The organism is Streptomyces sp. NPDC059897, assembly GCF_042730865.1.
Classification (GTDB): Bacteria; Actinomycetota; Actinomycetes; order Streptomycetales; family Streptomycetaceae; genus Streptomyces.
This window is the reverse complement of the sequence record NZ_JBHWKQ010000001.1, coordinates 280,037-336,944: the sequence shown is the minus strand read 5'-3', so window position 1 is coordinate 336,944 and position 56,908 is coordinate 280,037. Positions and strand designations below refer to the sequence as shown.

Here is a 56,908-nt window from a genome sequence, read left to right as displayed (position 1 = left end):
CGGGACAGGGCGGCGCGCAGGGCCCGCAGGGCGTCGTCGGCGCGTGCGCCCCGGTCGGCGAACTCGGCGCCGAGCAGGTCGAATTCCTCGGCGAGGCTGCCGACGCCGAGTCCGAGTGTGACGCGGCCGTGGCTGAGCCGGTCCAGGGTGCCGTAGCGCTTGGCGATCTGGAGCGGGTGGTGGTAACCGAGGACGAGTACCTGGGTGACCAGCCGGATGCGGCTGGTCTGCGCGGACAGGTGGCCGAGCGTGGCCACCGGGTCCCAGTAGGTTCCTCCGCGTTCCCGGGCGACGTCGACCGGGACCGCCACGTGCTCGCTACAGGTGAGGTGGTGGAAGCCGAGCCGGTCGGCGGTGCGCGCGATCAGACTCAGCTCGTCTATGCCGGCATCCGCCTCCCAGGGGGAGGCGGCGCCCGGTAGCTGCACCACCACGGGCGATGTGATCCCGATGCGCATGGATTCTCTCCTCGTACCGTCGGCGGCGTGCGTGCTGTCCAGCGATTCGTAACGCAGGAGCAGGGCATGGGCGCCGGGCGATCCCGCTGATCGGGAGACCGGCGGCGGAGGGGTGGAGTCGGGCGTGCGGAATCCCGTGCACACCTCTTCCTCCTGCCGAGATGCGCTGCTAGCTTCCAAAAGTAGAATTCATTTCAGAAGAGCAGGAGGAGGGCCCATGACGGTTGTCAATGACGTGGCTGCTGTGGACACGCCCGCTCGCAAGGAGCTCCCGCCGTCGATGGTCGAGCGGATGACGCTGATCATGGACGCGTTCACCGGACGCACCACGAGGCTGTCCCTTGAGGACGTGGCGCGCTGTACCCGCCTGCCGCGCTCCACGGCCCACCGCATCCTCGAACAACTGGTGCGGCTGCGCTGGCTGGAGCACACCCCCTTCGGGTACGGCCTCGGCCGCCGGGCCCTCGGACTCGGCGGCGGCGACGGCGCTCACACCGAGATCCGCGCCGCGGCCGCGGGGCGACTGCACCACCTGCAGATCCGCACGGGCCTGGTCGTCCATCTCGCCGTGCTCGACGAAGGGCAGGTGCTCTACCTCGACAAGGCGGGCGGCCGCTTCGCCGCCTCCGTCCCCTCGTGGGTCGGCGGCCGGACGCCGGCGGCCGCCACGGCGCTCGGCAAGGCGATGCTGGCCTGGCTGGAACCGGAGGTCGTCGAGTCCAGGCTGGCCGACCAGCTGGGCAAGCTCACCCACCGCACCATCGCCGACCTGCCCACGCTCCATCACGAGCTGCACCGGATCAGGCAGCGCCGCGGACTGGCCTTCGAGTACGGCGAGTTCTTCCCCGGCATCGCCTGCGTGGCAGCGGCCGTGCGGGGCCCGGAGGGGCCGCTGGCCGCGATCTCGCTCGCCGGACAGGCACACACCCCGCTGGAGAAGGTCGCACCGCTGGTGGTCGACGCCGCCAGGCAGGTCTCGCGGGAACTGTTCCCCTGCCCGGACAACACCGGCAGGACCGGAGCGGCCCGGCCGGGCGCCGCGGAGACGGAGGAGACCTGGTCGCCGCAGGCCATGGACCGGCTGCTGGCGGCCGGACAGGACGGCGGGTGGCTCTGACCTCCCGGCCGCCGTCCTCGACCCCGCAGGCTCTGTCAGCCCCAGAGGTCGCCCTCGCCCCAGGTGAAGGGGCCCACCGGTGCGGCGGGCGGTGCGGTGTCGACGCCGAAGTGCCCGCGGAAGAAAAGCATCGGCCGCTGCTCGCGCTCCGCCTCAAGGCCCAGGACCCGGCCGATCACCACGTCGTGGTCGCCGGTCACATGCACGTCGCACACCTCCGCGTGCGCACGCACCAGCACGCCGCGCAAGGCCGGTGTGCCCCAGCGTGAGAGGTCCCAGCCGAGCCCCGTGAACTTCGCGCCCCTGCTGGAGCCGAAGCGCTCGCACAGGCCTGCCTGCTCCTCGGCCAGGACGTTGACACAGAACCGGCCCGTGTCCCTGATGCACGGCCAGGCGCGTCCGCGGTGGTCGGCGCAGAAGAGGATCAGGGGCGGATCGAGCGAGACGGACGCGAAGGACTGGCAGGCGAAGCCGACCGGATCCCCCTGGGTGTCCAGGCCGGTGACCACGGTCACCCCGGTCGCGAACGCTCCCATGGCCCGGCGCATGTCGGTCGGCGTGGGGGCTGCGCCGCCGAGTGCCTCGGGTGCGGCGGGCGACTGCGGTCTCATCGTGTTCACCTCAAGAGGGACGGCACGCATGGCGTGCGCGGTGAGCGAGCGGAGGCCGACGCTAGGGCCGTTCCGGGCAGTGCGGAACGGTGCTCCCGATGAGTGGAACCCGCCCCGGGACGGCCGCGCCCCGGACCGTGTCGCGGTGAACGCCGCCCGCACGTCCCGCTGATCGGGATCCCCGCCGCCCTGTCGACCGGGCCCGGTTACGTTCCCGGCGTTGACCACAGGACGGCGAAGGCGGGAACCATGACGGAGCTGAGCCACGAGTCCACTGCGCGTGAACTCTCCACCGAACACGGCGTATTGAGGTATCACGAGGCCGGTGCCGGGCCGCCCCTCGTGATGCTGCACGGTTCGGGCCCCGGCGTCACCGGCTGGCGCAACTTCCGCGGCAACCTCGCCACGTTCGCCGAGCACTTCCGCTGCCTCGTCCTGGAGATGCCCGGGTTCGGCGTCAGCGATCCCGTCGACGGGCACCCCATGGTCACCGCCCCCGACACCCTCGGCCGCTTTCTCGACGCCCTCGGCCTGGACCAGGTCGATGTCATCGGCAACTCCATGGGCGGCATCGTCGGCACCCAGTTCGCGCTGCGCCGGCCCGAGCGGATCCGCAAGCTCGTGACGATCGGCGGCATCGGCCGCAACCTGTTCAGCCCCGGCCCGGGAGAGGGCATCAGGCTCCTGACCGAGTTCACCGACGACCCCACCCGCGAAGGGCTGGTCCGCTGGCTGCGCTCCATGGTGCACGACCAGAGCCTGGTCACCGACGAACTCATCGAGGAACGCTGGCAGTTGGCCAACGCCCCCGAGGCCCTTGCCAACGCCCGCGCGATGTACGGCGGTTCGGCCCTCGCCGCACGGGCCGCCGCCGCTGCCGCCTCCGACCAGCCCCCGTACTGGGCGATGCTGCACCGGCTCAAGGCGAAGACCCTGATCACCTGGGGCCGCGACGACCGCGTGAGCCCCGTCGACATGTCCATCGTGCCGATGCGCACCATTCCCGACGTCGAACTGCACGTGTTCCCCGACTGCGGTCACTGGGTGATGATCGAGCAGAAGGCGGCCTGGGAGAGCGTCGTACTGGCCTTCCTGACCCGCAAGGAGTCGGCATGACCCCCGCTCCCACTCCTGCCTCCGCCCCCGCCTGGGACCACGAGTTCGACTTCGTCGTCGTCGGCAGCGGCGGCGGTGGCATGACCGCCGCGCTGACCGCCGCCGACGCCGGACTGTCGACGGTCGTGGTCGAAAAGGGCTCCATGTACGGCGGCACGACCGGCATCTCCGGCGGTGGCATCTGGATCCCCAACAACCCGGTCCTGCGCGCCAAGGGGCATGACGACAGCCGGAAGTCCGTCCGCCGCTACCTCGACCTGCTCACCGAGGACCGCGTCCCGGCCGCCCGCCTCGACGCCTACGTCGACCAGGGTCCCGCCGCCATGGAACTGCTGTGCCGCAGCAAGTGGATGCGCTTCACCTGGACCAAGGGGTACTCCGACTACCACCCCGAGTACGAGGGCGGACGCCCCGAAGGCCGGTCGATCGAGGCGGTCCCGTTCGACACCCGCAAGCTCGGCGAGGACGAGAAGTACCAGCGGCCCAACAGCCTCAAGGGCCCGCTCGGCCTGTGGGTCACCGGCAAGGACTACCACGACCTGGCCATGGTGAAGCGGACCTGGCGCGGCCGCTGGGCCTCCGTCGTAGCCGCCTGGCGAGTCTCCTCCAACGTGATCCGGCGCCGCCATATGTCCACCGGCGGACGCGCCCTGGTGGCCCGGATGCGCATGGCGCTCAAGGACGCGGGAGTCCCGCTGTGGCTGGGCACACCGATGACCTCGCTCGTCACCGACGACAGTGGCCGGGTCACCGGCATCGTCGCGCGGCGCGACGGCGAGAGCGTACGCATCGGAGCCCGGCACGGTGTGCTGCTCGCCGCCGGCGGCTTCGACCACAACGAGCGGATGCGCGCGCAGTATCTGCCGGACGGCGGAATCCAGGACTACAGCGCGGGCGCGCAGGAGAACGTCGGCGACGGGATCCTCGCCGGTCTCGAACTCGGCGCTGCGGTGGACTTCATGGACGACGCCTGGTGGATGCCATCGGTGCGTCACCCCAAGGGCGTGACGATTCCTCTCGTCTCCGAGCGCTGCATCCCGCCGTCCGTGATCGTCTCCTCGCAGGGCAGGCGATTCACCAACGAGTCCTCGCCGTACACGAACTTCGTCCACGACCAGCTCGCCGGCAAGCACGTCCCGGCCTGGTTCGTGATGGACGCCAAGGCCCGCGCCCGCTACCCGTTCGCCCAGGTGCTGCCCGGGATGCCCTTCCCCCGCGGTTTCTACGACGCCGGAATCGTCCACCAGGCAGGCACCATGGCCGAGTTGGCCCGAGCCATCGACGTGCCGGAGGATGAACTGACCGCGACCGTCGAACGGTTCAACGGGTTCGCCCGCGCCGGTAAGGACACCGACTTCGGCCGCGGCGACAGCGCGTACGACCGCTACTACGGCGACCCCACACTGCCCAACCCCAATCTCGACGTCATCGACAAGGCCCCCTTCTACGCCGTGCGCCTCGACGTCGGCGACCTCGGCACCAAGGGCGGTCTGGTCTGCGACGAGCACAGCCGGGTGCTGCGCGAGGACGGCGGCGCCATCGACGGCCTCTACGCGACCGGCAACACCTCCGCGTCCGTCATGGCCAACGAGTATGCGGGCCCCGGCGCCACCATCGGCCCGTCCATGGTCTTCGGCTACATCGCCGCCCGGCACGCAGGCGCCCGGTGAGCGAGACAGGCGGCGGGTCCCGTCTCACGGTCCGTGTCGTCGAAGTGGTCCGGGAGACCGCCGACGCGCACTCGCTGGTGCTCGAACCGGTCGACGTACCGAAGGGGCGGCTCGGCTACCGGCCGGGCCAGTTCCTCACCGTCCGGGTGCCCACGGAACGCGCCGGGGGAGCCGCCCGCTGCTACTCGCTGTGCAGTTCCCCGCAGCGCGACGACAAGCTGAAGATCACCGTGAAGCGCACGGTGAACGGTTACGGCTCCAACTGGATCTGCGACCACGTCGTGGAGGGCGACACGTTCGAAGTCCTGCGGCCCGCGGGTACGTTCACCCCCGACACACTCGACGAGGACCTCTTCCTCCTCGCGGCGGGCAGCGGCATCACCCCGGTGATGTCGATCCTGAAATCTTGCCTGCACGCGGGCACCGGCTCCGTCACGCTGATCTACGCCAACCGCGACGAACACTCGGTGATCTTCCGCAGTGAACTCGTCGCGCTCGCCGAGGAGTTCGGTGACCGGCTGACCGTGCTGCACTGGCTGGAGTCGGTGCAGGGACTGCCCACCGGGCCCGCGCTGCGCGCCCTCGCCGGGCCGTATGCGGGGCGGCGGACCTTCGTGTGCGGCCCCGGCCCCTTCATGGAGCTCGCCACCACCACCCTCACGGCCATGGGCGTGCCGGCGGACCGGGTCCGGGTCGAGCGGTTCGCCTCGCTGACCGGCGACCCGTTCGCCGCGACGGAGAGCCCCGGACCCGACACATCCGACGAAGCCGGCGAGGTCGAGGTGGCACTCGACGGCGACACCAGAACGCTGCCCTGGCCCGCCGACCGCAAGCTCCTCGACGTACTCCTCGCCGCCGGACTCGACGCGCCGTACTCCTGCCGCGAGGGCAACTGCAGCGCCTGCGCCTGCCTGCTCGTCGAGGGAGAGGTGGCGATGGAACGCAACGAGGTGCTCGACGCGCGCGACGTGGCCGACGGCTACGTCCTGGCCTGCCAGGCGCTGCCGCGCAGCGAGCACATCAGGATCACCTACGACGGATGAGGTTCGAACCGTGACCAAGGCGACCGCCGCCATCGTCGGCTCCGGAAACATCGGAACCGACCTCATGTACAAACTGCTCCGGTCGGAGACGATCGAGCCACGCTGGATGATCGGCATCGACGCGCAGAGCCCGGGCCTCAAGCGCGCCGCCGAGGAGGGCCTGACGGCGAGCGCCGAGGGCGTGGACGCGCTGCTCGCCCAGGACGAGCGCCCCGACCTCGTCTTCGAGGCGACCTCAGCCGGTGTGCACCGGACGAACGCCCCCAAGTACGCCGAACTCGGCATCCAGGCCATCGACTTGACCCCCGCCGCGCTCGGTCCCGCCGTCGTCCCCGCCGTCAACCTCGGCGCACACCTGGACGCCCCCAACGTCAGCCTGATCACCTGCGGCGGACAGGCCACCATCCCGATGGTGCACGCCGTCTCCCGGGTCACCGAGGTCGCGTACGCGGAGATCGTGGCGAGCGTCGCCTCGCCCTCGGCGGGACCCGGAACCCGCGCCAACATCGACGAGTTCACCCTTGCCACCAGCCGGGGCATCGAGACCATCGGCGGTGCCGCCCGCGGCAAGGCCATCATCATCCTCAATCCGGCCGAACCTCCGATGCTGATGCAGGACACCGTCTTCTGCGCCGTCCCCGAGGACGCCGACCGCGCGGCGATCACCGCGTCCATCCACGACGTGGTGGGCCAGGTCGCCTCATACGTGCCCGGCTACCGGCTGCGCGCCGAGCCGCAGTTCGACGACCCGGACTCCGCCGGTGGCACCCCGGCCCGGGTCGCGATCTTCCTGGAGGTGGAGGGCGCGGGCGACTTCCTGCCGCCGTACTCCGGGAACCTCGACATCATGACCGCCGCCGCCACCAAGGTCGGTGAGGGCTTCGCCCAGCGGATCACCGCCCGGCGCATCGCGTCCTGAACCATGTCCCGAACCTCAAGGAGTCCCTCTGCCATGCCCTTCAGCGCAGACCTCGACATCCGCGTCACCGACTCCTCGCTGCGGGACGGCTCGCACGCCAAGCAGCACCGGTTCACCGTGGAGGAGGTGCGGTCCGTCGTCGCCGCCGTCGATGACGCCGGGGTCCCCGTCATCGAGGTCACCCACGGCGACGGCCTCGGCGGATCCTCGTTCAACTACGGCTTCAGCCACACCCCGGAGCAGGAACTCATCAAAGAGGCGGTGAAGACCGCCCGGCAGGCGAGGATCGCCTTCCTGATGCTGCCCGGACTCGGCATCCAGGACGACATCCGCGAGGCCGCCGACAACGGCGCCGCGATCTGCCGCATCGCCACCCACTGCACAGAGGCCGACATCGCCGCCCAGCACTTCGGCCTGGCCCGCGAACTCGGCCTGGAAACCGTCGGGTTCCTCATGATGGCGCACAGCAGCTCGCCCGAGGCCCTCGCCCGGCAGGGCCGGATCATGGCCGACGCGGGCTGCCAGTGCGTGTACGTCGTGGACTCCGCGGGCGCGATGGTCCTAGAAGACGTCGGGGACCGCGTCGCCGCGCTCGTCGCCGAACTCGGCGACGACGCCCAGGTCGGCTTCCACGGCCACGAGAACCTGGGGCTCGGCGTCGCCAACTCGGTCTCCGCCGTGCGGGCCGGCGCCGTGCAGATCGACGGATCCACCCGCCGATTCGGCGCGGGCGCGGGCAACACCCCCGTCGAGGCGTTCGCGGCCGTCGCCGACAAGCTCGGCATCCGTACCGGCATCGACACCACCAGAATCATCGACGCCGCCGAGGACGTCGTCCTGCCGATCATGGGCGGCGACCGGCTGCTCGACCGGATGTCGCTGACCATGGGCTACGCGGGCGTCTACTCCAGCTTCCTCGCGCACGCCGACCGGCAGGCCGCCAAGTATGGCGTCTCCGGCACCGAACTCCTTCTGGAGGCCGGACGACGCAAGCTCGTCGGCGGCCAGGAGGACCAACTCATCGAGATCGCCGTGGGGCTCGCGGAGCGGGCCGGCGCGGCGGAGGACACGACCGGGCCGACGCCCGCGGGGAAGTGAGCACACTCATGCCCAATCCGGTACTCGACGCCGTCGTCGAACGCGCGGAGGAGATCCGCGCCCTGGGGCCCGCGAACGAGTCACTCGGCCGTCTGGACGACCAGACGGTCAAGGTGCTGCGGGAGTCCGGGGCGATCCGGATGCTCCAGCCGAAGAAGTACGGCGGACTCGAGCTGCATCCACGGGAGTTCGCCGAGACCGTCATGGAGATCGCCGCATGCGACGGCTCCACCGGCTGGGTGGCCGGCGTCGTCGGCGTCCACCCGTGGGAGATGGCGATGGCCGACCCGCGGGTGCAGGAGGAGGTCTGGGGCGAGAACCCCGACACCTGGATCGCCTCCCCGTACGCTCCCATGGGGCTGCTGCGCCCCGCCGACGGCGGCTACGTCTTCAACGGCCACTGGCAGTTCTCCTCCGGCACCGACCACTGCGACTGGATCTTCCTCGGCGCCTTCCTCGCCGACGAGGAGGGTGAGCGGCTGAACCCGCCGCGCTCCGTGCACGTGATCCTGCCGCGTGCGGACTACGAGATCGTCGACGACTCCTGGGACGTGGTCGGCCTGCGCGGCACCGGCAGCAAGGACGTCGTCGTCAAGGACGCCTTCGTGCCCGACTACCGGGTCGTCGACTACGCCAAGGTCGTCGACGGCAGCCTCGCCGAGGAGGCGGGACTGGCCAACCCGATGTACCGGCTGCCGTTCTCGGCGGCCTTCCCGCTCGGCATCACCGCTTCCGTCATCGGCATCTGCGAGGGCGCCCTCGCCCACCACCTCGCCTACCAGCGCGACCGCGTCCAGATCACCGGCACCGCCGTCCGTGACGACCCGTACGTCCTGTACGCGGTCAGCGAGGCCGCCGCGGAGATAGCCGCCTCCCGCGCCGCCCTGCTGGACAACATCAGCGTCCTGCACGACATGGTGGCGGCCGGTCGGCCGATCGGATTCGACCGGCGGGCCGTCGGCCGCCGCACCCAGGCGCGGGCCGCCTGGCGGGCCGTCCGCGCGGTCGACGAGATCGTCGCCCGCTCCGGCGGCAACGCCATGCGGATGAGCAACCCCATCCAGCGTTTCTGGCGCGACGCCCACACCGGCCTCGCCCACGCCATCCATGTGACGGGAGCGGTCTTCCACGTCGCGGCGCTGACCCAGATCGGCGTGGAGCCCCCGCAGGGGCCCATGCGCTCGATGATCTGACACCGGCGGGACCCCCACAGGAAGCGGTTGGAGGAAATACATGACACACATCAAAGGACTCGGGTACGTCCGGGTCCGCACCCGGGACGTCGCCCGCTGGCGCGAACTCACCGTGGGAGCCCTGGGGTTCGCCGAGGGGACCGGGCCCGAGCAGGACGGCCTCTACCTCAGGATGGACGAGCGCAAAGCCCGGCTCGTCGTCCTGCCGGGTGACACCGACCGCGCCGAGGCCGTCGGCTGGGAGGTGCGCGACCAGTTCGCGCTGGCCGAGGTCGCCCGCGCCGTCGAGGCATCGGGCACTCCGGTCAAGGAGCTGACCTGGCAGGAGGCCCAGGCCCTGGACGTGGAACAGGCCATCGCCTTCGAGGACCCGGCCGGTGTCCGCGTCGAGGTGTTCTTCGGGCCCGTCCTCGACCACAGCCCCGTCCTCACCGGCTTCGGCCAGCACTTCGTCACCGGTGCCCAGGGCATGGGCCATGTCGTCCTGCCCACCACGCACATGGACGAGACGGTCGCCTTCTACACCGAGACCCTCGGCTTCCTGCCGCGCGGCGCGGTCAAGCTGAGCGTCCAGTCGCCGGACGTCCCACCGCGCCGCGTGCGCTTCATGGGGGTCAACCAGCGCCACCACAGCCTGGCCCTGTGCCCGGCCCCACACGGCGAGGCCCCCGGCCTGGTCCACCTCATGGTCGAGGTCGACACCCTGGACGCGGTCGGCCGCGCCCTCGACAACGTCGGCCGCCTCGGCTTCCCGCTGTCCTCCACGCTCGGCCGACACACCAACGACAAGATGGTCTCCTTCTACGTACGGGCGCCAGGCGGTTGGGACCTGGAGTACGGCACCGAAGGACTCCTCGTCGACGAGGCCCACTACACCGCCGAGGAGATCACCGCCGACAGCTACTGGGGCCACGACTGGTCGGGCTCCGAGCCGCTCGCGGCGTTCTCGCCGCCGAAGGCGGACGTATGAACCCGGCGCGACCGGTCGTCACTCCTGTCCGTGCCTCGTCCGTCACTCACTACGAAACCGAAGTCGATGTCCTCGTCGTGGGCTTCGGATGCGCCGGCGCTTCGGCCGCCTTCGAGGCGGCGTCGGCCGGCGCCGACGTCCTGGTACTGGAGCGCGCCGGAGGGCCGGGCGGCTCCTCGGCGCTGTCGGGCGGTGAGCTGTACCTCGGCGGTGGCACCCCCGTACAGAAGGCGTGCGGTTTCGAGGACACCGCCGACGACATGTTCGCCTACCTGTCGGCCGCACTCGGACCGCACGCCGACGAGGAGAAGCTGCGTGTCTACTGCGACGGCAGCACCGAGCACTTCCAGTGGTTCGTCGACCGGGGCGTCCCCTTCGAGAACTCCCTGTGGGAGAAACCGAGTTGGATGCCACCCTCGAAAGACGGCCTGATGTGGCTGGGTGAGAACGCCTGGCCCTACGACACCCTCGCCCGCCCCGTGCCGCGCGGACACCGTCCCGCCGTGCGCCACTTCGGCGGCGGCCTGCTGATGGAGAAGCTGGTCGCCGCCGCTGGTGAGGCCGGTGCCGCCGTGCGCACCGACACCCTTGCCGGTGCGCTCATCACGGAGGAAGACGGCCGGGTCGTGGGTGTCAGTGCCCGCCGGTACGGGCAGGACCTGGCGTTTCGGGCCCGACGTGGTGTCATTCTGACCACCGGCGGATTCGTCGACAACGAAGACATGCTCGCCGACCACGCCCCCGCCCTGCTCGGTCTGGGCAAGGTCAGCGACGGCCTTGACGACGGCAGCGGCATTCGAATGGCCTGCGCTCTCGGCGCGGCCACCCGGCGGATGGCCGCTGTCGAGATCGCCATGACCGCGCTGCCCGCCCTGGCCGTGCGCGGCATGCTGGTCAACGCCCACGGGCAGCGCTTCATCAACGAGGATGTCTACCCGGGCCTGTTCAGCACGGCGGCGGTACTGACCCAGCCGAGCCCGTACTGGGTGATCGTCGATCAGGAGGGCTACGAGTCCGTCCCCGAGGCCGAACGCTGGGGTGTGCTGCCCCGGCACGCCGACGACAGTCCGGCCGTCCTGGGGCGTGAACTCGGCATGCCCGAAGGCGCGTTGGAGGCCGCCATCGGTACGTACAACCGGCACGCCGAGCACGGCGACGACCCGTACTTCCACAAGGACACCCGATGGGTGCGGCCCCTCAAGGCGCCCTTCGCCGCCCTCGACCCGCGACTCGGTTTCCACGGCGGAGGAGGGCGGGCGAGCGCGGGAGCCGGTCCCGGCGCGGCGGGCTTCACTCTGGGCGGGCTGCACACCACCGTCGACGGCGGTGTGCTCGATGTCTCGGGCGCGCCGGTCCCCGGCCTGTTCGCGGCGGGCCGCGCCGCGTCCGGCATTCACGGGGCCGGCTACGTCAGTGGTACCTCGCTGGGCGACGGCACGTTCTTCGGCCGCCGGGCGGGGTTGACCGCCGCCCGGAAAGGCATCGCATGAACCGTTTCGAAGGCACCTCCGTCCTCCTCACCGGCGCCGCCTCCGGCATCGGCCGCGCCACCGCGCTGCGGCTCGCCTCGGAAGGCGCCGCCGTCTTCGCCGTCGACCTGTCCGCGGATGGCCTGCGGGAGACCGCTGATCGCCTCCCGCCCGGCAGTACGGGGCGCATCCGCACCCACGTAGCAGACGTGTGCGACGAGAACGCCGTCGTGGCCGCCGTGGCCCGCGCCGCCGAGGAGTTGGGCGGCATCGAGGTCCTGGTCAACGTGGCGGGCGTGCACCGCACCACGCCGATCGACCGGCTCACCGTCGACGACCTGCGGCACCTGTTCGACGTCAACGTCGTCGGCACGGCGGTCTTCTGCCGGGAGGCGCTGGGCCATCTGCCCGACGGTCGCGGCGCCATCGTCAACGTGGCCTCGTCGTCCGCGACCCACGGGAATCCGTTCATGAGCGCCTACTCCGCCACCAAGGGGGCGGTGCTGGCGTTCTCGTTGTCCCTGGCGGCCGAGGTGGCACACCGCCGCATCCGGGTCGTGCCGGTCTCGCCCGGCACCGTCCTCACGCCCCTGACCGCCCGGCCCGACATGCTGCCGCCGGACCGGGACACCAGCTACTACCAGCGCATCCGCGCGCCGTTCGGGGCGGGTGACCCCGAGCAGATCGCGGGCGTGATCGCGTTCGCGGCGTCCCCGGACGCCGGTTATCTCACCGGCGCGGAGATCCGGGCCGACGGCGGCTCCCACATCTGACAGAAGGGTCGCGTTCTCATGACGTCAATACCCGTACGACGCAGGGTGGTTGTGACCGGGGTGGCCTCGGGTATCGGTAGGGCCCTCGCCGAGATGCTGCGCGCCCAGGGGGACGACGTGATCGGCGTCGATCTGAAGGACGCCGACGTCTGCGTTGACCTCGGCACCGCCGAAGGGCGGCAGGATGCCGTCCGAGCCGTCCTCGAGCGCAGCGGGGGAGTCCTCGACGCGGTGATCGCCTGCGCCGGAATCTCGGCCCGCGTGCCCGCCGTCATCGCGGTCAACTACTTCGGCGTCACCGAACTGCTCCAAGGGCTCAGGCCGGCCCTGGCCAGGGCCGAGGCGCCCCGCGCCGCGTTCGTCGGATCCATCGTCGGGACCAGGCCAGGCGCGCAGAACGTCGTCGCGGCCTGCCTCGCCGGGGACGAGCATGCGGCGCTCGCCGCGGCCGCCGTGCTCGCGGAAGCGGGCGAGGGCGGCGCCCTCTACCCCGCGTCGAAGGCGGCCCTGGCCCGCTGGGTGCGTCACACGAGCGTCACCGACGCGTGGGCGGGCGCGGGGATCCCGCTGAATGCCGTCGCCCCCGGAGTCGTTCTCACGCCGATGCACGCGGCCATCGCTGTCACCGAGGAGCAGCGCAGGATCGTCGCGCAGGCCGTGCCGATGCCACTGAACGGCCACGCGGAGCCCGAGGTGATCGCGCGGGCCCTGCGCTGGCTGACCAGCGCCGAGAACTCCCATGTCACCGGGCAGGTGTTGTACGTCGACGGGGGCGCCGAAGCGGTGCTGCGCGGCCCGGACCACACGTGAGCCCGCCCCACTGAGTGGGACGCGCCCTTGCCGTATTACAGAATGAATTCTAGTTATGGAGGTGCAAGCGACCACATCAACCCGGCCCCACGGGCCGCCTCACCCCTACGGAGAACCATGGCCGAGGCCGTCATAGTCGAAGCCGCGCGCACACCGGTCGGCCGGCGACGCGGAGTCCTGTCCGGTCTGCACCCGGCCGCACTGCTCGGCCAGGCGCAACAGGGCCTGTTGGCGAAGGCGGGCCTCGCGCCCGACGCGGTCGAGCAGGTCGTCGGGGGCTGCGTCACGCAGGCGGGCGAGCAGTCCAACAACGTGACCCGCACCGCCTGGCTGCACGGCGGTCTTCCGCACTCGACCGCCTGCACCTCCATCGACTGCGCCTGCGGATCCTCGCAGCAGGCCGTACACCTGATCCACGGACTGATCGCCGCGGGCACCATCGACGTCGGCATCGGCTGCGGCGGCGAGTCGATGAGCCGGGTCTTCCTCGGCCAGGCGCAGACCCCCGGCACCGGAACGCCCGTACCCGACGACTGGTCGCTCGACATGCCGGACCAGTTCACCGCCGCCGAGCGGATCGCGCGCAAGCGCGGCATCACCCGCGCCGACGCCGACGCCCTCGGGCTCGCCTCCCAGCAGAAGGCCGCCCGCGCCTGGGCCGAGGGCCGCTTCACGGGGCAGGTCCTCGACATCGACGCCCCGGTGATGGGGTCCGAGGGGCCCACCGGTGAACGCGCCGTCGTCTCCCGCGACCAGGGGCTGCGCGACACCACGGCCGAAGCCCTCGCCGCGCTGAAGCCCGTCGTGCCCGACGGCATCCACACCGCGGGCAACTCCTCGCAGATCAGCGACGGCGCCGCCGCCGTCCTGCTGATGGCCAAGGAGCGCGCAGACCGCCTCGGGCTGCGCGGCCGCGCCCGGATCGTCGCCTCCACCATGGTCGGCTCCGACCCCTACTACCACCTCGACGGCCCCGTCGAAGCGACCCGCACGGTCCTGGACAAGGCAGGGATGACCCTGGACGACATCGACCTCGTCGAGATCAACGAGGCGTTCGCTTCCGTGGTGCTGTCGTGGGCACAGGTCCACAAGGCCGACATGGACAAGGTGAACGTCAACGGCGGCGCCATCGCGCTCGGCCACGCCGTGGGCTCCACCGGCGCCCGGCTGATCACTCAGGCGCTGTACGAGATGGAGCGCGCCGACAAGTCCACCGCGCTGATCACCATGTGCGCCGGCGGGGCGCACTCGACGGCGACCATCATCGAACGGATCTGAGACACCATGACCATCGGGCTGACCGAGGAGCACCGCGACCTGCGTGACTCCGTACGAGCCTTCACCGGCCGGCACATCACCGCGGACGTCCTGCGCAAGGCCGTCGACGCCGAGGACGACACGACGCTCCCGCCGTACTGGCGGGCCCTCGCCGAGCAGGGCCTGCTCGGCCTGCACCTGCCCGCGGAGGCCGGAGGGGCGGGCTACGGGGTCATCGAACTCGGTGTCGTCGTCGAGGAGTTGGGTCGGGCCGCGGCGCCAGGGCCCTTCCTGCCGACCACCCTCGCCGCGGCGATCCTGCACCGGGCCGCGCACCCCGCCCACCTGCCGGGCCTCGCCGACGGCACCGTCATCGGCGCCGTCGCCCTGCGCCCCGGCACCCTCACCCTGACCCGCCGCGACGACGGCACGGCCGAACTGTCCGGTGAGTGCGGCCCGGTCATCGCAGGACACACCGCCGACCTCTTCGTCCTGCCCGCCGCGGACGGTGACACCACCGCGTGGGTCGTGGTGCCGCGCGCCGCAGTGGAGACCACCCACCAGCGCAGCCACGATCTGACCCGTCGCTCGTCCCTGGTGCGCGCCCAGGCGGTGACGGTACCGGCCTCCGACATCCTGGCAGTCGACCCGCGACTGCCGCTCGACCTTGCCGCCACCCTGTTCGCGGCGGAGGCCTCCGGTATCGCGGACTGGTCCGTGACCACCGCCGCCGACTACGCCCGCGTCCGCGAGCAGTTCGGCCGCCCCATCGGACAGTTCCAGGGCGTCAAGCACCGCTGCGCACGGATGCTCGCGCAGGCCGAGCAGGCCCGCGCCTGCGCCTGGGACGCGGCCCGCGCCGCCGACCCCGGCGCCGTCGACGACCCCCGCGAGGCCTCGCTCGCGGCCGCGGTCGCCGCGGCCACCGCCGTCGACGCGGGATTCGCCGCCGCCAAGGACTGCATCCAGGTGCTCGGCGGCATCGGCTTCACCTGGGAGCACGACGCCCACCTGTACCTGCGCCGGGCCCAGACCCTGCGGATCGCGCTGGGGTCCGCCGCGCGGTGGCGGCGCCGCGTGGCCCGGCTCACCCTGGACGGCTCCCGCCGCCGGCTCGGGGTCGAACTGCCGCCCTCCGCGGCGGCCGTACGCGAGGAGATCCGCGCCGAACTCGGCGAGGCCGCCGCTCTGACCGAGGCCGAGCGTCCCGTCTTCCTCGCCGACCGCGGCTACACCGCCCCGCATCTGCCCGCCCCCTGGGGCAAGGGCGCCGACGCCGTCACCCAGCTCGTCATCGCCGAGGAGCTCCGTACCGCGGGCCTCAAGCCCATTGACATGATCATCGGCGGCTGGGTGGTGCCCACTCTCGTGGCCCACGGGGACGACGCACAGCGCGAGCGGTTCCTGCGGCCCAGCCTGCGCGGCGAGATCCAGTGGTGCCAGCTGTTCAGCGAGCCCGGTGCGGGATCCGACCTGGCCGGTCTGTCCACCCGCGCGGTCAAGGCCGACGGCGGCTGGCGGATCACCGGGCAGAAGGTGTGGACCTCCGGGGCCCAGGACGCCGACTGGGGCATCCTGCTCGCCCGCACCGATCCGGACGTCCCCAAGCACAAGGGGGTGTCGTACTTCCTGCTCGACATGAGCAGCGCAGGCATCGACATCCGGCCTCTGCGGCAGATCACCGGCGAGGCCGAGTTCAACGAGGTGTTCCTCGATGACGTGTTCGTCCCCGACGAGCTGCTCGTCGGCGCGCCCGGCGACGGCTGGCGGCTCAGCCGCACCACCCTCGCCAATGAACGCGTCGCCCTCTCCCACGACTCCTCGCTCGGCTCGGGCGGCGAGGCGCTGCTCGAACTCGCCGAGACCGCTCCCGCGGACATGGACGACGAACGGCTCACCACCCTTGGCGCCATCCTCTGCGACGCGCAGGCCGGCGGCCTCCTCGGCCTGCGCGCCACCCTGCGTACGGTCTCCGGACAGCAGCCCGGCGCCGAGGCGAGTATCGCCAAACTGGTTGGGGTGGAACACCTCCAGCAGGTGTGGGAGACCGCCATGGACTGGCTGGGCGACGCCTCCCTCTCCGGTGAGGGCCCTCGCCAGGACCCGACCTGGTGGTTCCTCAACTCCCGATGCATGTCCATCGCGGGAGGCACCACCGAGGTGCAGCTGAACATCATCGGGGAGCGCATCCTCGGGCTGCCGCGTGACCCCTCACCCGTACCGGCCGCCAGGACTTCCGAGGGGAACAACCGCGCATGAAGATCGACCGTGACAAGGCACTCGGCGCGCCCCCGACCGTTCAGGAGATCTCCTGGACGACCCGGGACGTGCTCCTCTACCACCTCAGCCTCGGCGCGGGCGCCGACGCGGCGGTGGGGCCGGAGCTCGGCCTCACCTACGAGTCATACGAGCACGGCCTGACGGTGCTTCCCACCTTCGCGATGGTCGCCGGTAGTGGTGTCTCCACGGGCACCGATCCGGACCCGTCCTTCGAGCTCCCGGGCATCGAGATCGACTTGCGCCGCATCCTGCACGCCGGGCAGGAACTGCGCATTCACCGCGGCCTTCCGGCCTCCGGCGCGGCCACCCTCGCGTCCCGAGTCGTCGAACTCTGGGACAAGGGCAAGGCGGCCGTCATCGTGCGGGAATCCGCGGCGACCGGGCGGGAGGGCGAGCCGCTGTGGACGAGCAGGATGCGGATCTGGGCCCACGGCGCGGGCGGCTTCGGTTCGGATCCCGCCCCGCGGACCGATTGGAACGCACCCGACCGCGCCCCCGACGCCGTGCTGGACACCCCCACCACTCCCCAACAAGCCCTGCTCTACCGGCTGAACGGCGACCTCAACCCCCTTCACGCCGACCCCGAGTTCGCCAGGTCCGCCGGATTCGAGCGGCCCGTCCTGCACGGCCTCGCCTCCTACGGCCTGGTAGCCAAGGCCCTCGTCGGCGGCCTCCTCGGCGGCGACGCGAGCAGGCTGACGGACCTGTCCGTACGGTTCGCGGGCGTCCTCCTCCCCGGCGAGAGCCTCCGCACCGCCGTCTGGCGCGAAGGCGACCGGCTACTGCTGCACGCCACCTGTCCGGAGCGCGACGACGCCCCCGTACTCACCCACGCGACCGCGAGGATCACCGGATGACCGCCGACTGCCACCCCGCCCCCGTACCCACCGAGCCCGTCCCACGGCCGGATGCCCTGGTCGCCGCCGCCCACGACGAAGGTGTCGACGCGGCGACCGCCGCCGCCCGCAGACTGGTCGAAGCCCTGCTCCGGGCCGGCGACGACACGGACGTCGACATGGCGGGCGTGTCCAAGCAACTCGACGCCCTGGCCGACCAGTTGACGGAACGTGCGCCCGGCCTGGAGGAGCGCCTCGTCACCATGTGGCAGGGCGCCGGAGTCACCCGGCACGACCCCGTCACAGGACCGGAGAACGCTCTCGCCCCGCCCCTGAAGCTCATCGGCCAGGACGACGGCTCCGTCCAGGGCACCGTCAGCCTCGGCCTCGCCTACCAGGGCCCGCCACGCTGCGCGCACGGCGGTGTGTCGGCGCTGCTGCTCGACCACACCCTCGGCGTGGCCAACCACTGGGCCGGCCTGTCGGGGATGACCGCCGAACTCACGCTGCGCTACCTGCGCCCCACCCCGCTGTTCGAACCCCTCACCGTCACCGGCCGCCAGCTCTCCGTCGACGGCAGGAAGATCCGTACGGAAGGGTCCATCGTGGCGGGGGGCCGTGCGTGCGTGACGGTCCAAGGGCTGTTCATCGCAAAGGAGTTGCCCCGCCCCAGCTGAGCCACGGACACACCAGCGGCGGGCTCCGGGCCGGAGTGAATCTCCGGCCCGGGGCCCGCTGTGGTGTGCCTGCCGGTCAGACGGACACGTCGCGGCGTATGACCTTCCCCGTCGCGTTGCGCGGCAGGCCTTCCGAGGTGATCCGCCAGCGCGACGGCACCTTGTAGTACGCCAGGCGCTCGCGGACGTAATCGGTCAGGGCCTTGGGGGTGAGGCCCGCGTCCGCGTCCGTGACGACCACCGCAGCCACCTCCTGGCCCAGGTCCGGATGGGGCACACCGACCACCAGGCACTCCCGCACCCCCGGACACTCGGCCAGCACGCCCTCGATCTCCGCCGGATAGACGTTCTCGCCGCCGCGCAGGATCAGGTCCGAACGCCGGCTGGTCAGTCGCAGCCGGCCGTCCTCCAGCAGCCCGATGTCACCCGTGTGCAGCCAACGGCCCGCCCTGATGGCATGGTCGGTGGCCTCCTGGTCCTCCCAGTAGCCGAGCATCACGTACGGGCTGCGCAGGCAGATCTCGCCCTCCTGACCCTCCGGCAGTGGCCGGCCCGCCGGGTCGCGCACCTCCAGCTCCACCGCCACCACAGGGCGTCCCAGACTGTCGGGCGCCACGGCGAGGTCGGCCGGGGTGGCAACGGCCGCGCCGGTGCAGGACTCGGTGAGACCGTAGCTGTTGGCCAGCGCGTTGCGCGCCACCGGCAGCACAGCGCGCAGCCGTTCATGGAAGGCGGGGGAGGAGGGGGCCGAAGCCAGCGAGAAGGACGTCAGCGACGACAGGTCGTAGCCGCCGAGATCGCCGTGCTCGACGATGCGGTGTGCCATGGTCGGCACCGCGCCCCAGTTGGTGACCCGTTCCCGCTCGATGAGCCGCAGCACCCGCTCGGCCTCGAAGCGGCCCTGGTACATCACGACGGCGCCGCCGTCCACGAGCCGGGGGACCGCGAGGTTGTGCAGGGACGCGATGTGGAAGAGGGGCAGCGCCAGCAGATGCCGGCGCTGCTGCGGGGCGATCGGATCGCCCATGTCGGCCATGAGCCGGTTGTTGAGGCACAGGTAGTCGATGACGGCCAGCAGGTTGCGGTGGGTGTGCACCGCTCCCTTGGGGCGGCCCGACGTACCGCTCGTGTACATGATGACCGCGGGGTCGTCCTCGGCGATCTCCGGTCGTGGCAGCGACGCGTCCGGGTGCCGCCGCACCAGCTCGGGGACGTCCTTCTCGAACGTCAGCAGCGGCACCCGCGAGCCGTCCACCACTGCTGCCCGCTTGGCGTCGGCCAGCACCACCTTGGGCCGGGTGTGCCCGAGTCCGTAGTCGATCTCCGGCGCGGTCCACCAGGCGTTGTAGCCGACGGCGACGGCGCCGAGCGAGACCGTGGCCCAGAACGCGACGACCCAGCCCGGACTGTTCGCCGCCAGCAGCGCCACCCGGTCGCCCTTGCCGACGCCGTACTCCTCCTCCAATACCTTTGCCAGGGAGGCCACGTGACGCGCGTGCTCGGCGAACGAGATCCGCTCGTCCTCGGTCACGATGTAGTCCCGCTCACCGTGTCCCACGGAGGCGGCCACCACATCGGCCAGCGACCTCCGCCGGTGCGCGAACACCTGTATTCGCGCTCCCAGCACGTCCTCCTGGACCAGTTCGAAGGCACCGCCGGGGCCCGTAAGCCGTCGCAGGATCTCCGGCACCGTCTCCTGGTGATCCGCCGTCGCGCTCATGCGCCTCCCTCTCGCCGGAGTGGATGATGTGCGCGCCATCGTCGTCCCGCCGCCCGCGGTGGGCAGCGCGGTTCCCGGTCACCGGGACGCCCGCCGCACGGCGGCCGGCGCCCTACCGCTCAGTGGGACCGGCACCCCGATGTCACCCGTGGCCCTTGAGCATGGTCGGTCGCAGCCGACTGGAAAAGAGGGAGACCATGGGCCACCTCCACGGCAAGGTCGCGATCGTCACCGGCGCCGGACAGGGCGTGGGCCAGGGCATCGCCCTCGCCCTGGCCGACCAGGGAGCGGCAGTCGCGGTACTCGGCCGCACACCGGAGAAACTCGCAGCCACCCGCGAGCTGTTGTGGGCCCGCGGCGCACGGGCCGAGACATTCGTCTGCGACGTGGCGGACACCGAACGTGTCCCGCACCTGGTGCGGGAGATCGCGGAACGCCTCGGGCGCATCGACGTCCTGGTCAACAACGTCTACGACGGCGCGTACGGGCCGCTGCTGTCGCTGAGCGACGCCGACTTCCAACGTGGCTTCCGCAGCGGCCCCTTCGCGACCTTCGCGTTCATGAAGGCCTGCCACCCGCACCTCAAGTCCTCCGGCGACGGCGTCGTCATCAACCTCGTCACCTCCGCCATGGTCCGCTGGGACCTGAGCACCTATGGCGCCTACGCCGCGGCCAAGACCGCCGTGCGCTCCCTGACCCGCACCGCCGCCAATGAGTGGGGGCCCGACGGCATCCGCGTCAACGCGATCGCCCCGCACGCGGCGTCCCCCGGGTACCTGCGCTGGTCCGAGGCCAACCCCGAGGAGGCCGAGGCCTTCTGCGCCTCCATCCCATTGCGTCGCGTCGGTGACTGCGAGGCGGACATCGGCCGCGCCGTGGCCATGCTGTGCGGGCCCGACGCCCGCTATCTCACCGGCGCGACGGTTCCGCTGGACGGCGGCCAGGCCAATTTCGACTGACGGTGCTCCCGGTCAGCGGGACGGCCCGCGCCCACCCTTCCATCCCTGAATAGCGTCACCAACCGCCACCACGACGGGTGTGCGGACGGAGGTTTCCCCCCTTGACTCAGACATCGCACCAGCCGCCCGGAACGCCGGACGTCCTGGCCCCCGCGACACTCGGCCCCACCACGCTGCGCAACCGCATCGTCAAGGCGGCGACGTACGAAGGACTGAGCCGCGACAGCCTGGTCACCCAGGACCTGATCGACTTCCACGTCCGGTACGCGGCCGGGGGAGTGGGCATGACCACCGTCGCCTACTGCGCGGTGGCCCCGGAGGGCAGGACCGACCGGCAGCAGGTGCTGTGGCGGCCCGAGGCGCTGCCCGGGCTGCGCAAGCTGACCGACGCCGTGCACGCCGAAGGCGCGGCCGTCTCCGCCCAGATCGGTCACGCGGGTCCGGTGGCCAACCCGAAGTCCAACGGCCGTCCCGCGCTCTCGCCCAGCCGCCACTTCCACAAGACGACCCTCAGCTTCGCCAAAGAGGCGACCCGGGACGACCTGAAGCGCATCGTCGGCAACCACGCCGACGCCGCCGCCATGGCCGTCGAGGCGGGATTCGACTGCGTCGAGATCCACCTCGGCCACAACTACCTCGCCAGCTCCTTCCTCAGCCCGCGCATCAACCACCGCAAGGACGAGTACGGCGGGAGCCTGGAGAACCGGTTCCGCTTCGCGCGCGACATCGTGCACGCCGTGCGGGCGGCGGTCGGCGACCGGATCGCCGTCATCGCCAAGCTCAACATGGACGACGGCGTCCCCGGCGGCTTCTGGCTCGACGAGGCCATCCCCGTCGCACGCCGGCTGGAGAGCGACGGGTGTCTCGACGCCCTGGAACTGACCGTGGGCAGCTCCCTGCTCAACCCCATGTATCTCTTCCGCGGTGACGCGCCGCTGCACGAGTTCACGAAGATCATGCCCGAGCCGGTCAGGACCGGTATCAAGCTCGTCGGCAAGAAGGTGCTGCACAGCTACCCGTACGACGACGCCTACCTCCTCGACCAGGCCCGGCAGATCCGCTCCGCCGTCGACATGCCGCTGATCCTGCTGGGCGGGATCACCGGCCGGCCGAGCATGGACCTGGCGATGCGCGAGGGCTTCCAGTTCGTCGCCATGGGCCGCGCCCTGCTGCGCGAACCCGACCTGATCAACCGCATCCAGGCCGACGCGGACACACCGTCCCTGTGTATCCACTGCAACAAGTGCTTCGTCACCATCTACGGCGGCACCCGTTGCGTACTCGTCGAGTCGCCCGGCGCACGCACCGCCGCCGGCCAGTCGCCCATCACCGGTTGAGGGGGCCGACGTTGGAACCCGACACCATCGCCGACCTGCTGCTCGCCCGCACCGGGGACGACCGCCCCGGCCTGCTCACCCGGGAACGGGACTGGACCTGGGACGAGGTCGTCCACGAGAGCGCGGCCCGCGCGTCCCTGGCCCGCTCGCTGCGCACCGAGCGGCCCCTTCACATCGGCGTACTCCTCGACAACACCCCCGAGTACCTGTTCTGGCTCGGCGGTGCGGCCTTCGCCGGCGCGTCCGTCGTCGGCATCAACCCGACCCGGCGCGGCGCCTACCTGGAGGAAGAAGTACGCCACACCGACTGCCAGTTGATCGTCACCGACCGTGCGGGTCTCACGCTCCTCGACGGCCTCGACCTCGGCGTCCCGCCCGAGCGGTACCTGCTCGTGGACGAACCGGCGTACGCCGAGGCGCTGGCCGCGCACGTGGCGGCGGAGCCCGTCCGTGACCCGGAGGTCACCGCCGCCACCCGCATGCTGCTGCTCTTCACCTCCGGCACCACCGGCGCCTCCAAAGCGGCGATCTGCTCGCAGGGCCGCCTTGCCGCCCTCGGCCGCACCAACGCCGCCAAGTACGGCGTCGGCGCCGCCGACGTCTGCTACTGCCCGATGCCGCTGTTCCACGGCAACGCCTTGATGGCCCTGTGGGCGCCCGCGCTCGCCGCCGGTGCCACCGTGGCCCTCACCCCGAAGTTCTCCGCCTCCGGATTCCTGCCGGACGTACGGCACTTCGGCGCCACCTTCTTCACCTACGTCGGCAAGGCCATCGCCTACGTCCTGGCCCTCCCGGAACGGGCCGACGACGGCGACAACCGGCTCACCCATGCCTTCGGCACCGAGGCGTCCCCCGAGGACCAGGCCGCCTTCCTGCGCCGCTTCGGCTGCCGCCTCATCGAGGGGTACGGCTCCAGCGAGGGCTCCGGCATGCTCAAACGCGTACCCGACGGTCCGCCCACCGCACTCGGCGTGCCTGCCCGCGACGGCGTGCGGATCGTCGACGCGGACACCCGTGAGACCTGCCCGCCCGCGCTCCTCGACGAGCACGGTCGGGTCCGCAATCCCGAGGAGGCCATCGGGGAGCTCGTCGACACCGAGGGCGCCGCCCGCTTCGAGGGGTACTACAAGAACGACGCCGCCAACGCCGAACGTGTGCACCACGGCTGGTACTGGACCGGAGACCTCGGCTACGTCGACGAGGCAGGGTACTTCTACTTCGCCGGCCGCGGCGGGGACTGGATCCGCGTCGACGGGGAGAACACCTCCGCCCTGCTGACCGAACGCGTCCTGCGCCGCCACCGCGACATCGTCGCCGCTGCCGTCTTCGGTGTCCCCGACCCCCGTTCCGGAGACCGGATGATGGCCGCCGTCGAGATACCCGAGGGCAGGAAATTCGAGGACTTGCGGTTGCCCCAATTCCTCTCGGACCAAAAGGACTTGGGCACCAAGGGCACCCCCCGCTACGTCCGTGTCTCGCACGCGCTGCCGACCACCGGATCGGGCAAGCTCCGCAAGAAGGAGATGCAGGCCGAGGGGTGGCGCGTCGACGATCCCGTCTTCCACCGGCCGGGACGCGGACGGTCCGCGTACGTCCTGATGACCGACGAGGACAAGGCGGCGCTGCGCGCGGAGTTCCTCGCCAGCGGGCGCGGACGCTTCCTGCCCTGACCTCCTGCCCTGACCTCCTGTCCTGACGGACGGCGCGGGCGAGAACACGATCGAGAGGACTGGAGAGAACACATGCACCTGCGCGAGAGCGCCGCGCAGCTTGACCTGCGCCGCGAGCTGAGGGCGTACTTCTCGGGCCTGCTTTCCGAGGACGAACGGCGCCGCGCCGGCGAGGAGGGTGTGGGCGGCCCCCGCTTCCGCGAGATCGTCGGCCGGCTCGGCGCCGACGGCTGGCTCGGCATCGGCTGGCCCGAGGAGTACGGCGGCCAGGGCCGCTCGGTCGAGGACCAGTACGTGTTCTTCGACGAGGTCCAACGGGCCGGCCTGCCCTTCCCGTTCGTCACCGTCAACACGGTCGGGCCCACGCTCATGGCCTACGGCACCGAGGAGCAGAAGAAGCGGTTCCTGCCCGGCATCCTCTCCGGTGACATCGTCTTCGCGATCGGTTACACCGAGCCGGGCGCGGGCACCGACCTGGCGTCGTTGAGCACCCGTGCGGTGCGCGACGGCGACCACTTCACCGTCGACGGCGGCAAGATCTTCACGAGCGGCGCCAACACGGCCGACCACGTGTGGCTGGCCGCCCGCACCGACCCCGACGCGGCGAAGCACCGCGGCATCTCCATCCTCATCGTGCCCACCGACGGCAGGGGCTTCTCCTGGAGCCCCATCCGCACCGTCGGCGGCATGGTCGTGACCGCCACCTACTACGACGCCGTCCGGGTGCCCGCCGCTGACGTGGTCGGCGAGATCAACGGCGGATGGCGGCTGATGACGGCCCAGCTCAACCATGAACGCATCGGCCTGGCCGCCCTGGGCGGACGCATGATCCAGCTGTGGGAGCGGGTCCTGGAGTGGGCGAAGGACAACGGCACCTTCGAACAGCCCTGGGTCCGCCAGGAGTTCGCCCGCACCCACGCCCGCCTGGAGGCGATGCGGCTGATGAACTGGAAGATGACCGACGCCGTCGCCCACGACCGGCTCACCGGCGCGGACGCCGGCGCGGCCAAGACCTACGGCACCGAGACCCACATCGACGTGCAGCGCACCCTGAGCCAGATCCTCGGCGCGGCGGGACGCGTCCGGCCCGAGTCGCCCGGCGCGGCCCTGGCGGGACAGGTCGAACAGCTCTCCCGGCAGGGCATCGTCAACACCTTCGGCGGCGGCGTCAACGAGGTGCTGCGCGACATGGTCGCCGTCCAGGGACTCGGCCTTCCCCGCAAGGGGCGTGGGCAGTGAGCGAGCACGCCGAGCACGGCGATGACTACGAGAAGCGGCTCCAGGCCTTCACCGGGGGCGAGTTGAGCCCCCTCACCCCCGGCCAGGACCCGGTCAACCTGCCGATGATCCGGCACTGGGTCGAGGCGATGGGCGACACCAACCCGGTCTACACCGACGAGGGCGAGGCTCGTGCCACCGGACGGCCGGGCGTCGTCGCGCCCGCGTCGATGGTGCAGGCATGGACGATGCGCGGCTACGCCGCCACCGTCGCCCCGCCGCCCGGCCGCCGCGGTTTCGACGTACTGGTCGCACTCCTCGAAGAGGGTGGCTACACCTCCGTCGTGGCGACCGACTCGGAACTTGAGTTCAGCCGGGAACTCGTGCCCGGCGACCACGTCCACGTACAGGAGATCGTGGAGTCGATCTCGGCGGAGAAGAAGACCGGACTCGGCGCCGGCCGCTTCGTCACCACCCTGAAGACCTACCGTGACCAGGACGGCGAGCTCGTCGCCACTCAGCGCTGGCGCACCCTGCGCTACCGGCCGACAGACTCAACTCCTGCGCAACCCCGCCCCCTTCGACCGCGCCCCGCCCTCAACCGGGACAACGCCTTCTGGTTCGAGGCGGCCAAGGAGCACTGGCTGGTCGTCCAGCGCTGCGCCTCCTGCGAGACACTGCGCCACCCGCCTGGACCCTGCTGCCCGCACTGCGGCTCGCTGGAGTGGGACACCGTACGGGCCTCGGGCCGCGGCCGGGTCCACACCTTCACGGTCAACCACCATCCCAGGCACGCGGCGTTCGACTACCCGCTGGTCGTCGCGGTCGTCGAACTCGCCGAGGGCACCCGGCTGATCACCAACCTGACCGGCGTCGCTCCCGAGGACGTCACCGTCGACATGCCCGTCGTCCTCGACTGGCTCGACGCCGACCCCGAACTGTCCCTGCCGGTGTTCCGGCCCGTCGCCACGGAGGACCACTGATGGACTTCTCGCTGGGAGAAGATCTCGAGGAGTTGCGGAGCCTGGCCCGTGAGATCTTCACGGACCATGCCACGCCCGAACGGCTGCGGGCGGTCGAGACGTCCGGGTCCCGCGTGGACGACAAACTCTGGACGGACCTGGGCGCCGCGGGACTGCTCGCCGCCCCGCTGTCCGAAGAGGCCGGCGGCGCCGCCCTGGGCCTGGCCGGACTCAGCGTCGTGCTGGAGGAGCAGGGCTGCCGCGTGGCACCCGTGCCGCTCTGGCCGGCCGTCCTCGGAGCCCTGACCGTGGACGCGCACGGTTCGGCCGAACAGCGCGCCGCGTTGCTGCCGCACGCGGCCGACGGTACGAGCCGGCTCACCCTGGCCCTGGAGGAGTTCGCCCCCGCGGAGCCCGGCACGCCGCTGACCACGGCCGTGCCCGAGGGGACCGGCTGGCGGCTCACCGGCATCAAGGCGGTCGTGCCGTCCCCGGCCGGCGCGGCGCACGTGCTGGTCGCTGCCACGACCGACGCGGGCACCGGTCTCTTCCTCGTCCGCCGCGACGCGCCCGGCACGTCGTGGACACCGGCGGAGACCACCACCTACGACCTGAGCGCCCACCTCGACCTTGACGGCACCCCCGCCGAGGCGGTCGGTGCACCCGGGAGCGGCGTGCTGGAGTGGGTCGTCGACCGGGCCCGCACGGCGCTCGCCGCCGTCCAACTGGGCGTGGCCCAGGGCGCGGTGCGGTACGCGGCCGACCACCTCGGCGCCCGCGAGCAGTTCGGCCGCCCGCTCGCCACCTTCCAGGCCGTCCAGCACCAACTCGCCGACTGCGTCATCGAGATCGACGCGATGCGCGTGACCCTGTGGCAGGCGGTGACCGCGCTGGTGGACGGGCAGGACACCGAGCAGGCGGTGCTGGTCGCCAAGTGGTGGGCCGGTGAGGGCGGACTGAACGTCGTCCACCGCGTCCAGCACGTGCACGGAGGCATCGGCGTCGACACCGACTACCCGGTGCACCGCCACTTCCTGTGGGGCAAGCAGCTCGCCACCACCCTCGGCGGCGCGGCCGGGGACCTCTGCCGGCTCGGGGACCTGCTGGCGGACAAGGCGGTGGCTTCGTGAGCACACCGACCACTCGCACGTACGACGAGGTGGCGGTCGGTGAGGAACTGCCGCCGCTGGACATCCCGGTGACCCGGAGCCTGATCGTCGCGACGGCCCTGGCGAGCCGCGACTACCAGGACGTGCACCACGACCCCGAACTGGCCCGCGCCCGTGGGTCGAAGGACATCTTCATGAACATCCTGACCAGCAACGGTCTGGTCGACCGGTACATCACCGGATGGGCGGGACCGGCGGCGGCCCTCCGCTCGATCCGCATCCGCCTGGGCGCCCCCAACCACCCCGGCGACACCATGGTGCTCACCGGCACGGTCACCGCCAAGGCCGACGAGGACGGCGACGCGGACGGGTGTGTCGAGATCGCCGTGCGCGGCACCAACAGCCTCGGCGCCCACGTCACCGGTTCCGTCGCCGTACGTCTTCCGCGGTCGCCGAAGGAGGTCGGCGCGCGATGACCACGACAAGCGCGCTGACCGGCAGTGCCGCCATCGTGGGCATCGGCGCCACCGAGTTCTCCAAGAACTCCGGGCGCAGCGAGCTCCAACTCGCCTGCGAGGCCGTCCTCGCCGCCCTCACCGACGCGGGACTCACCCCCGCCGACGTCGACGGCCTGGTCAGCTTCACCGCAGACACCAGCGGCGAGATCCACGTCGCCCGCAACACGGGCATGGGCGAGCTGACCTTCTTCTCCCGCATCGGCTACGGCGGCGGAGCCGGCTGCGCGACCGTGCAGCAGGCGGCGTTGGCCGTCGCCACCGGCGTCGCCGAGGTCGTCGTCTGCTACCGCGCCTTCAACGAGCGCTCCGGCGAGCGCTACGGCCTCGGGCAGGCCGACCGGGCGATGGACAACACCGGCGCGGACCGGGCCGCGTACTCGTGGATGACACCGTTCGGCCTGAACACCCCAGCCCAGTGGGTGGCGATGTTCGCCCGGCGCTATCTGCACGAATACGGCGCCACCAGCGAGGACTTCGGCCGGGTCGCGGTCGTGGACCGCAAGCACGCGGCGAACAATCCGGCAGCCTGGTTCCACGGCCGCCCCATCACCCTCGATGACCACCAGGCGTCCCGCTGGATCGCCGAACCGCTGCGCCTGCTGGACTGCTGCCAGGAGACCGACGGCGGCCAGGCCCTGGTGATCGTCTCCGCCGAACGCGCCCGCGACCTGCCCCAGCCGCCCGCGGTGATCCTCGGCGCCGCCCAGGGCTCGGGCGACGACCAGCACATGATGACCAGCTACTACCGCGAACGCATCAGCAGCATCCCGGAAATGGGCCTGGTCGGGCGGCAGCTGTACACCCAGAGCGGCCTCGGCCCCGATGATGTCGACGCCGCGGTCCTCTACGACCACTTCACCCCGCTGGTGCTGCCGCAGCTGGAGGAGCTGGGTTTCTGCGGCGTCGGCGAGGCGAAGGACTTCATCGCCGACGGGCACCTCGAACTCGGCGGCAGGCTGCCGACGAACACACACGGCGGGCAGCTCGGCGAGGCCTATCTGCACGGCGTGAACGGCATCGCCGAGGCCGTCCGCCTCGTGCGCGGCACCTCCGTGAACCAGCCCGAGGACGTCGGCCATGTCCTGGTCACCGCCGGCACCGGCGTGCCGACCAGCGGTCTCGTCCTGGGGGCCGACCGGTGACCGCCTCCCCGTGGCGCGGCCACACCCTCGGCACGCGCACGGTCGCGTACACCGAGCGCGACACCATCCTCTACGCCCTCGCCGTGGGTGCGCGGGCCGACGACCTCGACCTCGTCTTCGAGGAACGCCTCCGGGTGCTGCCGACCTTCGCGCTGACCCTGGCCCAGTGGGCCCCCGACGCCCTCGGCGCGCTCGGTGCCTTCGACACCACGACCGCGGTGCACGGCGCGCAACGCCTCACCGTGCGCCGCCCGCTGCCGCGGGCGGGGGAGGTGACGATGACGGCCCGCGTCGCCGAGGTGTGGGACAAGGGCGGCGCCGCCGTCTTCGACGTCGAGGTGGACAGCGAACACTTCCTGGCGACGTGGTCCCTGTTCGCCCCCGGTGGTGGCGGTTTCGGGGGCGAGCGGGGGCCAGCCTCCCCGCGACGCCCCGAAGGCCCTGTCGGCCGTCGACTGACCCTGGCCACATATCCCGAACAGGCGGCGCACTACCGGCTGTTGGGGGACTGGCACCACATGCACGTCGACCCGGGGGCGGCCCGCGCCGCGGGCATGCCCCGGCCGTTCCTGCACGGCCTGTGCACCCTCGCCGCCCTCACCCTGCCCGCCGCCGGGGCCCTGGGCGCCCACCCGGCCGACCTGACGGACCTCGAAGGCCGTTTCAGCGCCCCGGTCTTCCCCGGCGACCGGCTCACCGCCGACGCCTGGGACGACGGGCCCAGCGGGCTGCGCCTGGAGGCGTCGGCGTGCGGGCGGCCGGTCCTCACCGGCGTCCGCGCCCGGTTCGCCGCCGCCACCCGACAGCACAAGGAGACCTCCGATGCTTGACGCGTCCCAACGCGCCGCAGCCGCCGCTCTGTTGTGGCGGGCGGAACGTGACCGTACCCCCGTCGACCCGCTCACCTCGGCGTTCCCCGGTATCGACGTCGTCGACGCCTACGAGATCCAGCTGCGCAACATCCGCAGGCGTCTCGACGACCCGGGGATGAGCGTGCGCGGCCACAAGGTCGGGCTCTCCTCCGAGGTCATGCAGCGGATGATGGGCGTCGACGAGCCGGACTACGGCCATCTGCTCTCGGACATGGAGCTGTCCGAGGACACCCCGGTGGAGGCCGGCCGCTACTGCTCCCCTCGCATCGAGGTGGAGATCGGCTACGTACTCGGCGACAGCCTGCCCGGCGAGGACTGCACCGAGAAGGACGTCCTCGCCGCGACGGAGTACGTCGTCGCCTCCCTCGAACTGATCGACAGCCGGATCGCCGACTGGCGGATCGGCCTCGCCGACACCATCGCCGACAACGCCTCGTCCGCGGGCGTCGTCCTGGGCGCGACCCGGGTCGCGCCGGGCGAACTGGACCTGGCCGACATCGGTGCCGTGCTGTTCCGCGGCGGCGAGGAGATCGTGCGCGGCCGCACCAGTGCCGTTCTGGGTGACCCCACCGTGGCCGTCGCGTGGCTGGCAAGGAAGGTCGCGGCGTTCGGGGTGCGGCTGGAGGCCGGGCACGTGATCCTGCCGGGCTCGTGCACCGCGGCGGTCGACGCCCGGCCGGGGGACGACTTCCGGGCGGAGTTCGAGGGTCTTGGCGAGGTGTCGGTCCGGTTCGTCTAGGCCCGCGGTGTGACCACTCAGCGGGACAGCCGCGACGGTGAAACCAGAATTCATACTAGTTTCGCCGCGTCGTATCCACCCCGCAGGACAGGAACGAAAGAGGCACCATGAGCACGAGGACCAGCCTTGAAGGGCGCACCGCCGTCGTCACGGGAGCCGGGGCCGGCCTCGGCCGCGCCGAGGCGCTGGCGCTGGCGGAGCAGGGCGCCAACGTCGTCGTCAACGATGTGGGCCCCGCCGCCGAGGACGTCGTCTCCGAGATCAAGGCCCTCGGCCGCGAAGCGGCCGCGGTCACCGGGGACATCGGCGACTGGTCCATGGGCGACCGTCTGGTCCGCACCGCCCTGGAGACCTTCGGCACCCTGGACATCGTGGTCAACAACGCAGGCGTCCTGCGCGACAAGATGGTGTTCAACCTGACCGAGTCCGACTGGGACGACGTCATCCGCATCCACCTCAAGGGTCACGCGGCCGTCATCCGCGCCGCCGCCGCGCACTGGCGGGCGGCCAGCAAGGCGGTGGGCGGCCCGGTCTACGGACGGGTCGTCAACACCTCATCCGAGGCTTTCCTGTTCGGCGCCCCCGGCCAGCCCAACTACTCCGCCGCCAAGGCGGGCATCACCGCACTGACCCTGGCCACCGCGCAGGGCCTCGCGCGCTACGGCGTCCGCGCCAACGCCATCTGCCCGCGCGCCCGCACCGCCATGACCGCCGAGGCGTTCGGCACGGGCGCAACCCCCGAGGGCGGCCTCGACATCATGGCCCCGGAGCGGGTCGCGACATTCGTCGGCTACCTGGCGTCCCCGGCCGCCGAAGAAATCAACGGCCAGGTCTTCGTGGTCTACGGCGACATGGTCGCGCTCCTCGCGCCGCCCACCGTCGAGAAGAAGTTCACGGCCCCCAACGGCACCTTCAGCCCCGAGGAGCTGGAGGCGGACCTGTCCCCGTACTTCTCCGGTCGCGACCCGCACCGCACGTTCGCCGCGTACAGCGTCGCCGCGCTCGACACCACCGGTACGCAGCCCACGCCCGGCAGCTGAGACACAGCCCGAAAGGAAGCCGATGATCGACAAGGACGTGTACGGCCCGTGGGCGGTCGTCGCCGGCGGATCCGAGGGGGTGGGTGCCTGCTTCGCCCATCAACTCGCCGACGCCGGGATCAACCTGGTGCTCATCGCCCGTAAGACGGGCCCCCTGGAGCAGACGGCCGCCGAGGCCCGTGCCAAGGGCGTCGAGGTGCGCACCCTCCCGCTCGACCTGCTCGATCCCGGGGCGCCCAAGGCGGTCCGCGCCGTCACCGACCGCCTCGACGTCGGCCTGCTCGTCTTCAACGCCGGAGCCAACACCTACGGCCACGAGTTCGTCGGCGGTGAACTCGACCGCGTCCAGGGCGTGATCGACCTGAACGTCACCTCGCAGCTGGCCCTCACCCACCACTTCGGCGCGCTGATGAAGGAACGCGGCCGCGGCGGCATTCTGCTCGTCGGCTCCCTCGCCGGCTACATGGGCCAGGCCCGGCTGAGCGTCTACTCCGCGGTGAAGGCCTTCAGCCGGGTCTTCGCCGAGGGACTGTGGCTGGAGCTCGCGCCGCACGGCGTGCACGTCCTCGAACTCGTCCTCGGAGTCACCCGCACCCCCGCGATGGAACGGGCGGGCCTGCGGATGGACCTGCCGGGCCTCAACGTCGCCGACCCCGACGACGTGGCCCGCGAGGGCCTGGAACACCTCGCGGACGGGCCCCTGTGGGTGGCCGGCGGAAACCTCGCCACGGCCGAGCAGCGCGCCGCCGTCCGCGACCGCGCGCAGCTCGTCCGCGGCGCCCACGAGGCGTCCCAGCGCCTCCTGCCCAAGGAGTGACGGGCATGCCGTTCGACCACGCCACGGACCACACGACCGTCCCCGCCGTACTCGCCCGTGCCGCCGCGTCCTTCCCGGACGCGGAGGCCCTGGTCGACGGCGATCTGCGGCTGACCAACCGTCAATTGCACGCGGACGCCCGCGCGGTCACCAGATCCCTTCTGGCCCTGGGGGTCCGGCGCGGCGAACGGGTCGCGCTGTGGGCACCCAACAGCGCCCGCTGGATCACGGCCGCGCTCGGTGTGCTGGGCGCAGGAGCTGTTCTGGTACCGGTGAACACCCGGTACAAGGGCGAGGAGGCCCGCTGGGTACTGGAGAAGAGCCGCGCCCGGCTGCTGCTCGTCGAGAACGGCTTCCTCGGCAACGGCTACCTGGCGATGATCGGCGCCGTGGCGGGGGAGCGCAGCCCCGTGCCCGGCCTCCCCGAACTGGCCCACGTGGTGGACCTGGACGACGGTGACGACGGGGAAGAAGGCCGGAAGGCGCGCGCCACCTCCTGGCCGGCCTTCCTGCGCCTCGGCGCCGCCGTGCCCGCCGGCGACGCCGCCGCCAGAGCGGCGGGCGTACGGGAGGACGATGTGTCGGACGTGCTGTTCACCTCCGGCACCACGGGACGGCCCAAGGGCGTGATGACCACGCACCGCCAGAACGTCCGCACCTACCTGGCCTGGTCCCAGCGGACCGGACTCGCCCGCGGCGACCGGTACTTGATCATCAGTCCCATGTTCCACAGCTTCGGCTACAAGGCGGGCGTCATGGCCTGTCTGCTGCGCGGGGCGACCATGGTGCTGCAGTCGGTCTTCGACGTGGCCGAGACACTGCGGCTCGTCGAGAACGAGTCGATCACCGTCCTGCCGGGGCCCCCAACGATCTTCACCACGCTGCTGGACGCGCCGGGCCGTGACCGCCACGACCTGTCGTCCCTGCGACTGGCCGTCACCGGCGCCGCCACCGTGCCGGTCGCCCTGGTCACACGCGTACGGGCGGAGCTCTTCCCGATCGTGGTCACTGCCTACGGCCTCACCGAGTCCTGCGGCACCGTGACCGTCTGCCGCGCCGACGACAGCGACGAAACCATCGCCCGCACCGCCGGGCGTCCCATCGACGGCGTGGAGGTGCGAGTGGTCGACGCCGCCCGCCGACCGCTGCCGGCGGGACGGGACGGCGAGGTCCTGGTCCGCGGCTACAACGTGATGCTCGGCTACCTCGACGACCCCCGGGCCACCGCCGACGCAGTCGACGACGAGGGATGGCTCACCACCGGGGACGTCGGACACCTCGACGAGGACGGACACCTCACCCTCACCGGACGCTCCAAGGAGATGTTCGTCGTCGGCGGGTTCAACGTCTACCCGGCCGAGATCGAGCAACTCCTCAGCCGACACGACACCGTCGCCGAGGCCGCCGTCATCGGCGTCCCCGACGACCGGCTCGGCGAGGTGGGACGCGCCTACGTCACCCTCCGGCCCGGCGCCGAGACCACCCCCGCGGAACTGACCGGGTTCTGCCGCGAACGCCTGGCGAACTTCAAGGTGCCCCGCGAGGTCGTCATCCTCGACGCCTTCCCACGCAACGCCGCAGGAAAGATCCGCAAGACCGACCTGGACGTCCGCCAGGACACCTGAACCAGGACACCTGAAGGGGACGACACAACATGGGGAACACGGTTCTTGAGACGGTGCGCGCCCTGCTGCCGGACATCGCGGGCCGGGCCCGTGCCACCGACGAGCAGGGGCGCGTCCCCAAGGAGACCCTGCGCGAGCTGACCGACGCGGGCGTCTTCCGGATGCTCCAGCCCCGCCCCTTCGGCGGGCAGGAGGCCGACCCGCTCGACTTCTATCAGGTGGTGCGGGCCATCTCGGCGGCCTGCTGCTCCACCGGCTGGCTCACCTCCGTACTGGGCGTGCACCCCTGGCAGTTGGGGCTCTTCGCCGCCGAGGCGCAGGCGGAGGTGTGGGGTGAGGACCCCGACACCCTGATCTCGTCCGCGTACGCGCCCGTGGGACGGCTCACCCCCGTCGGCGACGGCTATCGGCTCACCGGCCGGTGGAGCTTCTCCTCCGGCTGCGGTTACGCCCGCTGGGCGCTGCTCGGCGCGCTCGTCGTCGGTGACCAGGGCCGGCCCGTCGACTTCCTGACGGTGCTCGTGCCGCGGTCCGACTACCGGATCGAGGAGGCGTGGGACGTCGTGGGGCTGCGCGGCACCGCGAGCGACGACATCGTCGTCGAACAGGCCCACGTCCCCCGGCACCGGTTGATCCGCAACTACGAGCAGGCCCAGCTCAAGGGGCCGGGACAGCAGGCCAACCCGGGCCCGCTGTACCGGCTGCCGTTCGCGGCCGTCTTCACCAGCGCCGTCACCGCACCCGTCGTCGGAGCGGTCGCGGGCGGCTACGAGGCCTACGTCGGTCGAATGAAGGAACGCACCCGGCTCAGCCTGGGAGGCGGCCGGTTCGCCGAGGACCCGTACACCCAGGTGGCCATCGCACGGGCGGCGTCCGAGATCGACGCGACCGTCCTTCAAATGGACCACAACATCAGGGAGTTGACGGCGCGGGCCGCCGCGGGCCAGGAGATCCCGATGGAGCTGCGCCTGCGCACCCGCCGGGACCAGGTGCGCGGCACCGAGCGTGCCGTCGCCGCGATCGATCTGCTGTTCAAGACGGCGGGCGGCCACTCGCTGCGGCGCGGCAACCCCATCGAACGGGTCTGGCGCGACGCGCACGCGGGCAGCGTGCACGTCGCCAACGACGTGGAGCGGACCCTGGCCATGTACGGCCGCGACGCACTGGGCCTGACGGTCGAGGACAACCTGGTCTGAGCAAGTGCCCGGGCGGCCGGGGCGACGTGTCCCGGCCCCGGCCCCGTGTTCACCGCGCGCCGGAGGCCTTCGCCGCGAAGTAGCGGGCGGGCATCTCGCCCCCGCCGTGCACCGCGACATCGGCGCCGTTGACGTAACGTGCCAGGCCCCCGGCCAAGTACAGGCAGGTCCGGGCGACATCCGCAGGCACGGCCATCCGCCCCATCGGGATCACACCGGCGACCGCGGCGCCGCCGTCCTCTCCGTACACGGAGGCGGCGCTCTCGGTGCGGATCAGCCCGGTGGTGATGTGGTTGACGCGCACCTTGGGCGCCCACTCGACGGCCAGGGCACGGGTGAGGCCGAGCAGCCCGGCCTTCGCCGCCGAGTAGGCGGCCGTTCCCGGCTGCGGGTCGTGTGCGGAGACACTGCCGATGTTGATGATCGAGCCGCCTTCGTCCTGGGCCCGCATCACATGGTGCGCCGCCTGCGCGGTGTAGAACGGCGCGAGCAGGTTCAACGCGACGATCTTCTCGACGAAGCGCGGCGACACGGTCGCCGCGTCGGCGTCGGGGGACCCGCCCGCGTTGTTGATCAGGACGTCAAGCCGTCCGAAACGGTCGACCGCCGCCTCCACAAGGCCGCCCGCGGCCCCGGGGTCACGCACGTCGGCGGGCACGAACACCCCCTGCCGACCGTCCGCGGACGGCAGCGAGCCCGGCTCGCTCCGCCCGCAGACCACGACGTGCGCCCCGGCCGCAAGGAACGTCTCCGCGGTGGTGAAGCCGATGCCCTTGGTCCCGCCCGTCACCACCACGACCCGGCCCGTGAAGTCCAGCGGGTTGTCGATGTCCATGATTCCGCCCTCCCCGCCGGACACCGGCCCGGCGGCTGTCGTCGTCCCGGCCGATCGAAGCAGCCGGGCCGGGCGGGGGCGGGAGCCGTCCCGTTGACCGGGAGCGGAGCAGGGCCGCGAACGGCCGACGCCTCAGTGCCCGGGGGCGTTCGACCGGGCGCCGAGCAGCACCTCGCACGCGAGCCGGATCTCGATCTCGGCGTCGGTGGGGGTCGTGTGCCCGTAGATCGCGGACACGAGCACCCCGTGCCAGCTCTTCATCAGCAGCCGGATCAGCCGTGTGTCCCGGTCCGTGGGGTGTTCGAGGCCGAGCAGCCGGAGCAAGGTGCGAAGCACCTTGACCTCGATCGCGGCGGCCTCGCTGACCGTGGCCGTGTGCGCGGCGTAGTTGCTCTGCATCATCGCGCTCGCCAGCAGCGGGGTGCGCAGCATGTGCCGCGTCGAGCGCAACAGGGTCTCCGCGACGGCGTCCACGGGGTCGGCGGCGGCGTGGATCTCCGGCGACTCGTCGTCCATGTGGTCGACCTGGTCGCTCATGATCGCGGTGAACAGGTGCGTCTTGGAGGGGAAGTACCGGTAGAGCGTGGCGATGGCGACACCGGCCTCCTTGGCCACGTCGTGCATCTGCACATGGTCAAGGCCCCGTTCGGCCCCCAGCCGGGACGCGACGTCCAGGATGCGCGCGTACCGCGCCTTCTGCCCGGGTGACTGCGGCTCCGCGGCTGGTCGGTGCTCGGCGACTCTGGGCACGGATCCTCTCCTCCCGGCTCGTGATCGCATCCTGCGGCGCACCATGCTATCGGTGCCGCCCCTCCCGAGGTCCGGACGGAAGGCGGCCGCGGACCCGAGGACACGTGAGGACCGCCCGCCCATCCCAGCGCCTGCGGCACCACCGCGCACCTCCGCGTACTGCTGAGTGGGACCGCGCCGGGCGCCGGCGACTGCGGGAGGGCGAACCGTGACGCAGGAATGGGACGAGGAGTACGACGTCGTCGTCGGATCCGGGGGCGGGGCACTGACCGGCGCCCAGCTGGCCGCCCGCGCGGGCCTGGAGACGGTGGTCGTCGCCGACTCCACCGAATCGGCGCGCGCCTACCTCCAAGCGCTGCTGGGCGACAGCGACGCCGACAAGCGGGAGGCCTTCCCCGGCACAGGCGCCCGCCCTCGTCGAGCGGCTGGAGGAGGACCCGGCGATCGCGTCCAAGTGTTCCCCGACTACTTCGACCGCCCCGGCCGGGTGCCGGGCGGACGCTTGTTCGTCCCCCGCGCGCTCGGCCCGGCGGAGCTGGGCGACCTGCTCGCCTGCCACCGCACCGGACACGGCGCCGTGCTGACCGACACGCGCATGGACGAGCTGGTCACCACGCCCGAGCGGGTCAACGGGTTCTCGCCGAGCGCCACGGCAGGCGCGTCCGCATCCGCGCCCGTAAGGGCGTCCTGCTGGCTGCCGGCGGCTTCGAGCAAAACGAGCGCCTGCGCCGCGCCCACGGCGTCCCCGGCAGCTCCGACCGCTCCCTGGCACCGGCCGGCACCAACACCGGCGAACCCGTCGAAGCGGCGGTGGCGATCGGCGCGGCCACCGGGCTGCCCGCGACCGCCCGGACCCGTACATACCGCTCAGTGAGACCGGCCGGTCGTGCGGGCCATCGCCCGCCGTACGTTCCCCGGGACGTCACCCGAGCCGTGCCACGTCGGCGGGCGACGCGCATCCGCCCCGTACCGTCCCGAGCGCAGGCTCGGTGGAAGGGAAGGCCACACATGACCACCTCGCCCGAAGTCCGCACGATCGAGGCGGACGTGCTTCCGGCCCGATTCGCCCGCGGCTGGCACTGCCTGGGGCTCGCCGAGAACTTCCACGACGGCGCGCCGCACACCGTCCGCGCCTTCGGGCAGAAGCTGGTCGTCTGGGCCTCGGCGAACGGTCGGCTCAACGTCCTCGACGCCTACTGCCGGCACATGGGAGGCGACCTCTCCCGCGGAACGGTGGAGGGCGACGACGTCGCGTGCCCCTTCCACTCCTGGCGCTGGGGCGGCGACGGGCGCTGCACCCGGATCCCGTACGCCCGCCGCGTCCCGATGCGGGCCCGCACCGCAGCCTACCCGACCCTGCAGCAGGACGGCCTGCTGTTCGTCTGGAACGATCCGGAGGGCAACCCGCCGCCCGAGGACGTGACGATCCCCCGTATCGAGGGAGCGACCAGCGACGAGTGGACGGACTGGTCCTGGTACTCCGTCACGATCGACGGCTCCAACTGCCGTGAGATCGTCGACAACGTGGTGGACATGGCGCACTTCTTCTACGTGCACTACTCGTTCCCCACCCAGTTCAAGAACATCTTCGAGGGACACACCGCGACCCAGCTCATGAAGGGCGTCGGCCGCGAGGACGTGCGCCGGCCCCAGGCGGAGGGCAGCGGCGTCCCCAAAATGCTGGGCCAGACCTCCGTGGCGACCTACCATGGCCCGTCGTTCATGATCGACGACCTCACGTACCATTACGCCGACGGCGACGTGAACTCAGTGCTGATCAACTGCCACTACCCGATCGACGAGAACTCGTTCGTGCTCCAGTACGGAATCATCGTGCGCCGCGCCGATCACATGGGCGAGAGCGCCGACGAAGTGGCCCGGAAACTGGGCGAGTTCATCAAGATCGGCTTCGAGCAGGACGTCGAGATCTGGCAGAACAAGGCGCGCATCGACAACCCGCTGCTGTGCGAGGAGGACGGTCCGGTCTACCAACTGCGCCGCTGGTACGAGCAGTTCTACGTCGATGCCGCCGATGTGAGCGCCGAGATGACCGACCGGTTTGAGTTCGAGATCGACACCACCCGGCCCAACGAGGCCTGGCGGGCCGAGATCGAGAAGAATCTCGCAGACCAGAACTCGGCCGCGGCCACCGCGAGCGGGTCGGCCTGATGGTGGTACGGCCTGACAGCCGGCTCCATGACGCCCCGATGGTCGCCGTCGCCTGCGGAGCCTGCGGCGCGCGGGTGGAAGCACGCAAGAGCAGCTGGGAGCAGACCAGCATCCAGTGGGACGCCGAGGCGCTGCGCACCTGCGCGGAACGCCCTGCCGCCGGGCGCGGGCAGAGGGCGATGCCGTTCGCGACGTGTCGCAGCCTCATGACGGCGATCGGCGAGGCCGCGGTCGACGGGCGGATACGGGTCCGGAGCGACGCGGCGGACGTCGAGGCGGAGGCCTGCTGAACCAGGCGAGGTCCGTGGAGGGAGCGCACGCCGGTCGCAACGGCTCCCCCGTTCGTCACCAGTTGAGATGCCCTTCCGGGACATGTGACAAGCTCGGGCCCTCGTTCTCCGGCGGGCCGGGGCTTGGTGAGCCGGGTGGTGATGCCGTTCTGCCGGCAGATCAGGCGGTGTTGCGTCCGCCGCTGAGGTCGAGGTGCTGGCCGGTCATGTAGGTGGCTTCGGGGGAGAGGAGCCAGGTGGCGAGTGCGGCGAGTTCGGAGGGTTCTCCGATGCGGCCCACGGGGACGCGGGCGAGGAGCTGGGCGTTGCGTTCCGGGCTGAGGGCGTTGATGAGCGGGGTGCGCATCACGGAGGGGCCGATGCAGTTGATGGTGACTCCGTCGCGGGCGGCTTCCTTGCCCGCGGTCTTGATGAGGGCCACGAGGGCGGCCTTCGAGGCTGAGTAGGCGGCACAAGTGGGCCACCACCATGGCCGTCAACCTCGACGGCTGCTTCCACGGACTCGCGGCCCTGCTGCCCACGCTCCACCGTCGATACGGCCGTGGGTGGTGATGGTGTGGTCTACGGCCCGGTCCCAGTGCTCGCGTTCGGTGACGTCGAGGGCGAGGCAGTCGTCGGGGTCGGAACCGTCCGCGGTGCCGCCGGAGCGGATGTCGGTGCACATGACGTGTGCGCCTTCTCGGGCGAGGCGCCGTGCGGTGGCGGATCCGAGGCCGCCGGCGGCCCCGGTCACCAAGAACACCTGTCCGGCGAAGCGGTTGGGCCAGAACGCTTTGGTGGGCAGCACGGGGTGCGTGCCGAGGGTGTCGGGCGTCATGGTCTGGTCGGGTTGGGGCGTCCCGGTGATCACGGCCCCCACCCAGCGCTACGACGGCCTGCCGTCCGGCCGCATGGGCAACGTGGAACTGACCCTGCCCGGCTCCGTCCTGGTCAACGCGCAGGGCCACCGCTTCGTCAACGAAGCCACCAACTACCACGACCTCAACCGGGCCTTCGGAAACACCGATCCACGCGACGGCCGCCGCAGGAACACCCCGGCATGGCTCGTCGTCGACCGGACCTACCTGGAGAGATACGCGATCGCGGGCTCCACCCCCGGCACGCCGGAGGACTGGATGCACGCGGCCGACACACCCGCCGACCTCGCCCACGCCTGCGGCATCGACCCGACCGGCCTGGAGCAGACACTCGACCGCTTCAACACGGACGCGGTCCGCGGCGTGGACACCGAATACGGCCGCGGCTCCAGCGACCAGGACCGCCACCTCGGCGACCCCGCCAACGCCCCCAACCCGTGCCTGGCACCGCTGGCGAAGGCCCCGTTCTACGCCGTACCCGTCCACGCCGGCGTCCTCGGCACGGCAGGCGGCCTGCGCACCGACCTGGCGGGGCGGGTCCTGGACGTCCACGGAACGCCGCTCCCCGGCGTGTACGCGGCCGGAAACTGCTCGGCGACGGCGTTCCACGACGCCTACCCGGGTGGTGGGGCCACGCTCGGATCGGCGATCACCCGGGGCTTCGCCGTGGGTGAGCACGTGGCCCTGACTGCCACTGCGTGACACCTGATGTCGTCTTGGACCCGGCCGCCGGGAGGGTGTTGGCGAGATCTGGGGTATCCCGCGTGAGAACCCTGGTTCGGTCCGATGACCAGTCCGTTTACCCGGTCGAAGGTCGAGAAGTCGGGGGAGGCCGTCCCAGCGAGATTCACAGAGTTTCGATGCAGCCGCCGATCAGTCTTCCCTCGGCCTCCACGTCACCGCCGCCGTCGAGCCGGGTCCAGGTGCCCGCGGAGTCGAGCGTGTACGCGCGTATGCCAGGGCAGGCGGCGATGCCGGTGCTCCGGTGGCGTCCGGGCGGGTCTGGGTGAACCGGTGTCCTTGGAGCGCTGCGACGATGTCGAGCCATGATCGCAGTCCGTCGGGCACTTGGTAGGGAGTCCCAGTTGAGTACTGGCAGCAGGTCAATCGCGGTCTCTCCGCCCCACGGAGGCACAATCGCCTGATGGTGGGGTCGGTCAGTATCGACATGAGTTCGCTCGCGCGTTCCGGGACCGAAGCGCTGACGTGCCCGGAGCCCGCCAGGCGTGGAGTGCTGGGCGGTCGATCCCCAACACCTGCCCCTTTACGGGCTGTTGGGTCACCCATACGCTCTGCGTCCATGTCGATCATCCACAGAAGACCCATGGCGCTGGCCGCCGCGGCCGCCCTCCTCGCCGCGTGCGCCCTGAGCGCCACACCCACGCCCGCGGCTGCCGCCGATGCGACGGCCGACGCGACCGTCGTGCCGATCCAGCAGACCGGACCCGCCGAGAAGCGGTTCAACATGGTGGTGCTCGGCGACGGTTACACGGCCGACGAGATGCCCGAGTTCCGTGCGGACGTCGAGCGGCACATGAACGTGCTCTGGTCGATCGAGCCGTTCGCCTCGTACCGCTCCTACATCAACGTCTGGGCCGTCGAGGCCCCTTCCGCGGAGTCGGGTGTCGACTGCGACCCGGCCCTCGACGCGCCCCGCCGCGACACCCGCCTCGGCATGGGTTTTTGGGGCGGCTGCGACGCGGACAGCGTGCAGCGGCTGCTGACCGTGGACAGCGCGGCCGCCACCGCGCAGGCCGGCCTGGTGTCGGGCACCACCACGGCCAACCGGCAGATCGTGGCGCTCGGCAACAGCGACACCTACGGCGGGGCGGGCGGCACGTACGCGACGGCGTCGGGTGGCAACGCCCTGTCCTCGCTGATCACGCCGCACGAGATCGGCCACTCGCTCGGCAAACTCCAGGACGAGTACGACTACTACGGCCGTGGCGAGCCCGGCGACGCCTACCAGGGCGGCGAACCCGCGTCCGTCCACCACACCACGCTCACGGCCGGGCAGCTGGCCGACCGCAAGAAGAAGTGGTGGCGCTGGCTGGGCGAGGAGAGCCTCTCGGGCGGCAGGATCGGGACGTACGAGGGCGGCATGTACAGCACCACGGGTGTCTGGCGGCCCAGCAAGCACTCGATGATGAAGACCCTCGGCTACGCCTTCGACCAGGTCGGCCGCGAGGCCATGGTCAAGGCGATCTCGGGCAAGGTGAACCTGGTCCAGGACCACACCCCCAACTCCGCCCCGGTGGGAGCGGACCGGTCCGTGTTCGTCGACACCATGCACCCCCTCGGCGGTGAACTCGACACCGTGTGGCGGCTGGACGGGAAGCCGGTCGCGCACAGCGTCCGCACTCTGGACCTCAAGAAGCTCGGCATCGACCTCGGGCGCGGCAAGCACAAGCTGACCGCGACCGTCACCGACCCCACCCCGTTCGTCCGCGACCCCGAGATCCGGGGCTCCGAAGCAATGACCCGCAGCGTCGAATGGACCGTGGACGGCTCACTCGTCACCGAACCGGATGCCACCCAGGCCGAGTTCACCCATCACACGGCCACCGACGCCCCGGTCGGCGCGCGGACCGTGATCCACGCGGACACCACCCATCCGGCCACCGGAACGCCGCGCGTGCGCTGGACCGTGGACGGCAAGGACGTGGCGAACCCGGGCAACGACCGCGACCTGGACCTCGGCGCGCTCCGCCGCACGCCCCACACCGTCACGGCCCGCACCGGTGACTCCGTCCTGACCTGGACGGTCGACACGAAGTCGGCGGACACCTCCTACGAGCTGTCCACTCCGCTGCGGACCGTCAAGAAGCCCGGCCTGCCCACGCGTTACGTGTACGACGGCCCGTTCACGATGAAGCTCACCGGCCGGGACGACCAGGAGGGCGCCGTTGTCAGCCAGTTCCGGGTGAACGGCGACGGTTGGCACACGTACTACGGCTGGCCGACAGACCCTGACGCGCCCTTCCGGTTCACGCCGGAGGGCACCGTCATCGACGACCTCGTGTACGGAAAGCTCGGCGACGCCCGGGCGGTGCCGTGGGACGACCCGACGCCGCGCTATGGCACGCACACGATCGAGTACCGGTCGATCGACGCGGCCGGGAACATCGCCGCGGCGCGGAAGTTCGAGGTCACGTTGGTCGAGAAGCAGGGCTGAGAAGGGAGGGGGCGGGGCCTGCGAACCACGACTACCGCGAACTCACGGACGGCCTGGGCCTGGGCCGCATCGAGGGCCGCACCTGGCGCGGCAGGCACCACCACGTCACACTCGGCACCGCCCCCCAGGCCTTCCTCACCCTCCGGCGCTGACCTCTACTACAGCTCCGCCGACTACCTCCCGGCCCAACGGGCCCGCCGCGTCGGCCAGAAGTCGATCCGGCGGACCTTCGAGAATATCGACCTCATCCTCATCCTCATCCCAATCGCCGGAGGCGGTGCCGCTTCCCTGGAACGGGTCAAGGCCGGATTCTTCCAGCCCGATGGCGTCGGGCCCGTGTACACGGGCTACTGGGACACCACCGGAAACCCGGTGATGAGCGTTCCTCCGGCTTCGCGGACGACGGCATGCCCCTGGGGCCGCAGATCGCGGGGCGCTGGTTCGACGAACTGCTCGTGCTGCGTGCCGGTGACGCGTTCGAACGATCGATCGCCGCAGCGAAGGGTCGTTCCCGAACGGCCCTCTTTCTGTTGCTCCTACTCGGGCCGATGCGCGCATATCCGCATGCTTGCGCGCGTGTTCCCATCGGAGTCCGGTCTGTTACGCATGGCTCCCGTTCTGTGGGTGGCTCTTTGGGGGTGTGCATGCGCTTCTCGCTCTGGTGGGGGCCGTTCCCAGGGGGAGTGGGGTCGGGAGTGGTGTCCCCTTGGCTGGCTAGGGTGATGAGGGCATGTGAATCGGTGCCCCCCTGATCTCCCGTGTGTGGCCGACCGGTATCCCCGGCGTGCCGTTCAGCTACGCCCCAGTTTCCTGTGCGCAACGCCGCCGAAACACCACCTCCCTACCGTCACCCCCACACCGGTCATGGCTGCAACGGCCGGTGGGTGTCCGGGTGTGGGGCTTGCCCGGGGGCTAACCAGCCGTCTTCCGCCGAGCTGTGAGGAGGAACGATGGCTGTTGTCGAGCATGCCGTCGCGCCCGCACACCAAGGGCCCCACCCCGTCGACGTACGGCCGCCGTGGCGAAGGCTCGTGCCGCTGAGTCTGCAGCATCTGCTCGTCGCGTACGCGGGCATGGCCACGATGCCGCTGCTCGTGGGGACCGCGCTGCATCTGCCCGAGGACCGGATACGGCTGCTCATCAGCGCGAACCTGCTGGTCAGCGGCGTCGCCACCGTGTTGCAGTCGCTGGGGCTCAAGTGGTTCGGGGCGCGGTTGCCGATCGTGATGGGGTCCACGTTCACCGCGATCACCCCTGCGATCCTGATCGGGCAGGAGCACGGGCTCGCCGCCGTGTTCGGGGCGACCGTCGTGTCCGGCCTGGTGACGTTGGCCGTCGCTCCGTGGTTCGGGCGCTGTCTGCATCTGTTTCCGCCGCTGGTCACCGGGACGGTCATCGCCGTCATCGGGTTCTCGCTGGTGCCTTCGGCGGCCGGTCTGATCGTGGGGGAGGGGGCCGGCGGCAGCGGTGGGCGCGGGCTCGCGCTCGCCGCCGGGACCGTGCTGCTCGTGGTGGTCGTGGAGCGCCTCGCGCCGCCCGCGCTCGCCCGGTTCTCGGTGCTGCTCGCCATGGGCGTGGGCACCTTGGCCGCGCTGCCGCTGGGGCTGTTCGACGGGTCGGGGGTCGCGGACGCGCGCGTCGTCACCGCGCCCGATCCGACCGCCTTCGGGGCGCCCACGTTCGTGGTGCCCGCCATCGCGGCCATGCTCGTCGTGCAGCTCGTGAACATGGTGGAGTCCGTCGGTGACACCCTCGCGGTCGGCCAGATCGTCGGCCGCGGCGACGACGCGCCCACCGTGGTACGGGCGCTGCGCGCGGACGGGGCCGCCACCGTGCTGTCGGGGGCGCTCGCCTCCTTCCCCATCGTGACGTTCGGGCAGTCGGTGGGCCTGGTGAGCGTGACACGTGTGAAGAGCCGTCATGTCGTCGCCCTGTCCGGGGTGTTGATGGTGGTGCTCGCGTTCGTGCCCGTGCTCGGGGCCGCCGTCGCCGCCGTGCCGGGACCCGTCCTCGGCGGGGTGTCGCTCGTCATGTTCGGGACCGTGGGAGCCGTCGGGCTGCGCATCCTCGCGCGCGCCGATCTGACCGAGCCGCGGAATCTGCTGACCGTCGCCCTCGCCTTCGCGCTCGGCATGATTCCGGTCGGCGCGCCGGACTTCTACGCGCCGCTGCCCTCGTACGTGCGCACCGTGCTGGACAGCGGTATCGCCGTCACCGGGATCGTGGCGTTCCTGCTCAATCTGCTGTTCCACCACACGGGCGCGGCCCGTCCCCGGAAGGAGCCCGCCCGATGACACTTGGGACCATCACGGACGTCACCGTGTACAGCGGGGGCCGCTGGCTGCCCGGGACGGATGTGCACATCGCCGACGGGCGGGTCACGGCGCTCGTACCGAACGGTGAACTCCCGCGTGAGGGCGCGGTGTTGGATGGAGGGGGCGGTCACCTCACACCCGGCCTCGTCAACACCCACACCCACCTCTTCCAGGCCGGACTGCGCGGCATCGGCGAGGGCCTCGGGCTGCTCGCATGGCTGAGGGCCGTTGGTGACGAGGCGGCGCTGCTCACGCCCGAGCGGGCCTACGCGACCGCTGCCGCCGCCGCGGCCGAAGCACTGCGCAGCGGCACCACCACGCTCGTCGAGCACATGTGGCCGCACCCGTCGCCCGAAGTGCACGACGCGGTGCTGCGGGCCCTCAAGGACAGCGGCGTACGGGCCGTGCTGTGCCGGGGCGTCGCCGACCGGGCCGACCGGAGCCGTAAGTGGGGCTTCGATCCGCGGCTGATGCAGCCGCTGAAGGAGGCCCTCGCGCACACCGACGAGCTGATCGCGCAGGCGCGCGGCAGCAGGGTGGACGTCGGTGTGGCCGTGCCCAATCCGCGGTGTCTGACGCCGGAGGGCATGGGCGCCGTGCGCGCGTACGCCGAGGAACGCGGGCTGCCGGTCTCGTTGCATCTGCTGGAGACCACGACGGACGACGCGATGTGCCGTGACCGTACGGGAGTTGGAGCCGTCGAGTATCTGGAGCGGGCCGGGTTCCTGTGGGAGCGGCTGCTCGCCGTGCACTGCGTGGAGCTCGACGCCGGCGGGCGGGCCACCCTCGCCCGGCACGGTGTCGGTGTCTCGTACAACCCGCTGAGCAATATGCGGCTCGGCAGCGGGATCGCGCCGGTGCCCGAGATGCTGGACGCAGGCCTGAGCGTCGGGCTCGGGGTCGACGGGGCCGCCAGCAACGACACGCAGGACATCCTGGAGGCCCTGCGCATCGGCGCCTACCTGCAACGGGCCGCGCACCGCAAGGCCGATCTGTTCGGGTTCCCCGAGATGTTCGCGATGGCGGCGGGCGGCGCGAACCGGGTGCTCGGGATCGAGGAGAACCCGGACGGCGGGGTGCGGGTGGGGATGCGGGCGGACCTCGTAATGCACCGCTTCGACAGGGACTACGCCTGCCTCCCGGTACGCGATCCAGGGGCGACGCTGCTGACGTGTGCGGGCAGCAGGACGGTGGCGGCAGTCCTGGTCGACGGGGAGGTCCTGGTACGGGACGGGGAGCATGTCCGGCTGCCGTCACGGGAGTTGGCGGCAGGGCTGGGCTTTACCGCCGCGTAACACCGTGATCCGCACCGGTAACACACACCGTGCAGGCTGACCCCATCGCGTGCGGGCCCCGGTTGCCGGGGCCCGCGCCAGCCCACGGCGCCCGGGCCCACCAAGGGGTCCGCCGCGACCGTGCACGCGGGCCTCTGAGTGCCCGTGCTGGGGATCGCAGGGGCGGTGACTGCATCCCGTACGCAACTCCGTGCCCGAGGAGCGACAGCCGCGATGACGAACACCACCTACACGCTCGACGAGTTGGCCAAGGAGACCCGCATGGGCGGGGCCGGGACGGAGACGTCCGCCCGGGAGATCCGCCGCATCGACCTCACCGACTTCGAGCACCGCAAGGCGGAGATCACGGAGGAACTGTGGGCCGCCGCCACCGACATCGGCTTCTTCCAGCTGGTGAACCACGGCATCGAACCCGCAGCCGTGGACGGCGCGTTCGCCGACGCCGAGGCCTTCTTCGCCCTGCCGGAGGACATCAAGGCGCGGCACGGCCTGAAGAAGGGGCTCAACTCCGGCTGGGAGTCAATGACCCAGGTGCGTCCCTCGATCGGGACGCCCGATCAGAAGGAGTCGTACCAGCTGACGCGTCCGCACATGGACGGGTTGTGGCCGGACGACGCGCTGCCCGGGTTCCGGGAGCGGACGCTGGTGTTCGAGGCGAGCTGCCGGGACCTCGCGATGCGGGTGCTGTCCTGCTTCGCGGACCGTCTTGGGCTGCCCGAGGGGTTCTTCGCGCGCGCCCACGATCCGGCGAGCCCGCAGTACCAGTCGACGCTGCGGATGCTGCACTACTTCGCGGTGCCGGACGACGCCGTGGTCCCCGAGAACGTGTGGCGGGCCGGGGCGCACACCGACTTCGACTGCCTGACACTGCTGTTCCAGCGGGACGGGCAGGGCGGGTTGCAGGTGTGTCCTGGCAAGGAGGCCGAGGCGCAGGAGTGGACACCGGTCGAGCCGGCGGACTCCGTGATCACCTGCAACATCGGGGACATGCTGATGCGGTGGAGCGACGACCGGCTCCCGTCGAACTTCCACCGGGTGAAGTCACCGGGCCCGGACGACGACCGGTCGGCCCGGCACAGTATCGCGTTCTTCGCGCAGGCCGACCGCGACGTGCTGATCGAGGGCCCGGAGGGCCGCTACCCGCCGATCACCGCGGCCGACTACATCCAGCAGCGGATCGCTGCCAACTTCGCGCGCTAGGAGGGTGGTTGACGTGATGATGCCTGCGAAGGGCGGACGGCGGGCCGGTTTCGGGCGGCTCGCGGTGCTGGGGCTCCAGCACGTGCTCGTGATGTACACGGGGTGTGTGACCGTGCCGCTGGTGTTCGGGGCCGCGGCCGGGCTCGACGCTGCGACGATCGCCGTCCTGATCAACGCCGATCTGCTCGTCGCGGGCATCGTCACGATGATCCAGGGCGCCGGCGTCGGCCGCATCCTCGGTGTGCGGATGCCGGTGATGGCGGGAGCCGCGTTCACCGCGGTGACGCCGATGATCCTGATCGCCGGGGAGTACGGCCTTCAGGCGGTGTACGGGTCGATGCTCGCGGCCGGTGTGTTCGGGCTGCTGATCGCCTTCCCGTTCGCGAAGGTGGCCCGCTTCTTCCCGCCGCTGGTGAGCGGCGTGGTGATCACGGTGGTGGGGCTCGCGCTCATCGGTGTAGGTGTGAACCTGGTCGTCGGGAACGACCCGAAGGCCGCCGACCACGCGGCGCCCTCGCGGCTCGCGCTCGCCGCGTTCGTCGTCGTCGTGATCCTGCTGGTGGCACGGTTCGGGCGCGGGTTCCTCGCCCAAACCGGCGTCCTGCTGGGGCTGTTGGCGGGAACCGCGGTCGCCGTACCGCTCGGCCTGGTCGAATTCTCGGCGGCGCGGACGGCGGACTGGATCGGGGTCAGCGCCCCGTTCCACTTCGGCGCCCCGGAGTTCCCCGCGGTCGCCGTCCTGTCGATGTGTGTGGTGATGCTGGTCCTGTTCGCCGAGTCGACGGCCGACCTGATCGCGGTCGCGGAACTGACGGGGAAGCGGCTCACCACCGCCGACATGGCGCGCGGACTGGCCGCGGACGGGCTCTCCGGGGTGCTGGGAGGCGTCATGAACGCCTTCCTCGACACGGTGTTCGCGCAGAACGTGGGCCTGGTGACGATGACGAAGGTGCGCAGCCGACACGTCGCCACGATCGCGGGCGGCATCCTCGTCGTCCTCGGCCTGGTGCCCAAACTCGGCGCGCTGGTCGCCGGGTTGCCGCAGCCGGTGGTCGGCGCGGCGGGGCTCGTGATGTTCGCGACGGTCGCCGCGGTCGGCATCAACACACTCCGCAAGGTCGACTTCGACGGCACGCACAACCTGCTGATCGTCGCGGTGTCGATCGGCGTCGGCATGGCACCCGAGGTGGCACCCGACCTGTACTCGCGCTTCCCCGAGGGCGTCGGCATCGTCCTCGGCTCACCGGTGACGAGCGCGACGCTGCTGGCGTTCGGCCTCAATCTGGCGTTCAACGGCGGGAGTTCACGACTTGAGACCGGGTTCGTACGGGCGCCGGTGGCGGAGGCGCGGCGCGAGGCGGAGGCGGGGCGGACGGGGGCTTGACGACGGGTCCCGCCCGTTCGCGCCCCAACCGCGTTCCGCCTCGTCGGCCGCACACGCCTCTGACCTGTGACGATTCATCAAGGTCCGGGCTGAGAAGGGGCCTTGAGACAAAAGTTGCACCTGACTTACCATTTCCGGCGCGCAGGGGGTGCACCGCTGCGCCGCTCGATCCCCAGACCCCGGATCGGTGACCGAAGCCATTGAGCCGGCTGGAGCCGTATCGCCGACAAACGCGGCTCCGGCCGCTCCGCTGCGGCTGCGGTTCTCGGGGCGAACCTCCCGCACGCTCCTGGGCCGCAAACCGCTGGGCGGAGCTGTGAGGCCGCGCGAGAAGGGGAGCCGCGCGGTCTCGCCGGCGGCCCTCGCTGATGTTCCTCGTGATTCCCGGCGGGGGCCGTTGTCGGCAGTCTTCCACCACTGGGCGCCCGATACGCCGGATCAGGCGAAAGCTCGGGGCATCAGTGACGTGGCGGCCGCTGGGTGGCGGCACACGGCGAGCGACTGTCGCGGGTCCCGGGCTCAGGCGGTGGCCGGCTGAGGCTGCGGAGTGCCGGCCAGGCCCTGCTTGACCTGCCGGGTCAACTCGTCGGCGACGATCTCGGGCAGGCCCGTCCCGATGCCGTCGAGCGCCTGGGCCGCCACGTCGGAGGCGGAGACCTTCTGGTCGGCGGGGACCTCGGCGGCCATGTCGGTGTCCATGTAGCCGACGTGCAGCGCGGAGACGGCGATGCCGTGCGGCGCCAGCTCCTCGCGGCTCGCACCGGTCAGCGCCCAGGCCGCGGCCTTCGAGGCGGCGTAGGAGCCGAGGCCTGCCGGGTGGTACCAGGACAGGACGGACAGGACGTTGAGCACGGCGCCGCCGCCGTTGCCCTCGATGACTGGGGCGAAGGCGCGGGTCGCGGCGAGCGGACCGAAGAAGTTGGTGTCCATCTCCCGGCGCACCTCGTCCAGGTCGCCGTCGACCAGGGTGGCGCCCGTGGAGATGCCCGCGTTGTTGATGAGCAGTGTCGCGTCGGAGGCGGTGCGGGCGGCCTGGCGGATCGACTCCTCGTCCGTGACGTCCAGGCGCAGCGGGGTGACACCCGGCAGATCGACCGTCTCGGGGCGGCGGGCCGCCGCGTAGACCTTCGCGCCGCGCTCCACGAGCTGAGCGGCGAGATGTCGTCCGAGACCCCGGTTGGCGCCGGTGACGACCGCGACCGCGTTCTTGAGCTCCATGACTGACCCTGCTCCCGGTTGTGGCGGGCGCCGTTCGGCGGTCCGCCTCCAGCTGGTTTAGATTACGTAGGCAATCTAAACACTGGATTACGATAGATGCCAGTCGACATCCAAACCGGTTTCGCGCAGGAGGTGGCCATGGGCCGGGTATCGCAGGCGCAGGCGGAGGAGAACCGCAGACGGGTCGTGGACACCGCCTCCCGGATCTTCAGGGAGCAGGGCACGCAGGTCAGCGTCGCCGACCTGATGAAGGCGGCCGGTCTGACCCACGGCGCCTTCTACAAGCAGTTTGCCTCCAAGGAAGCGCTGGTCGACGAGGCCACCGCCCACGCGATCGACGAGCTCGCCGAGCGGCACGCCGCCGGGCTCGAGCAGGACGGCGGGCGGCGCGACACCGTGCGGCGCACGCTGATCGACACCTACCTCTCCGTCGAACACCGCGACAATGCGGCCGGCGGCTGCCCGATCGCCGCGCTCGCCTCCGACATCGCACGCGCCCCCGACGGCCAGGAGGCCCGCCGCTCCTATGCCGAGGGGGTGGCCGACTTCGCCGGCTTCCTCGGTGATGACGACCAGGACGGCCTCGCCCGCCTGAGTACTCTGTTCGGCGCGCTCGTCCTGTCCCGCGCGACCAAGGGCTCCGAACTCTCCGAACGGATCCTGGCCGCCGCCCACCGGGCCCTGACCGACGGCACCGGCAGGCAGGCCGCCCCGTGAGCGCGGCCGGTGACCGGCTCCAGGACACCGCCCGCGAGGCGGCCCTGGCCCTGCCCAGCGTCAGCCACGGATACCCGTTCACGCCCGCACTGGACGTGTACAAGGTCGCGGACAAGGTGTTCCTCATCGTCACCGACGACCCGGACGAGCAGATCATCACGGTCAAGTGCGAACCCGAACTCGCCCGCGCGCACGTGCACGCCCACGCCTCGATCACACCCGGCCGCTACCTCGACAAACGCCACTGGATCTCGCTCGGACCCGGACCCGGTATCACCAAGCGGCTGGTCACCGATGTGGTGGAGGACTCCTACGACCTGATCGTCGAGCGGCTGCCGCGGCGCGACCGCCCCCGGGTCCGATGAGCACCGCAGGCGGACCCACGAGCCGCTGAGCCCGCGGCTGTCAGTGCCCCGTGCAAGGCTGGCCACAGCTGCACGCCCGCACACCTCCGCCCGCGATCCGAGAGTCCGAGAGCCCGATGGAACCGACCGACGCGACCCTGCCGCTCTTCGACGAGGAGCCCACCCGGCCACTCGCCGACCGCCTGCGCCCCACCCGCCTCGACGAGGTCGTCGGTCAGGACCACCTCCTGGCCCCGGACGCCCCGCTGGGCCGTATGGTCGCCCAGCAGCATCTGACCTCCGCCGTCCTGTGGGGGCCGCCCGGCGTCGGGAAGACGACCATCGCCCGGCTCCTCGCGGACGCCGCCAACCTGGCCTTCGAGCCGGTGTCGGCCACGTTCTCCGGCGTCGCCGAGCTGCGGAAGGTCTTCGCCGCGGCCCGCAGCCGCCGCACCATCGGCCAGAGCACCCTGCTGTTCGTCGACGAGATCCACCGCTTCAACCGCGCCCAGCAGGACAGCTTCCTGCCCTACGTCGAGGACGGCACGGTCGTCCTGATCGGCGCCACCACGGAGAACCCCAGCTTCGAACTCAACGGCGCCCTGCTCTCCCGTACCCAGGTCCTCGTCCTCAAGCGCCTCGACGAAGCCGCCCTGTCCACGCTCCTCGACCGGGCCGAGCACCTCACCGGCCACCGCCTCCCCCTGGACGACGACGCCCGCCACGCCCTGATCGCGATGGCCGACGGCGACGGCCGCTACCTCCTCAACATGGCCGAACAGCTCCACGCTCTCCCGGCCGACGCGACCACCGGGGCACCTCTGGACACCGCCGCGCTCGCCCACCACATCCAGCAGCGCGCCCCGCTGTACGACAAGGCCCAGGAGGGCCACTACAACCTGATCTCCGCCCTCCACAAGTCGATGCGCGGCTCCGACCCGGACGCCGCCCTGTACTGGCTCGCCCGCATGCTCGACGGCGGCGAGGACCCGCTGTTCGTGGCCCGCCGCCTGGTCCGCTTTGCGAGCGAGGACATCGGCATCGCGGACCCGCACGCCCTCCAGCAGACGCTCGCCGCCTGGGACGTGTACGAGCGACTCGGCTCCCCGGAGGGCGAGTTGGCGATCGCCCAGGCCGTCGTCCACCTCGCCACCGCCCCCAAGTCCATCGCCGTCTACCGCGGCTTCAACGCGGCACACCGCGCCGCCCGCCGCACCGGCTCCCTCATGCCACCCGCCCACATCCTCAACGCCCCGACCCGGCTGATGAAGAACCTCGGCTACGGCAAGGACTACCAGTACGACCCCGACACCACCGACGGCTTCTCCGGCGCCGACTACTTCCCCGACGGCATGGACCGCGAGACGTACTACGAGCCCACCCACAACGGCTACGAAGCCCACATCAGCGAACGCCTGCGCCACTGGGCCGACTTGCGCAGGCAACACCGAGACCGCGAGGACAACTGACCCGCAACAATGACGTTGCGCAGAAGTGCAGTTGAGGATCTGAGGGAAGGTGGGCCGTATGAGGGCAGAGCCGTCCGAGCGTTTCGACCAGATCCAGATCTCGCCGACCGGGTGCGCCCATCACAAGGCCGGACAGCCACAGCTTCTTGCCGCCGACCTTGTCGACCGCCCAGACCGTTCGGGTGGCGGAGACGGCGCTGCCCGCCCGGGGGTGGGCCGCGGGCGGTGAGCGGGTGTCTGATTTGACGTTCCCCTGACACTGCTTGACGTGGCCCGAACGTCTCTGTCTCGCGTCTGTAGTTACGCGTGAGGACTTGCACCGGACAGTGTTGAAGGGCCGGCCCGTGGACCGGGAGGCTGGGGAACGGAGCCGGTGTCGTGCCGGCTCCCGTCAGCCCGTGATGCCTTGAGCCCGTGGGCGTCGCGTCCGGTGGTGGTTCGGGGGAGGGGTACTGTGCGCGAACTACTCGGCGGCCATCGGCAGGCACCTGCTGCCCCGTCGGCCGCGACGGCCCTCCTGTCCCTCGGCCTCCGTGAGACACACATCTGGACCTTGCGTGTCCCCGATTCCGGGCAGGAGCCGGGGAGCCAGGTCCTCGCGGAACTCGACCGGCGTGAATGGCGCCGCGCCGCCGGGTTCCTGCGCACCCGCGACCGGCTCCGCTATCTCGTCGCACATGTCACGCTGCGCCGCGTACTGGCGCTCTACCTGGGGCTGGAGCCGGGGGCCGTCCGGTTAGGCCGGGACGGCTGCCCGCGCTGCGGTGGTCCGCACGGACGGCCGGCGGTGCGTGATGCGGTGGGCGCGCCCCACTTCTCGCTGTCGCACAGCGGGGGGTGGGCGATGGTGGCCGTGGCGAGGGAGCCGGTCGGTGTCGATGTCCAGACCGTTCCGTCGCGGGAAACCATGGAGTTGTGCGGACATCGATTGCACCCGCAGGAGTGGGCCGAATTGTCCGAACTCCCGCCAGAGGAACGGTCGTTGGCCTTCACCCGGCTGTGGTCCCGTAAGGAGGCGTACCTGAAAGGACTCGGGTTCGGTCTCGCCCGCAGGCTCGACGCCGACCAGCTCGGCGGCGGTGGACGACTGGCCGGCGGGCCGGGCGAATGGCTCGTACGCGACCTGGGTGATGTCGGCGCAGACGCCGATGTCCGGGACGCCGTCGCGGCCGTCGCTGTCCGCACACGGCACGACCACCGGGTCACGCTACGAACCGTTCCCCTGCGAGCGGTCTACGGGTCCGCCTCCGCCGGGGCAGGCCTGATGGCAGCGACGGCGCCGTTCCGCTCGGTGGACTTCGACGCTTCCGAGCGGGCGGCGTGAGTCGGGTGGCGGGTGTGCACGGAACCACCACGGACGGGACGACGTCCCGCGGCGTACGGGCCGTCACGCTCGACTCCACGGACGGCCCGCTGTCCGCGCTCCTCTCCGAACCGTCCGGCGGGTCCCCGCGGGCTGCGGTCGTGGCCCTGCACGGTGGCGGCATGCGGGCCGGATACTTCGACAGCACGGCTCACCCCGATCTGTCCCTGCTCACCCTCGGGGCCCGCCTGGGCTACACCGTTCTTGCCCTCGATCGGCCCGGTTACGGGCACTCTGCCGAGCGCTCCCCCGAGGGCAGGAGCCTCGACGAGCAGACGGTGGCGGTCCGTTCGGCGGTCGCGGAATTCGCCGCCGACCGTGACACGGGCGCGGGCGTGCTGCTGCTCGGGCACTCCTACGGCGGCAAACTCGCCCTGAGTGTCGTCGCCGCGTCCGCCCCGGACCCCGTGGTGGCCGTGGACGTGTCGGGATGCGGGCGACGTCCGGCCGCCGACCCGAACGACTCGTCCGGAAGCACCTGGGGGCTGCGCGCGCGCCACCTCAACTGGGGCCCCTCGCGGCTGTACCCGCCCGGAGCCGTCGGAGCCGGCGCGCGCATCGTGGCACCGATGCCGCCCCGGGAGGCGGAAGGCGTGGCGGACTGGGAGCGGCGCAGCGAGGAAGTGCTGCCCCGGATCCGGGTGCCGGTCCGGCTGACGTTCGCCGAGTACGAGGCGTGGTGGCGGCACACGGACGAGGACCTGGACGACCTCCGGCAGCGGCTGGCCGGAGCGCCCCGCGTTGCCTTGGACCGGCTGCCGGGCGCCGGTCACAACATCAGCCTCGGCCTGGCCGCGCGTACCTACCACCTGCGTGCTCTCGCCTTCTTGGAGGAATCGCTCCACATGAGGAAGCTCCAGGGGCCACCCGTCGGCGCGGCGCCGGGCTCCACATCGTGAGGTCGACCGCTGCCCGGGCGGTGGCCTCCCTGCGGTCCCGCAATTTCCGGCTCTTCGTCATCGGCCAGATCGTGTCGGTCGCGGGCACTTGGATGATGGTCGTCTCCCAGGACTGGCTGGTCCTCGGCATGACCGACGACTCCAGTACCGCCCTTGGCACGGTGACCGCGCTCCAGTTCGCTCCCGTGCTGTTGCTCACGTTGCAGGGCGGCCGGCTCGCCGACCGGTTCGACAAACGAAGCCTGCTGATGGCCGCGAATTTGGCATCGGGCGCTCTGGCCCTCATCCTCGCCGCGCTGGTGCTCACGGGCTCGGCCCGGTTGTGGAGCGTGTACGGGTTCGCCTTCGCCCTCGGTCTGGTGAACGCCGTGGAGATCCCGGCCCGGATGTCCTTCGTGGGCGAGCTGGTCGGCCCCGAACTCCTGCCGAACGCCTCGGCGTTGAGCGCCGCCTACTTCAATGTCGCCAGGATCGTGGGCCCCGCCGGAGCGGGACTGCTCATCAGTGTCGTCGGTACGGGCTGGGTGATGCTCCTCAACGGCCTGAGCTATCTGGCGACGGTGGTGGCGCTGCGTTTGATGGACCCGGCCCGGATACGGCGCACCGCGCGCGGGCCGGACACGTCGGGGGTCCTCGACGGACTGCGGTACGTGACGCGGCGCCCCGGTCTGCTCGTACCGCTGGTGTTGGTCGCGGCGGTGGCGGTGTTCGGCATGAACTTCCAGCTCACGCTCCCGCTCCTGGCGAAGACCGTGTTCCACGCCGACGCCTCGTCCTTCGGCCTGGTCACCGCGGCCTTCGCCACCGGATCCCTCGCGGCGGCGTTCTCGGGGACACTGCGGCGCGGACGGCCCTCGCAGCGACTGGTGATCGGATCGGCGGCGGTGTTCGGCGCGGTGGAGGCGGCGACCGGTTGGGCGCCCACCTATCCGGCGGCGATCGCCCTGCTGTTCCTGACCGGCTTCGCCACCACCCACTTCGCCCAGGCCGCCAACCATCGCATCCAGTTGGGCAGTGACCCTCGCTACCGAGGGCGCGTTCTCGGCCTCTACACACTCATCCTGCAAGGCTCGACACCGGTGGGCGCCCTGCTGGTGGCACGACTCAGCGAACAGGCGGGGGCGCGCTCAGGGTTCCTCGCCGGGGGACTGCTGTCCCTGGGAGCGGCGGGGGTGGCGGCGGTGTGCGTGGCGGTACGGGGGAGTGGGAGCGCCGAGTCCCTCGGCCCCGCACCTGAATCCTCAGGCCTCGCCGAACCTGAACCCGACCCCCCGTACCGTGACGATGACGCCCGGCAGGCCGACCTTGGACCGGAGCGTGCTGACATGCGTGTCGAGCGTGCGCCCCGAGCCGGGCCCTGAGCCGGGGGAGCCCGGTTCGCCGCCCCAGATGTCGGCGATGAGCCGC

General features: G+C 71.4%; 52 protein-coding genes and 3 pseudogenes (2 of these 55 cut by a window edge). 45 read left to right on the top strand and 10 right to left on the bottom strand.

Going from position 1 to position 56,908, the window contains the following annotated elements; translation table 11 throughout:
- A protein-coding gene (locus ACFV9W_RS01600; protein WP_385754317.1) for an LLM class F420-dependent oxidoreductase crosses the window boundary here: on the bottom strand, positions 1-458 show its 5' portion. Its footprint begins 397 nt before the window's first position; only the first 458 of its 855 coding nucleotides appear in the window; it begins with the start codon at positions 456-458; its stop codon lies off the left edge, out of view.
- A gap of 217 nt (positions 459-675) precedes the next feature.
- Between ACFV9W_RS01600 and ACFV9W_RS01595 the strand changes: the two genes are divergently transcribed.
- Positions 676-1,575: an IclR family transcriptional regulator gene (locus ACFV9W_RS01595; RefSeq protein WP_385754314.1), complete on the top strand. Its 900-nt coding sequence runs from the start codon at positions 676-678 to the stop codon at positions 1,573-1,575.
- Positions 1,576-1,610: 35 nt separating this feature from the next.
- Here ACFV9W_RS01595 and ACFV9W_RS01590 read toward each other — a convergent pair whose 3' ends face one another.
- The gene (locus ACFV9W_RS01590) at positions 1,611-2,186 is read right to left on the bottom strand and encodes a flavin reductase family protein (protein ID WP_385754311.1); all 576 of its coding nucleotides are present in this window, start codon (positions 2,184-2,186) and stop codon (positions 1,611-1,613) included.
- A gap of 249 nt (positions 2,187-2,435) precedes the next feature.
- Between ACFV9W_RS01590 and ACFV9W_RS01585 the strand changes: the two genes are divergently transcribed.
- The 14 genes from ACFV9W_RS01585 (at position 2,436) to ACFV9W_RS01520 (ending at position 18,297) form a co-directional block, all read left to right on the top strand.
- A complete protein-coding gene (locus ACFV9W_RS01585) occupies positions 2,436-3,302 on the top strand; it encodes an alpha/beta fold hydrolase (protein WP_385754308.1) in 867 nt (288 codons plus the stop codon).
- Entirely contained in the window at positions 3,299-4,972 is a 1,674-nt protein-coding gene (locus tag ACFV9W_RS01580) for an FAD-binding protein (protein ID WP_385754305.1), read from the top strand. The genes ACFV9W_RS01585 and ACFV9W_RS01580 overlap by 4 nt, the downstream gene beginning before the upstream one ends.
- Positions 4,969-6,015, top strand: a complete 1,047-nt coding sequence (locus ACFV9W_RS01575; protein WP_385754302.1) for a 2Fe-2S iron-sulfur cluster-binding protein — start codon at positions 4,969-4,971, stop codon at positions 6,013-6,015. The genes ACFV9W_RS01580 and ACFV9W_RS01575 overlap by 4 nt, the downstream gene beginning before the upstream one ends.
- Positions 6,016-6,025: 10 nt before the next feature.
- Positions 6,026-6,934 (top strand): acetaldehyde dehydrogenase (acetylating), encoded by a 909-nt coding sequence (locus tag ACFV9W_RS01570; RefSeq protein WP_385754300.1) that lies wholly within the window; start codon positions 6,026-6,028, stop codon positions 6,932-6,934.
- 33 nt (positions 6,935-6,967) lie between these two features.
- Complete coding sequence (dmpG, locus tag ACFV9W_RS01565) at positions 6,968-8,032, top strand: 4-hydroxy-2-oxovalerate aldolase (RefSeq protein WP_385754297.1); 1,065 nt, start codon at positions 6,968-6,970, stop codon at positions 8,030-8,032.
- A gap of 8 nt (positions 8,033-8,040) precedes the next feature.
- Complete coding sequence (locus tag ACFV9W_RS01560; RefSeq protein WP_385754294.1) at positions 8,041-9,225, top strand: acyl-CoA dehydrogenase family protein; 1,185 nt, start codon at positions 8,041-8,043, stop codon at positions 9,223-9,225.
- 40 nt (positions 9,226-9,265) lie between these two features.
- Entirely contained in the window at positions 9,266-10,195 is a 930-nt protein-coding gene (locus ACFV9W_RS01555) for a VOC family protein (protein WP_385754290.1), read from the top strand.
- Positions 10,192-11,685, top strand: coding sequence for an FAD-dependent oxidoreductase (locus tag ACFV9W_RS01550; RefSeq protein WP_385754287.1), 1,494 nt, complete (start codon positions 10,192-10,194; stop codon positions 11,683-11,685). Before ACFV9W_RS01555 ends, ACFV9W_RS01550 begins: the two co-directional genes overlap by 4 nt.
- Complete coding sequence (locus ACFV9W_RS01545) at positions 11,682-12,437, top strand: SDR family NAD(P)-dependent oxidoreductase (protein WP_385754285.1); 756 nt, start codon at positions 11,682-11,684, stop codon at positions 12,435-12,437. Before ACFV9W_RS01550 ends, ACFV9W_RS01545 begins: the two co-directional genes overlap by 4 nt.
- An 18-nt stretch (positions 12,438-12,455) precedes the next feature.
- Complete coding sequence (locus ACFV9W_RS01540) at positions 12,456-13,247, top strand: SDR family oxidoreductase (RefSeq protein ID WP_385754282.1); 792 nt, start codon at positions 12,456-12,458, stop codon at positions 13,245-13,247.
- A 117-nt stretch (positions 13,248-13,364) separates the two neighbouring features.
- Complete coding sequence (locus ACFV9W_RS01535) at positions 13,365-14,525, top strand: steroid 3-ketoacyl-CoA thiolase (protein WP_385754280.1); 1,161 nt, start codon at positions 13,365-13,367, stop codon at positions 14,523-14,525.
- 6 nt (positions 14,526-14,531) lie between these two features.
- Entirely contained in the window at positions 14,532-16,763 is a 2,232-nt protein-coding gene (locus ACFV9W_RS01530) for an acyl-CoA dehydrogenase (RefSeq protein ID WP_385754278.1), read from the top strand.
- Positions 16,760-17,641, top strand: a complete 882-nt coding sequence (locus tag ACFV9W_RS01525) for a MaoC/PaaZ C-terminal domain-containing protein (protein WP_385754276.1) — start codon at positions 16,760-16,762, stop codon at positions 17,639-17,641. Before ACFV9W_RS01530 ends, ACFV9W_RS01525 begins: the two co-directional genes overlap by 4 nt.
- Entirely contained in the window at positions 17,638-18,297 is a 660-nt protein-coding gene (locus ACFV9W_RS01520) for a PaaI family thioesterase (protein WP_385754272.1), read from the top strand. Before ACFV9W_RS01525 ends, ACFV9W_RS01520 begins: the two co-directional genes overlap by 4 nt.
- A 76-nt stretch (positions 18,298-18,373) precedes the next feature.
- Here the strand turns inward: ACFV9W_RS01520 and ACFV9W_RS01515 are convergent, their stop codons facing one another.
- Complete coding sequence (locus ACFV9W_RS01515) at positions 18,374-20,017, bottom strand: class I adenylate-forming enzyme family protein (RefSeq protein ID WP_385754269.1); 1,644 nt, start codon at positions 20,015-20,017, stop codon at positions 18,374-18,376.
- Between the two features lie 197 nt (positions 20,018-20,214).
- Between ACFV9W_RS01515 and ACFV9W_RS01510 the strand changes: the two genes are divergently transcribed.
- The 14 genes from ACFV9W_RS01510 (at position 20,215) to hsaA (ending at position 35,221) form a co-directional block, all read left to right on the top strand.
- Positions 20,215-20,976 (top strand): SDR family NAD(P)-dependent oxidoreductase, encoded by a 762-nt coding sequence (locus ACFV9W_RS01510; RefSeq protein WP_385754267.1) that lies wholly within the window; start codon positions 20,215-20,217, stop codon positions 20,974-20,976.
- Positions 20,977-21,077: 101 nt separating this feature from the next.
- Positions 21,078-22,313, top strand: coding sequence for an NADH:flavin oxidoreductase (locus tag ACFV9W_RS01505; RefSeq protein ID WP_385754265.1), 1,236 nt, complete (start codon positions 21,078-21,080; stop codon positions 22,311-22,313).
- 11 nt (positions 22,314-22,324) lie between these two features.
- Positions 22,325-23,983 (top strand): AMP-binding protein, encoded by a 1,659-nt coding sequence (locus tag ACFV9W_RS01500; RefSeq protein ID WP_385754262.1) that lies wholly within the window; start codon positions 22,325-22,327, stop codon positions 23,981-23,983.
- 72 nt (positions 23,984-24,055) lie between these two features.
- Positions 24,056-25,222 (top strand): acyl-CoA dehydrogenase family protein, encoded by a 1,167-nt coding sequence (locus ACFV9W_RS01495; RefSeq protein ID WP_385754260.1) that lies wholly within the window; start codon positions 24,056-24,058, stop codon positions 25,220-25,222.
- Positions 25,219-26,184, top strand: a complete 966-nt coding sequence (locus tag ACFV9W_RS01490) for a bifunctional MaoC family dehydratase N-terminal/OB-fold nucleic acid binding domain-containing protein (RefSeq protein WP_385754257.1) — start codon at positions 25,219-25,221, stop codon at positions 26,182-26,184. Before ACFV9W_RS01495 ends, ACFV9W_RS01490 begins: the two co-directional genes overlap by 4 nt.
- Positions 26,184-27,293, top strand: a complete 1,110-nt coding sequence (locus tag ACFV9W_RS01485; protein WP_385754254.1) for an acyl-CoA dehydrogenase family protein — start codon at positions 26,184-26,186, stop codon at positions 27,291-27,293. The genes ACFV9W_RS01490 and ACFV9W_RS01485 overlap by 1 nt, the downstream gene beginning before the upstream one ends.
- Positions 27,290-27,748 carry a MaoC family dehydratase gene (locus ACFV9W_RS01480; protein WP_385754250.1) on the top strand — a complete coding sequence of 153 codons (459 nt, stop codon included), beginning with the start codon at positions 27,290-27,292 and terminating at the stop codon, positions 27,746-27,748. The genes ACFV9W_RS01485 and ACFV9W_RS01480 overlap by 4 nt, the downstream gene beginning before the upstream one ends.
- On the top strand, positions 27,745-28,932 hold the full coding sequence (locus tag ACFV9W_RS01475; protein ID WP_385754247.1) for a lipid-transfer protein: 1,188 nt from the start codon (positions 27,745-27,747) through the stop codon (positions 28,930-28,932). Before ACFV9W_RS01480 ends, ACFV9W_RS01475 begins: the two co-directional genes overlap by 4 nt.
- A complete protein-coding gene (locus ACFV9W_RS01470; protein ID WP_385754245.1) occupies positions 28,929-29,762 on the top strand; it encodes a MaoC/PaaZ C-terminal domain-containing protein in 834 nt (277 codons plus the stop codon). The genes ACFV9W_RS01475 and ACFV9W_RS01470 overlap by 4 nt, the downstream gene beginning before the upstream one ends.
- Positions 29,755-30,543, top strand: a complete 789-nt coding sequence (locus tag ACFV9W_RS01465; RefSeq protein ID WP_385754242.1) for a 2-keto-4-pentenoate hydratase — start codon at positions 29,755-29,757, stop codon at positions 30,541-30,543. The genes ACFV9W_RS01470 and ACFV9W_RS01465 overlap by 8 nt, the downstream gene beginning before the upstream one ends.
- A 107-nt stretch (positions 30,544-30,650) precedes the next feature.
- Positions 30,651-31,583, top strand: a complete 933-nt coding sequence (locus ACFV9W_RS01460) for a 3-oxoacyl-ACP reductase (RefSeq protein WP_385754240.1) — start codon at positions 30,651-30,653, stop codon at positions 31,581-31,583.
- A gap of 22 nt (positions 31,584-31,605) precedes the next feature.
- On the top strand, positions 31,606-32,400 hold the full coding sequence (locus tag ACFV9W_RS01455; RefSeq protein ID WP_385754237.1) for an SDR family NAD(P)-dependent oxidoreductase: 795 nt from the start codon (positions 31,606-31,608) through the stop codon (positions 32,398-32,400).
- 5 nt (positions 32,401-32,405) lie between these two features.
- A complete protein-coding gene (locus ACFV9W_RS01450; RefSeq protein WP_385754235.1) occupies positions 32,406-34,025 on the top strand; it encodes a FadD3 family acyl-CoA ligase in 1,620 nt (539 codons plus the stop codon).
- A 29-nt stretch (positions 34,026-34,054) separates the two neighbouring features.
- The gene (gene hsaA, locus ACFV9W_RS01445; protein WP_385754232.1) at positions 34,055-35,221 is read left to right on the top strand and encodes a 3-hydroxy-9,10-secoandrosta-1,3,5(10)-triene-9,17-dione monooxygenase oxygenase subunit; all 1,167 of its coding nucleotides are present in this window, start codon (positions 34,055-34,057) and stop codon (positions 35,219-35,221) included.
- A 49-nt stretch (positions 35,222-35,270) separates the two neighbouring features.
- On the opposite strand, the gene ACFV9W_RS01440 is transcribed toward hsaA, so the two are convergent.
- Both ACFV9W_RS01440 and ACFV9W_RS01435 read right to left on the bottom strand, forming a co-directional pair.
- Positions 35,271-36,056 carry an SDR family oxidoreductase gene (locus ACFV9W_RS01440; protein ID WP_385754229.1) on the bottom strand — a complete coding sequence of 262 codons (786 nt, stop codon included), beginning with the start codon at positions 36,054-36,056 and terminating at the stop codon, positions 35,271-35,273.
- Between the two features lie 132 nt (positions 36,057-36,188).
- Positions 36,189-36,806 carry a TetR family transcriptional regulator gene (locus ACFV9W_RS01435; protein WP_385754227.1) on the bottom strand — a complete coding sequence of 206 codons (618 nt, stop codon included), beginning with the start codon at positions 36,804-36,806 and terminating at the stop codon, positions 36,189-36,191.
- Between the two features lie 208 nt (positions 36,807-37,014).
- On the opposite strand from ACFV9W_RS01435, the gene ACFV9W_RS01430 reads away from it, so the two are divergent.
- From ACFV9W_RS01430 to ACFV9W_RS01420, 3 genes are all read left to right on the top strand, one after another.
- Positions 37,015-37,680 carry a hypothetical protein gene (locus ACFV9W_RS01430; protein ID WP_385754224.1) on the top strand — a complete coding sequence of 222 codons (666 nt, stop codon included), beginning with the start codon at positions 37,015-37,017 and terminating at the stop codon, positions 37,678-37,680.
- 134 nt (positions 37,681-37,814) lie between these two features.
- Complete coding sequence (locus ACFV9W_RS01425; protein ID WP_385754223.1) at positions 37,815-38,975, top strand: Rieske 2Fe-2S domain-containing protein; 1,161 nt, start codon at positions 37,815-37,817, stop codon at positions 38,973-38,975.
- Positions 38,975-39,265: a ferredoxin gene (locus ACFV9W_RS01420; RefSeq protein WP_385754220.1), complete on the top strand. Its 291-nt coding sequence runs from the start codon at positions 38,975-38,977 to the stop codon at positions 39,263-39,265. The genes ACFV9W_RS01425 and ACFV9W_RS01420 overlap by 1 nt, the downstream gene beginning before the upstream one ends.
- Positions 39,266-39,425: 160 nt before the next feature.
- Here ACFV9W_RS01420 and ACFV9W_RS01415 read toward each other — a convergent pair.
- Both ACFV9W_RS01415 and ACFV9W_RS01410 read right to left on the bottom strand, forming a co-directional pair.
- Positions 39,426-39,716, bottom strand: a pseudogene (locus ACFV9W_RS01415) (SDR family NAD(P)-dependent oxidoreductase); the annotation flags it as partial.
- Positions 39,717-39,740: 24 nt separating this feature from the next.
- Positions 39,741-40,082, bottom strand: a complete 342-nt coding sequence (locus tag ACFV9W_RS01410; protein WP_385754217.1) for an SDR family NAD(P)-dependent oxidoreductase — start codon at positions 40,080-40,082, stop codon at positions 39,741-39,743.
- Between ACFV9W_RS01410 and ACFV9W_RS01405 the strand changes: the two genes are divergently transcribed.
- Entirely contained in the window at positions 40,081-40,824 is a 744-nt protein-coding gene (locus ACFV9W_RS01405) for an FAD-binding protein (RefSeq protein ID WP_385754214.1), read from the top strand. The two genes, ACFV9W_RS01410 and ACFV9W_RS01405, sit on opposite strands and share 2 nt — an antisense overlap.
- Before the next feature lie 95 nt (positions 40,825-40,919).
- On the opposite strand, the pseudogene ACFV9W_RS01400 reads toward ACFV9W_RS01405, so the two are convergent.
- Positions 40,920-41,346, bottom strand: a pseudogene (locus ACFV9W_RS01400) (LD-carboxypeptidase); the annotation flags it as partial.
- A 76-nt stretch (positions 41,347-41,422) separates the two neighbouring features.
- On the opposite strand from ACFV9W_RS01400, the gene ACFV9W_RS01395 reads away from it, so the two are divergent.
- The 6 genes and pseudogenes from ACFV9W_RS01395 (at position 41,423) to ACFV9W_RS01370 (ending at position 49,491) form a co-directional block, all read left to right on the top strand.
- Complete coding sequence (locus tag ACFV9W_RS01395) at positions 41,423-43,297, top strand: M64 family metallopeptidase (protein ID WP_385754211.1); 1,875 nt, start codon at positions 41,423-41,425, stop codon at positions 43,295-43,297.
- Positions 43,298-43,323: 26 nt separating this feature from the next.
- A pseudogene (locus ACFV9W_RS01390) lies at positions 43,324-43,449 on the top strand (IS701 family transposase); the annotation flags it as partial.
- 798 nt (positions 43,450-44,247) lie between these two features.
- The gene (locus ACFV9W_RS01385) at positions 44,248-45,591 is read left to right on the top strand and encodes a uracil-xanthine permease family protein (protein WP_385754208.1); all 1,344 of its coding nucleotides are present in this window, start codon (positions 44,248-44,250) and stop codon (positions 45,589-45,591) included.
- On the top strand, positions 45,588-46,907 hold the full coding sequence (locus tag ACFV9W_RS01380; protein ID WP_385754206.1) for an amidohydrolase family protein: 1,320 nt from the start codon (positions 45,588-45,590) through the stop codon (positions 46,905-46,907). The genes ACFV9W_RS01385 and ACFV9W_RS01380 overlap by 4 nt, the downstream gene beginning before the upstream one ends.
- A 213-nt stretch (positions 46,908-47,120) precedes the next feature.
- A complete protein-coding gene (locus tag ACFV9W_RS01375) occupies positions 47,121-48,107 on the top strand; it encodes an isopenicillin N synthase family dioxygenase (protein WP_385754204.1) in 987 nt (328 codons plus the stop codon).
- Between the two features lie 16 nt (positions 48,108-48,123).
- On the top strand, positions 48,124-49,491 hold the full coding sequence (locus ACFV9W_RS01370; protein WP_385754891.1) for a nucleobase:cation symporter-2 family protein: 1,368 nt from the start codon (positions 48,124-48,126) through the stop codon (positions 49,489-49,491).
- A gap of 519 nt (positions 49,492-50,010) precedes the next feature.
- On the opposite strand, the gene ACFV9W_RS01365 is transcribed toward ACFV9W_RS01370, so the two are convergent.
- Positions 50,011-50,709 (bottom strand): SDR family oxidoreductase, encoded by a 699-nt coding sequence (locus ACFV9W_RS01365; RefSeq protein WP_385754201.1) that lies wholly within the window; start codon positions 50,707-50,709, stop codon positions 50,011-50,013.
- Between the two features lie 138 nt (positions 50,710-50,847).
- On the opposite strand from ACFV9W_RS01365, the gene ACFV9W_RS01360 reads away from it, so the two are divergent.
- The 6 genes from ACFV9W_RS01360 to ACFV9W_RS01335 all read left to right on the top strand — a co-directional run bounded on the left by ACFV9W_RS01360 (position 50,848) and on the right by ACFV9W_RS01335 (position 56,862).
- The gene (locus tag ACFV9W_RS01360; protein ID WP_385754888.1) at positions 50,848-51,426 is read left to right on the top strand and encodes a TetR/AcrR family transcriptional regulator; all 579 of its coding nucleotides are present in this window, start codon (positions 50,848-50,850) and stop codon (positions 51,424-51,426) included.
- A complete protein-coding gene (locus tag ACFV9W_RS01355; RefSeq protein WP_385754199.1) occupies positions 51,423-51,791 on the top strand; it encodes an MmcQ/YjbR family DNA-binding protein in 369 nt (122 codons plus the stop codon). The genes ACFV9W_RS01360 and ACFV9W_RS01355 overlap by 4 nt, the downstream gene beginning before the upstream one ends.
- Positions 51,792-51,907: 116 nt before the next feature.
- Positions 51,908-53,239, top strand: a complete 1,332-nt coding sequence (locus tag ACFV9W_RS01350) for a replication-associated recombination protein A (RefSeq protein ID WP_385754197.1) — start codon at positions 51,908-51,910, stop codon at positions 53,237-53,239.
- Positions 53,240-53,693: 454 nt separating this feature from the next.
- Positions 53,694-54,563 (top strand): 4'-phosphopantetheinyl transferase family protein, encoded by an 870-nt coding sequence (locus tag ACFV9W_RS01345; protein ID WP_385754196.1) that lies wholly within the window; start codon positions 53,694-53,696, stop codon positions 54,561-54,563.
- 14 nt (positions 54,564-54,577) lie between these two features.
- Positions 54,578-55,501: an alpha/beta hydrolase family protein gene (locus ACFV9W_RS01340; RefSeq protein ID WP_385754194.1), complete on the top strand. Its 924-nt coding sequence runs from the start codon at positions 54,578-54,580 to the stop codon at positions 55,499-55,501.
- Complete coding sequence (locus tag ACFV9W_RS01335; protein WP_385754192.1) at positions 55,498-56,862, top strand: MFS transporter; 1,365 nt, start codon at positions 55,498-55,500, stop codon at positions 56,860-56,862. The genes ACFV9W_RS01340 and ACFV9W_RS01335 overlap by 4 nt, the downstream gene beginning before the upstream one ends.
- Here the strand turns inward: ACFV9W_RS01335 and ACFV9W_RS01330 are convergent.
- Positions 56,743-56,908 carry the 3' end of a response regulator transcription factor gene (locus ACFV9W_RS01330; protein WP_385754190.1) on the bottom strand. The gene runs 1,238 nt beyond the window's last position, so 166 of the gene's 1,404 nt are visible here — the last part of the coding sequence; its start codon lies beyond the right edge, outside the window; its stop codon occupies positions 56,743-56,745. The genes ACFV9W_RS01335 and ACFV9W_RS01330 overlap by 120 nt on opposite strands.

Bases quoted from the DNA above. Each gene is read 5' to 3' on its own strand.
- ACFV9W_RS01595 (WP_385754314.1), top strand. From the start codon at position 676: ATGACGGTTGTCAATGACGTGGCTGCTGTGGACACGCCCGCTCGCAAG.
- ACFV9W_RS01590 (WP_385754311.1), bottom strand. From the start codon at position 2,186: ATGAGACCGCAGTCGCCCGCCGCACCCGAGGCACTCGGCGGCGCAGCC.
- ACFV9W_RS01585 (WP_385754308.1), top strand. From the start codon at position 2,436: ATGACGGAGCTGAGCCACGAGTCCACTGCGCGTGAACTCTCCACCGAA.
- ACFV9W_RS01580 (WP_385754305.1), top strand. From the start codon at position 3,299: ATGACCCCCGCTCCCACTCCTGCCTCCGCCCCCGCCTGGGACCACGAG.
- dmpG (WP_385754297.1), top strand. From the start codon at position 6,968: ATGCCCTTCAGCGCAGACCTCGACATCCGCGTCACCGACTCCTCGCTG.
- ACFV9W_RS01560 (WP_385754294.1), top strand. From the start codon at position 8,041: ATGCCCAATCCGGTACTCGACGCCGTCGTCGAACGCGCGGAGGAGATC.
- ACFV9W_RS01555 (WP_385754290.1), top strand. From the start codon at position 9,266: ATGACACACATCAAAGGACTCGGGTACGTCCGGGTCCGCACCCGGGAC.
- ACFV9W_RS01550 (WP_385754287.1), top strand. From the start codon at position 10,192: ATGAACCCGGCGCGACCGGTCGTCACTCCTGTCCGTGCCTCGTCCGTC.
- ACFV9W_RS01545 (WP_385754285.1), top strand. From the start codon at position 11,682: ATGAACCGTTTCGAAGGCACCTCCGTCCTCCTCACCGGCGCCGCCTCC.
- ACFV9W_RS01540 (WP_385754282.1), top strand. From the start codon at position 12,456: ATGACGTCAATACCCGTACGACGCAGGGTGGTTGTGACCGGGGTGGCC.
- ACFV9W_RS01535 (WP_385754280.1), top strand. From the start codon at position 13,365: ATGGCCGAGGCCGTCATAGTCGAAGCCGCGCGCACACCGGTCGGCCGG.
- ACFV9W_RS01530 (WP_385754278.1), top strand. From the start codon at position 14,532: ATGACCATCGGGCTGACCGAGGAGCACCGCGACCTGCGTGACTCCGTA.
- ACFV9W_RS01525 (WP_385754276.1), top strand. From the start codon at position 16,760: ATGAAGATCGACCGTGACAAGGCACTCGGCGCGCCCCCGACCGTTCAG.
- ACFV9W_RS01520 (WP_385754272.1), top strand. From the start codon at position 17,638: ATGACCGCCGACTGCCACCCCGCCCCCGTACCCACCGAGCCCGTCCCA.
- ACFV9W_RS01515 (WP_385754269.1), bottom strand. From the start codon at position 20,017: ATGAGCGCGACGGCGGATCACCAGGAGACGGTGCCGGAGATCCTGCGA.
- ACFV9W_RS01510 (WP_385754267.1), top strand. From the start codon at position 20,215: ATGGGCCACCTCCACGGCAAGGTCGCGATCGTCACCGGCGCCGGACAG.
- ACFV9W_RS01495 (WP_385754260.1), top strand. From the start codon at position 24,056: ATGCACCTGCGCGAGAGCGCCGCGCAGCTTGACCTGCGCCGCGAGCTG.
- ACFV9W_RS01485 (WP_385754254.1), top strand. From the start codon at position 26,184: ATGGACTTCTCGCTGGGAGAAGATCTCGAGGAGTTGCGGAGCCTGGCC.
- ACFV9W_RS01475 (WP_385754247.1), top strand. From the start codon at position 27,745: ATGACCACGACAAGCGCGCTGACCGGCAGTGCCGCCATCGTGGGCATC.
- ACFV9W_RS01465 (WP_385754242.1), top strand. From the start codon at position 29,755: ATGCTTGACGCGTCCCAACGCGCCGCAGCCGCCGCTCTGTTGTGGCGG.
- ACFV9W_RS01460 (WP_385754240.1), top strand. From the start codon at position 30,651: ATGAGCACGAGGACCAGCCTTGAAGGGCGCACCGCCGTCGTCACGGGA.
- ACFV9W_RS01455 (WP_385754237.1), top strand. From the start codon at position 31,606: ATGATCGACAAGGACGTGTACGGCCCGTGGGCGGTCGTCGCCGGCGGA.
- ACFV9W_RS01450 (WP_385754235.1), top strand. From the start codon at position 32,406: ATGCCGTTCGACCACGCCACGGACCACACGACCGTCCCCGCCGTACTC.
- hsaA (WP_385754232.1), top strand. From the start codon at position 34,055: ATGGGGAACACGGTTCTTGAGACGGTGCGCGCCCTGCTGCCGGACATC.
- ACFV9W_RS01440 (WP_385754229.1), bottom strand. From the start codon at position 36,056: ATGGACATCGACAACCCGCTGGACTTCACGGGCCGGGTCGTGGTGGTG.
- ACFV9W_RS01425 (WP_385754223.1), top strand. From the start codon at position 37,815: ATGACCACCTCGCCCGAAGTCCGCACGATCGAGGCGGACGTGCTTCCG.
- ACFV9W_RS01420 (WP_385754220.1), top strand. From the start codon at position 38,975: ATGGTGGTACGGCCTGACAGCCGGCTCCATGACGCCCCGATGGTCGCC.
- ACFV9W_RS01405 (WP_385754214.1), top strand. From the start codon at position 40,081: ATGGTCTGGTCGGGTTGGGGCGTCCCGGTGATCACGGCCCCCACCCAG.
- ACFV9W_RS01410 (WP_385754217.1), bottom strand. From the start codon at position 40,082: ATGACGCCCGACACCCTCGGCACGCACCCCGTGCTGCCCACCAAAGCG.
- ACFV9W_RS01395 (WP_385754211.1), top strand. From the start codon at position 41,423: ATGTCGATCATCCACAGAAGACCCATGGCGCTGGCCGCCGCGGCCGCC.
- ACFV9W_RS01385 (WP_385754208.1), top strand. From the start codon at position 44,248: ATGGCTGTTGTCGAGCATGCCGTCGCGCCCGCACACCAAGGGCCCCAC.
- ACFV9W_RS01380 (WP_385754206.1), top strand. From the start codon at position 45,588: ATGACACTTGGGACCATCACGGACGTCACCGTGTACAGCGGGGGCCGC.
- ACFV9W_RS01375 (WP_385754204.1), top strand. From the start codon at position 47,121: ATGACGAACACCACCTACACGCTCGACGAGTTGGCCAAGGAGACCCGC.
- ACFV9W_RS01370 (WP_385754891.1), top strand. From the start codon at position 48,124: ATGATGCCTGCGAAGGGCGGACGGCGGGCCGGTTTCGGGCGGCTCGCG.
- ACFV9W_RS01365 (WP_385754201.1), bottom strand. From the start codon at position 50,709: ATGGAGCTCAAGAACGCGGTCGCGGTCGTCACCGGCGCCAACCGGGGT.
- ACFV9W_RS01360 (WP_385754888.1), top strand. From the start codon at position 50,848: ATGGGCCGGGTATCGCAGGCGCAGGCGGAGGAGAACCGCAGACGGGTC.
- ACFV9W_RS01350 (WP_385754197.1), top strand. From the start codon at position 51,908: ATGGAACCGACCGACGCGACCCTGCCGCTCTTCGACGAGGAGCCCACC.